Source organism: Paraburkholderia sp. BGA-UO-ETr-F12 (genome assembly GCF_059567945.1).
The window spans coordinates 285499-342954 of the sequence record NZ_JCAQOZ010000066.1; the positions used below are offsets into that span (position 1 = coordinate 285499).

Sequence of the window (57456 nt, forward strand, 5' to 3'; positions counted from 1 at the left end):
AGACGAGATCCGTGGCGAGCGTCGCGCCCCATTCTTCCAGACGAATCTCGTCGAGCAGCACCGCCTCGTCGTACAGGAACTCGACCACTGCGTTATATACGGCCGAACCGACCGGCACGCGGGCGCGCTGCGGCACTGCGCTACGGTCTACGGCTTCTTTTACTTCGCTCATCACACTGTCTCCTTGAATGGCGTTGATTGGCACGCGGCGCTCAGCTTTCCGCGGTCATCAGTTCGCGCCAGTGCAGCCACCAATGCCATTGCGTATCGTCCTTCGTGAAGCCTTCGTTGACGATGCCCGGACCCGGCCAGCCCGCCGGCGCGCCGGTTTCGTAGATCGCCTGGTACTTGAGCGTCTGCTTCTTGCCCTGCGCGCCCTTGGCGGCGAGCGTCATATGCGGCCATGTATCGGAGTCGTCCTGCTCGACCATGCCGGACGTGCCGAACAGCTGGATGGTCTGCTTGAGCATCTGCTCGCGCACCTCGGGCGGGCAGTCCTTCTCCGCGAAGATCCAGTTGACGAACTCGAGCTTGTCCGGTCCGCGCGGAATGTAGGCATGCAGCGTGATCGAGCCGATCACCGAGCCGTCGGCCTGCGGAATATAGAGGAAACCGAACAGCACGTTCGGGAACATGCCGCCCACTTGAGGCGGCATCGAGGTCTGCACCTGCAATTGGCCTTCGTTCAGATTGCGCTTGAGCTGGCTGACCATTTCCTTCGTCATTCCCGCGGGCGGCAGGACGTCGAGCTTCTGCTCGACCGTCAACTGATCCGGGTCCAGCCCGGTGAGACGGCGAATTTTGCGGCCGAGGTCGATGCAGCGCAGCGCGTGGCCATGCGGCGAACTGATTTCAACGCCATACATTTCCGGGCTCAGATCACCGCCCTTTTCATCTTTCTTCGAATATGCGCCCACTTCGCCGAGCCAGCGGTGCAAGGTCAACGTGTGATAACCGTCGCCAGACGACTGTTCGCCCGCCGCCTTCCAGTTGGCGCGCACGATGAAGCGCTGGGGCGGCCCGAGCACTTCGATGCCCTTGTCGCTGCGCTTGAACAGCATGTCGTAATACCACTTCGCATCGCCAAGGAATTCCTCGAACGACGGGCCGTTCAGATTCCAGGTCGCGAAGATCAGGCCGCCGTACAGCGTCATGCGCGCCTTTTTCAGCGATAGCTCGTCTTTGCTGCGAATCTTGCCGTGCATGCATTCTTTCTCGACCGGCGCGCCGAGGAACTGGCCGTTCGGACGAAACGCCCAGCCGTGGTAAATGCAGGTGTGGATTTGCGTGTTGCCGGCGTCCAGCGTGGAGACACGCATGCCGCGATGCGAACACACGTTCAGCATGACGTGAATCTCGCCAGTCTTGTCGCGCGTGACCAGCACCGAGTCCGACCCCATGTCGCGAACCATGAAGTCGCCGGAATTCGGAATTTCGCTTTCATGGCCGAGCAGCAGCCATGTCTTGCCGAAAATCCGCTCCATCTCGAGTTCATACAGTTCGGGGTCCGAGAGGGTGCGCATCTGCACTTCCCGCGTTTCGACGTTCACCAGATCAGCGACCTTGGTGCCGTCCGCCAGTGTGGGACTGGTCTGCGTCAACATGCTTGTCTCCTTGACTTACCCTTCGTGGGGTTGAATTGTTAATATAAACACTTTTATCATCTGTGTACATATTTTGAGTTTTGATCCGGATAATCCCCTAGGGGTGCGAAGCGGGCATGTTCATGTCTGCCCGCGCCCCGGGTCCTCGTTACGAGTCTGCCAACCATGTCTTCAGGTTCAGGAAGCGGTCCAGCCCTTCGGCACACGCGCCCTGTCGATCTTTGCCAGATCGCAGATCGCGTCGGCAATGCCCGAAAAATCGATGCGGCCGTACTCGCTGGCACGCGCGAGGCTGAACGACTCGAACACGGCCGCCGCCACTGGCATCGGCACCTTCGCTGCGTGCGCGGCGCCAAGCACCAGCGCCATGTCCTTGTGCGCGAGATCGATCGTGAAGCCCGGCGTGGTGTCGCCCGCGAGTACCTTGTTCGGGAAGTTCATCCGCAGCTGGCCATTGCTCGCCGAGGTGCCGTAGAGCACCTGCAGCGTCCTGGTGATGTCGAGGCCGAAGCGCTGCGACAGCGCAAGCGCCTCCGCATTCACCTGACACAGCGTGACGGCGACGTAGTTGTTGACCAGTTTGGTACGCCCACCCGTGCCGACGGCGCCGCAGTGATAGACCGTGGTGCCCATCGCATCGAGGAGCGGTTTGACGCGGGCGAAATCCGCGTCGCTCGCCCCGACCATGAAGAGCGATTCCCCGCGGTCCGCATGCTCGGCGAGACGGCCAACCGGTGCGTCCACCACCGAGAGACCGTGCTCGCGCGCGCGCGCTTCGAGCCGGTCAGTGGCAAGCGGATCGATCGTGCTCATATCGAGCAGCACGCTGCCGCGCGCGGCGTTGGCGAAGATGCCGTCTTCGCCCAGTGCAACCTGCTCCACTTCCACCGAACTCGGCAGCATCGTCACGACGATCGGGCAATCGCGCGCGATCTGTGCGACGCTTTCGCCGGCGCGCGCACCCAGTTCCACCAGTTCCGCCACGGCCGCGCGGTTCAAATCCATCACGACCAATTCGAAACCTCGCTTGCGCAGATTGGCCGCCATCGGCTTGCCCATACGGCCGAGGCCGATAAATCCGATCTTTTCCATCACTCAGGTCCTGTTGTCGTCCATCGTTATCAAGGAGGGCCGGCCGGTTCAGTAGCCGACGTAGGCCGTTTTGCTGTTCGTGTAGAAGTCCACCGCGTAGGTGCCCTGCTCACGCTGGCCGTAGCTCGATGCCCTGGTGCCTCCAAACGGCACGTGATAGTCGAGGCCCGCAGTCGGCAGGTTGATCATCGCGAGTCCACTTTTGACGTGCTGGCGGAAGTGATTCGCATACTTGTGCGAGCTCGTGCAGATGCCCGCCGAGAGGCCGTACTCGGTGTCGTTGGCGAGCGCCAGCGCTTCGTCGTAATCGGCCGCGCGGATGACCGTCGCGAACGGGCCAAAGACTTCCTCGCGATTGATGCGCATGCCGTTGGACGTGGCGGTCATCAGCGCGGGCTGCATGAAGAAGCCGGGTGTGCCGGACTGAAACGCCTGGCCGCCTTCGACCAGTTCCGCGCCTTCGTCGCGTCCGGTCTGGATATAGCCTTGCACCATGTCCAGTTGACGCTGGTTGATGAGCGGGCCGATGTCCGTGCCGGCCGCCAATGCGTGGCCGATTTTCAGCGAACGCATGCGTTTGCGCAGCGCATCGACGAAACGGTCGTGGATCGCCTCGGTCACGATCAGGCGGCTCGATGCGGTGCAACGCTGTCCCGCCGAAAAGAACGAACCGTTGAGCGCGCATTCCACCGCAACGCCCAGGTCCGCATCGTCCAGAACGACGAGGGGATTCTTGCCGCCCATTTCCAGCTGAACGCGCACCATGTTGGCGATCGCGCTCTGCGCGAGCCGCCGGCCGGTGCGCACGCTGCCCGTGAAACTCAGGGCGTCGACGCCTTCGACCAGCGCCTCGCCGGCATCCGCGCCACGTCCGTTGATCAGGTTTGCGACGCCGGCCGGCAGACCATTGCGCTCCAGCACGCGAAACAGCTCCCACGCGACCCCTGGCGTTTCTTCCGAAGGCTTGAGCACAGCGGTGTTGCCGAATGCGAGCGCCGGCGCGAGTTTCCACGCCGCAATCGCGATCGGGAAATTCCACGGCGTAATCAGCGCCACCACACCGACCGGATCGCGACTGATCTGCACGTTGATGTTGGGACGCACCGACGGCAGGTTCTCGCCGCCATAACGCACCGCTTCGCCGGCAAAGAACTGAAAGATCTGACTGGCGCGCAATACCTCGCCGACGCCTTCCGCGCGCGTCTTGCCTGCTTCGCGCGAGACCAGCTCACCGATTTCCTCCTTGCGGGCAGCGAGTTCGATCGAGGTCTTCAGCAAAAGATCGCTGCGCACCTGAGTCGTCGTGGCGCTCCACGCAGGTTGCGCCGCGCGTGCCGCGCTGACCGCCTCGCGCATTTGCGCCGCATCCGCGAGTGCGTAATGCCCGATGCTTTCACGCGTATCCGACGGATTGATGCTCTCGATCGAACTCGATCCTTCGCGCCATTGTCCGCCGATGAGGTTAGGCTTCACTGTCATGTGGCTTGTCTCCGATATGCGCAGCGTTCGCGTAAACGCTCGGCTGAACGCGATGGTGTTTTGGCAGGGAGTCATCTTAGAATTGCGTGCAATTCGTTGTCGAATGACAAAAACTGATCGCCGTATTACGCACTGACATGCGTGTTGGTCGATTGCAGGCAGCATGTGTTTGAACTACCGGACTTGTCATGGATATCCGCCAGATCCGCACTTTCCTTGCGATCGCCGACACAGGCAGTGCGACACGCGCCGCTGAATTGCTGCATATCGTGCAACCCGCGGTGTCGCGGCAATTGAAGTTGCTCGAGGACGACGTGGGTGCGCCGCTATTCGAGCGGGATCGCCGCGGCATGCAACTGACCGAGGCCGGTCAGATCCTTCTCGATCGCGCGCGGCGAGCCTTGCGCGAATTGGAATCGGCGCAGCAGGAGATCCGGCCGACACCTGGACTCGTGTCCGGCACCGTAAGTTTAGGTCTGCTGCCCAGTAGCTGCGAGTTGCTGACCGGCCCGTTAGTGGGCGCCTTGCAGCGGGCGTTTCCGCAGATACGGGTGTCGCTTTCCGTGGGCTATACCGATCATTTGCTGGGCTGGCTCGAAAGTGGCGAAATCGATGCGGCGCTGCTGTACGACCCGGCAGCTTCGCCGGCGCTGGATGTCAAGCCACTGGTCGAAGAATCGCTGAGCCTTGTCGGGTTGGCGTCGATTGGCCTGAGCGACGACTATCCGGTTACCGTAGCTGCACTCGGAGAAGCGCCGCTGGTTCTGCCGAGTGCGCCGCATCGGTTGCGGAGTCTGGTCGAACACGCCTGCGCGGCAGCCGGAGTCGGGATTACCTTTGCGGCCGGGACCAATGCTTTGAGTGTGCAGAAAGCGCTCGTTGCGCAGGGATACGGCGCGACGGTGATGCCTCGTGTAGCGGTTCAGCAGGAGATCGAGCGTGGGGTGTTCAGCGCCGCGCGGATCGACGCGGAAGCCTTTTTAAGGCGGATTTATCTGGCCATTCCGACGACGAGACGATCCTCCACAGCGGTTAGATGCGCCACCACCGTACTACAGAACTGCGTGAGAGAGATTGCTTGTAGCGGCGAGTGGCAGGGCGCGCATTGGATCGGGCCCTGCCATACCCGGGACTGATCGAAGCATCAACTTTTGTGATTCGACATGCCGCCGACGCGGCTCCTAGAATCCCTTAGCCGCGGATGCGCCGCGAGGAGACACGACACCGTACGCGCGCATCCGCGTTATCCGCCCTTTGGCAAAGAGAACTCCAATGACCTCACTCGCCGATCAACTGGCCACCTGCAACACTCCTGGTCTTTTCGATGTCCTGCGCATCCACGGCCTGCCCGTCCACGAATTGCCACGCGACATCAAAGGTCTTGCACCCGGGATGAAGCTTGCCGGCCCCGTATTTACCGTTACCGGCCGCTCCGACCCGACCATCGCGGTCAGCGAATCGCTCGAACTCTTCATTTCCAGGGTGCTGTCGGGTGCGCCGCGCGACCACGTGGTGGTGTGCCAGCCGCATGACCATGCGCGCTCGGCGATGGGCGATCTCGCCGCCGAGGCGCTCAAGCAGCGCGGCATCCGCGGCTATTACATCGACGGCGGTTCGCGAGACGCGGACGAAATCGAAGCCATCGGCTTTCCGGTTTTCGCCCGCTACACCAGCCCGATCGACATCGTCGGCAGTTGGCGTCTGGAAGCCACCGACGTGCCGGTAGTCATCGGCGGCGTCACGGTGTCGCCGGGCGATTACCTCCTCGGCGATCGCGACGGCACGCTGCTAATCGAGCGCGAACACGCGGAGTTCGTCATTACCGAAACGGTCAAGACGATGAGCACGGATTCACGCATGCGTACGGCCATCCGCGGCGGCCGCGATCCGTATGACGCCTTCCTCGAGTTCGGCAAGCTGTAGAGCACCCCCAGGACACCTCATGAAAATCGCCCGCTATCAATTGCATGATGCCGTTCACTATGGTGTGCTGGAAGGCGAGCATCTGGAGCGCCTGAGCGGTTCGCCCTTCGACGGCATCGCGCCGGCCGGCCAGATTGATGCGCTCGCCGATGCGATGCTCCTGTGCCCTCTGCCCGCCCCGCGATTGTTCGCGGTAGGCATGAACTACGTCGGCCACATCGCCGAGGCCGGTGCAAAGACGCCCGAGATTCCGCAGTTCTTCATGATGCCGAGCACGGCTGCGATCGGGCCGAATGAAACAATCGTGCGGCCACGCGAGGCGCAAGTGGTTCATCACGAGGCTGAGCTCGCCATCGTAATCGGCAAGAAGGGCCGGCGCATCGATATCGCCCATGCGCTCGACTACGTGTTCGGCTACACCTGCGCGAACGACGTCAGCGAGCGCGTGATCCAGAACCGCGAAATGGGCTACGGCTGTTTGCTGGTCGGCAAGGCATTCGATACCTTTTGCCCACTTGGACCCGTCATCGCCACGGGACTCGACGCCGGCAATCTGCGCGTGCAGTCGAGCGTCAACGGCAAGAAGCGGCAGGACGGCAACACTTCGGACCTGCTCTTCTCCGTGCCCTTCATCGTGTCCTATCTGAGTCAGGCGGTCACCCTGCTGCCCGGCGACGTGATTCTCACGGGCACGCCCTCCGGCGTCGGCCCGCTCAATGGCGGCGACGTCTGCGAGATCGTCATCGAAGGCATCGGCACGCTGAGCAATCCGGTCGTCGACGAAGCCGCCTGAGCAGGTTCACCGCGCGCCCTCTTTCGAAACAGGAATCGACATGCAACGCTACGTGCATTACATCGACGGCCGTGATACACCGCCGCAAAACCAACGCTGGTTCGAATCGCACAACCCCTACACCGGCGACGCATGGGCGGAAATCGCCGAAGGTTCCGCCGCCGACGCCGACCTTGCCGTGCAGGCCGCGCACCGCGCCTTCACGAGCGGCGCATGGCCGCAATTGACGGCGACGCAGCGCGGCGCGCTGTTGCGCCGGTTGGGCGACCTGATCGCGCGCGACGCGCAAAAGCTTGCCGCCACCGAAGTGCGCGACAACGGCAAGCTGCTCGCCGAAATGGCCGGGCAACTGAACTACATCCCGCAGTGGTTCTACTACTTCGGCGGTCTTGCGGACAAGATCGAAGGCAGCGTGATTCCGCTCGATAAAAAGGGCTTCTTCAACTTCACGCGCCATGAACCGCTCGGCGTGGTCGCAGCGATTACGCCGTGGAACTCGCCGTTATTGCTCACGGCATGGAAGATCGCGCCGGCGCTCGCAGCCGGCTGCACGGTCGTGATCAAACCGTCGGAATTCACCTCGGCGTCCACGCTGGAGTTTGTCAGACTGTTCGCCGAGGCCGGCTTTCCGCCCGGCGTCGTCAATGTCGTGACCGGTTTCGGACGCGACGTGGGGGCGGCGCTCGTCGAACATCCGCTGGTGCGCAAAATCACCTTCACCGGCGCGGACAGCACCGGCCGCGCGATCAATGAAACCGCCGCGCGCCACTTCAAGCACGTGAGTCTGGAGCTGGGCGGCAAGTCGCCGAACATCGTGTTCGCCGATGCGAATCTCGACGACGCGGTCAACGGCGCCGTCGCCGGCATCTTCGCCGCGACCGGGCAAACCTGCATCGCCGGGTCACGGCTGCTGCTGCAGGACACGATCTACGACACCTTCGTCGAACGACTATTGAATCTCGCCCGCACGGCGCGCATGGGCGATCCGATGTCGATGGATACGCAGGTCGGCCCGATCACCACGCGCCCGCAATACGACAAGGTGTTGCGTTACATCGACACTGCGCAGAGCGAGGGCGCAACGCTCCTGCTCGGCGGCACGGCCGGCACGCGGCCCGAATGCGGACGCGGCTGGTTCGTCGAACCGACTATCTTTGGCGACGTCGATAACAGCATGCGCATCGCCCAGGAAGAGGTGTTCGGTCCGGTGCTGTCGATCATTTGCTTCCGCGACGAAGACGACGCGCTGCGCATTGCCAACGACGTGCGCTTCGGACTCGGCTCGGGAGTCTGGACCTCGGACATCGGCCGCGCGTTTCGCGTGTCGGAGCGGTTGCAAGCCGGCACGGTCTGGGTCAATGCCTATCGTGCGGTCAGTTTCATGTCGCCCTTCGGCGGCTACAAAGACTCGGGACTGGGGCGTGAAAACGGCGCCCAGGCGATCCACGAGTACCTGCAAACCAAGAGCGTGTGGATCAACACCGGTGCGGGCAGCGCCAATCCGTTCGTGATGCGCTGAAGGCGCGAGGCCTTGTGCCCGTCCATGCCAAAAGCTGATATCACCAGCAACCTTTGTTATTGGCGTGGCACCCGCCTCTCGCCCTAGCATAGCGCTACACATTCACGGATTGACGAGGAGACATGAGTACAACCGAGTCGCCAGTACTGAACTGGCAGGAGAGCATTTTCTCCATTCTGAAGCGCGGCGACGTGCGCCAGGTCGCCTACGTGCCGGATGCCGGCCACGCGCACGTGATCCGCCGCGTCCAGCAGGACCCGCAGATGCGCGACATCGTGCTCACCACCGAAGAGGAAGGCGTCGCGCTCACGAGTGGCGCGTGGCTCGGCGGCCAGCGCGCGGTGCTGCTGATGCAGAGCAGCGGCGTCGGCAATTGCGTGAACATGTTCTCGCTGTTGCAAAGTTGCCGCTTCCCGTTTCTGACGCTCGTGACGATGCGCGGCGAGTACGCCGAGTTCAACCCGTGGCAATGCCCGATGGGCCAGGCGACCCAGGCGGCGCTCGAATTGATGGGAATCACCGTATTGCGCGCTTCGACACCTGACGAAGTCGATGACATGGTGTCCGCCGGACTCGACGCCGCCTTCGAAGGCGGTCAGCAGGTCGCCGTGCTGCTGTCGCAGCGCCTCATCGGACGCAAACAGTGGGAACGCAAATGAACACCTCATCTTCCGCCTCGATCGATCGCCGCGAGTTTGTCGCCCGCCTGCTCGCGCTATGCCCGAACGCACTGGTGGTCACGGGTCTCGGTTCGCCGACCTACGACGTCTTTGCTTCCGGCGACTCGGACCGCTACTTCTATCTCTGGGGCGCAATGGGCGGCTCGACCTCGATCGCGTTGGGCCTCGCACTCGCGCAACCCGATCGCCCCGTGCTGGCGATTACCGGTGACGGCGAGCAGTTGATGGGCGTCGGCAGCCTCGCGACCGCCGGCGCACAGCAGCCGCCCAATCTGTCCGTGGTCGTACTGGACAACGGCCATTTCGGTGAGACAGGCATGCAGCGCAGCCATAGCAGTCTTGGGACCAGGCTCGCGCAGGTGGCTCGCGCATGCGGCATCGAGCAGGCTGCGGAAATTCACTCGCTCGACGACGTCGAGGCGCTAGCCGGGCGGATCAACGCGCGAGCGGGTCTGAACTTCGCGCAGGTGCATGTCAAAGCGGACGAGTTGCCACGTGCGTTGCCGTCGCGCGATGGCGTCTTCGTGAAAAATCGCTTCCGTCAGGCGCTCGGCTTCGCTTTGCTGTGATCAGGCTATGAAACCGTCCACGACGACTCCGCTTTCCGCTGAACTCGAGGCGCAGTACAACATGCGTCTGCTGCGCCCCGATTTCGAAGCGAACCTGCTGCAAGCATGGCTGTCGCGTTCGGCCGCGTTCCGCCGCTCGCCTCGCGCGCAACTAAATGTCGTATACGGTCCGGGGCCGCGGGATCGTCTGGACTACTTTCCTGCAGCGTCCGCCGACGCACCGCTGCTGATTTTCTTTCACGGCGGCTTCTGGCAGCGCGGCGACAAGTCGGTCTATAGCTTCGTGGCCGAGCCGTTCGTGGCCGAAGGCATATCGGTCGTGCTGGTGAACTACACGTTGTGTCCGGCCGTGTCAGTCGACGAAATCGTCGCGCAGTCGCAACGGGCGCTTGCATGGCTGTGGCGTCATGCGGGCGAACTCGGCTGCTCGCGCGAGCGCTGGTTCGTCAGTGGCCATTCGGCGGGCGGCCACCTCGCGTCGCGAATGATAGCGACGCATTGGGATGCGCTCGGCGACGATCTGCCGAAGCAGATGCTCAGCGGCGCGATCCTGATCTCGGCACTGTTCGACCTGGAACCGCTGTGCGAAACCTCGATCAACGAAGGCTTGCAACTCGATCGTGAGCAGGCGCGCGCCGTGAGTGCATTACGACATCCGCCCGCGACCGACGCGCCGCAATTGATCGCCGTGGGCGGCGTCGAGACGCCGGCGTTTCATCAGCAGGCTCGCGCTTACGAAACGGCATTCGGAAAGGCCAAGCGGTTCATGCCGTATTACCGTATCGACGACTGCGACCATTTCGACGTGTTGCAGGCCTTCGCGGATCAGACCCATCCGTTCTTCGTGCGCTGCCGCGATTTCGTCCAGATGCGATAACGCTAGCGCGGCATGCGGAGTGCGAAGTGCGGCGTGCAAGCGCGGATGCGAACGTCACGCAGCGCGCCTGCTCCCGCTTCAGCTTTCGCGAAGCCCGCTCAATCCACCATCCCCAGCAGCGCACGAATATCACGTCCCGGTTCGGCGTCCGATCCATACGAGAAGTCGCCGCGCGCCTGCCGCTGCACCAGTTGATCCATCAGGAAACGGTAGCGCGTTCCCGGTGCATCGAAACGCGAATGCAGATCGAGGCGCTCGTCCGGATCGAAATAGCGCTCGTTCTGCGGCCGGATCACCGAGTTGTCCTGCGGCTGGATCACGAACGCGATGCGGGGCATCACATAACGCAGTGGAATGGGTGCGGCGGTCGTATTGAAGGTGACGTCGCAGCGCGAGCGATGGCGGCCCACCGGCACGAACGGCTGCAGGTTCGGCACATCGTAGCCGGGCCTGAAGCGCGGATAGGAAATGCACACGTTGCTGCGCAAATGCACGTGCAGCACCGCACGGAAATCCTGGTACTTCGCGCGTACGCCGCCGACCCAGCGCATGATCGGCGCCACCGACTTCTGCGTGACGATGCGGGTGCGCGTGACCGTCTCCGAGGTCCATTCCGTTTCGACTATGTCGGACTCAGAGGTGCCGTCGCCGATCGTATTCGCGTGCAGAAAATCGGCATGCGTGAGGTCGATCAGATTCTCGATTGAAAGCGCCGAAGTCGAATCGAAGCGCACCGTGCGTTGCGTGTAACCGGGCAAGCTGCCGTCGAGCGGCAGAAAAGGAATGTGCGGCAGCAATTTCTCGTCGGCGTTATCCGGATTGCCGTACCACGACCAGATATAGCCATAGCGTTCCACCACCGGATAGAAACCCGAGCCGCCGGTGAACGCACTAGCCTGCGCACGGCGCTGTTCGAGCTGCTCAGGACGAAACTCGGCGGCGAGTGGCTTACCTGCGTGGTCGCGCCAAAGAAAATAGGGCTGCGAATGGACGATGCGACGAATCGGCTTCTCCGTCACGTCGCGGCTATGCGAGACCGGAAACCAGGTGTCGCGCAGATCGTAGTTGAGCGGGGTCCAGTCGCGGCGCGCCGATCTGGACGACGTGGCGGCCGCGGAGGCCGCGGCATTGGCCGTATCGGCGGCGAGCGTTTCAGTGACGGCATTCATCTTGTGATGCTCCTTGTCGAAATGGAAAGCAGCTCAGGCGGCCTCGCTCAGCGGCGCACACCGCGCGGCGCGTGCCGCGGCCAGATCACGCGACGGCGCCACCAGCAACGCAGCCAGCGCGGCGCCGTCGATCATTGAATGGATCCGGAACGGCGCGCGTGCGCGAGCCCGGGCGAGATGCCAGCGAAGCGGCGCGCCGGCCACCCGCGTGTCGTGTCTGAAGCCTCGCCAGCACAGGCTGGTGGTGCCGCGCCGATTGGCGCTGGAGGCGATGGACACGCTCACGAGCGGCGCCTCGTCCGCATCGAGCAGATCGACACGGATCGTGCCGCCCTCGAGCGGTACCGCCGTGCGCACAATCAGCGGATGATCGATCACGAAAGCCGGCGGCAGCATCCGTGTCCTCCATACCGCACCGCGATCGACCACGAGACGCCCTGCTTCCAGGCGTGGATCGCCGAGGAAGAAATCGGTCATGCGTACGCTGCCGAATTCGAGCAGGCATTCGGGACCGTCGAGCATCGCCGCGAGATATTCATCGTGGGCGATATTGGCCACCGCCGCGCCACTGAACTCGCTGCCCCGCGGTTGATAGTCCGCGCCCGGCAGCGGCGCGTCGTCGGGGCTGCCCTCGCCTAACCACACGTGCACGAAGCCATGGCTTTCGGCAACCCGGTAGGCACGCGCACCGTAACGCGACGGCACGCGCTCGTCCTCACGCAGATTCGGAATCGTCGTGCACATGCCGGTCGTACCATTGAAGGTCCAGCCGTGGTAACCGCATTGCAGCCCCTTCGGCGTGACCGTCCCCAGTGCAAGCGGCACGCGCCGATGCGGACACCGATCCTCCAGCGCGCAAAGTTCGCCCGTCGCATTGCGAAACAGCACCAGCGCCTCGCCATTGCACACGGCCGCGAGCGGCTTCTCGCTGTTCACCGATTCGCGAAGGGCCGCCGCCCACCAGTTGCCTGTCGTCATACGCATGTCTCCGTCTTTTTATCGAGTGTCGCCGGCGCGGCGCAACAGCGCATCGCACCGGCTCGCGTTGCAGCCTTCCTTGCGTGTTGCGCTTTTCCCTGCGCCAGCGCTTCAGGCAGCGACCTGCTCGCTGACGTCAAGCTTCAGCAGCTTGATGGCGTTGCCGCTGCGGATTTTCTCGCGATCCGTTTCGGAGAGCCCGAGGCCTTCGGTCAGATCGCCGTGCTCATACGCGCCGCCGAAATTCGTGCCGTACAACAGGTTGTCCACCCCTACCACCTCCACCACGCCGCGCCGCAAACCGGTCGCGTGCACATCGAGGTCGAAATAGAAGTTCGGCAGATAGTCCATCACCGGACGCTTGTTGCGCGAATCCGGCGCCATCACGCGATTGAGATCGTTCAGGCGTCCAAGCTGGAAAATCGCCATGCCGCCCGCATGCGTGATGTAGGTCTTCAAGCCAGGAAACGTGTCCAATGCGCCGCCGTTGATCAAATTCCAGAAAAACAGCGTTTCGTCGAAGCAGTCGCCGACGATCGAGGTGGTCTCGAACCTGTCGTCGGTATGCTTTTCGCCCCAGTAGATAGACTGGTTGAAGCCGTGCACCATGATCGGCGCATCGAGCTTTTCGAGTTGTTCCCACACCGGAAACAGTTCTTCGCTATACGCTTCGAGACCATTGAAATTGGCGCCGCCCACGCATACCCCCCTGGCGCCGAGTTGCGTCACCGCGCGCTCGATTTCGCGTGCGGCCTCGGCCGGATTGGCGAGGTTCGCATGCGCCCAGAACGCGAAATGCTCCGGGTCCTTGGCGCAGAACGCCGAGAGTTCGTCGTTACAGATACGCGCGTATTCGTCGCCGAATTCGCCGGCCCAGTACATGAACGCATGCGACGGCGTGGACAGCACCAGCTTGTCGACCCCGCGCTCGGTCATCAGCTTGCGGCGCGCTTCGTGAGTCATGCGTGCGAGCAGATTCGCCTCGGCTTCGTCGTCGTCGCGCGCTTTTGACGGTTGCGTCGTGCCGAGCGAAAAATGACCCACGGTCAGGCCTTTGGTCTTCATGAATGGGCCCCAGAATTCATGACGCTTGAGCATCGCAGGGGTGAAAAGATGGGCGTGGACGTCGATCAGCATGGGTCGTTCTCCTGGTATGGCGGGGGATGGCTGGGTAGGGCCGCTTATGGCCGCTTATGGCCGTTCATTGACGCCGTCGCTGCGCGCATATCATGCGGGCCGCGGCGCGAGGTTCAAAATGCGCGCACGACACGTCAGCGCGGCGCGCTCTGCCTGATTAATTCAATCTGTCCGCTCCACTGCTGCCGGCATGCGGCCCATGAAACCTGCCGCGCGCTGATGAAACTGGCCACTGCCGGTGGCGCCCGCCACCGTCACGCCGGAATCGATGACCAGCGTGTGCGCGGTGACATGGCGCGCATCGTCGCTTGCCAGGTAGACGAGCGCTGCCGCGATTTCCTCCGGCATCAGCGGCGTACCGAGCGGCGATGCCGCAGCCGCCGCGCCGAGCGCCGCTTCGAGACTGCCGCGGCCCTGCACGATCATGTTAGTGACGGTTGTACCCGGCGCTACCGCGTTGACGCGCACGCCGTGAGGCGCGAGTTCCGAGGCCGCTGATCGCGTGAGGCCTATTACGCCGTGTTTGGCCGTGGTGTACGCATGCGGCCCGAGGCCGCCGATCACGCCGGCAGTACTCGCCACCGAGAGAATGCAGCCGCTCTTTTGCCGCACCATCGCCCGAGCGGCGTGCTTGATGCCGTAAAACACGCTATCGAGCAGCACAGCAAGCGTGGCGTGCCAGGCGATGGCGTCAGTATCGAGGATCGAGCCGAACGCGCCCACCAGTCCCGCGTTGTTCACCATGCAGTCGAGCCGGCCATGCCGTTGCACTGCATGCTCGACCGCCTGAGCGACCTGTGCTTCAACGCTCACGTCGGTGCGCACGAACGATGCGTTCGCCAGTTCGCGCGCCAGAGAAGCGCCACCGTCAGCGTCGATATCGGCCAGCACGAGCGTGGCGCCCTCCGCCGACATGCGCCGGGCCGCCGCCGCGCCGATGCCGCTGGCGGCGCCGGTAATCAGCGCGACCTGACCTTGCAGACGTTCAGTCATTGGGTGCCCGCGCTCAAGGGATCATCAGACCGCCGTCTACCGCCAGCGTCTGTCCGGTGATGAAGTTCGCGCCGTCGCTGACGAGAAAGAGCAGCACCGGCGCCATCGCCGTGTCCGGGTCGCCAAGCCGCCCGCCGAGCGGTATCTGCTGCGCCATGAAAGCGTCGTGCGCGGCGAGTTGCTCGGCATCCAGCCGGGCGCGGAATTTTTCGTACATCGGGGTCCACATGGCGGGCGCCAATGCATTGACCGTGATGCGATACTTGCCCCACTCCTTGGCCGCCGTGCGAGTCCAGCCAAGCACCGCCGCCTTGGCCGCGGAATAGTGCGCGAGACCCGGCACGCCCATCACGCCCGCCGCCGACGCGAAATTGACAATGTGCCCGCCACGTTCTTTCAGATGTACGAAGGCGGCCTGATTGGTGTTGAGCGTGCCGCGCGCGTTGACGTCGAACATCAGGTCCCAATCTTCCTGGGTGATCGATTCCGCTGGCGATTTGCGCTCAACGCCGGCGATATTCACCAGCGCATCGAGGCCGCCGATGCGCTCCACCGCCGCGCTGAAAGCGTCGTCGACCTGTGCGCGCTGGCTCACGTCGCAGCGGAAATAATGCGCGACGCCCGGCCCCTTTGCGGATGCCTCTGCGGCAACGTTGCGGCCCGCCTCGTCGTTCAGATCGAGTGCCGCCACTTTCGCCCCCGCCGCGACCAGGGCCTTGACCGCGCTCGCGCCGATGCCGCTCGCCGAGCCCGTCACGATCACGCGTTTGTTCTGGATATCCATGCCTGACTCCGTGTTCCGGTTCTGTTCGTATCGAATGCGCTATGCGCTGCGCCGCCGGGAGTGCCGTGCGTCACGCCAGTTGCACAATCAGTTCTTTGGCCTGCCCGAGCAGGCGCACAGCCGACGCATGATGCCTGCTGCCCAATTCCGCCGATGACTTGCCCGCGCACGAGCGCGCATAACTGCCCTCCAGCAGAATGCCGAGCTTGAAGCGCGCGAGCACGACATACCAATCGATCGCGCCCAGGTCACGATCGCTGCGCTCGCGGTAGTAATCGACCAGTTCGGCGGCGCTCGGGAATCCGCGCCACGGCGTGACACGTATCGTTCCCGCGCCTTGACCCTCGGCATTCGGCCAAGTCGCCACCAGCCAGCCGAGATCGAGCAAAGGATCGCCGACCGTGGCCAGTTCCCAGTCGATGATCGCCGCGAGTTCGGCCGAGTCGTTGCAAAACATCACGTTAGCCAGATGAAAATCGCCATGCAGAATGCCGGTACGTGACGGCGCGGGGCGATTCGCTTCCAGCCACTGCGCGACCTCGACGACGCCCGGCAATGAGGCCGGACCGGGCCAGCCCGCATGCACCTGGTAATGCTCGAGCTGACCGCGCCAACGCGCGACCTGCCGTTCAAGGAAGCCCTGCGGTTTACCGAAGTCGCCAAGTCCAACCGCCAATGGATCGACTTCGCCGAGCCTCAGCAGCGCATCCACCATCGAGTAACCCATGCGTTGCTGCGCTTGCGGCTGCGCATGAAAATCCGGTAATGCCGCGGCAGAAGCGTTGAAGCCCTCCACCGGCGCCATCAGATAAAACGGTGCGCCGAGCACGGCGTCGTCGGTGCAGGATCCGAACAGCGCCGGATGCGGCACCGCGGTGCCTGCCAATGCCCCCAGGACGCGCGCCTCGCGCGCGATGGTCGCGCACACTTCCGGCCGTGCGTGCAAGGGCGGCCGGCGCAGGACGAATTCACGCGCGCCGCGTCTGAAGCGCAACAGGATGTTTTGCGTGCCGCCCGTGAGAGGCCGCGCGTCGACAATCGGTCCGCTTTCGAGTGACTGCTCATCCATCCATTGCGTGAGCCGTTCGAGGTCCACGGCCGCTTGCCAGCCGGAATTCGTCATCACATGCTCCTGTGAGCGGGTTAGCCAAGCGCCGCGCGGAATTTGCGCTCGGCTGCCGCGGCCGCGGTCGGCCGATGGTACGCGGGGAACAGGTCGGCGCACGGCGCATAGTCACGCAGCAACTGTTTGGCGACGGTAACCTTGTGCACCTCGGTCGGACCGTCGGCGAGACCCATCTGGAAGGCGCGCGAGATCATGCCGGCGAACGGCATTTCGGAAGAAGCGCCGATCGAACCATGCACATGCAGCGCGCGCGCCGCGATGTCGTGCAGCACCTTTGGCATAGCGGCCTTTACCGCGGCGATGTCCTTGCGCACCTTCTGGTAGTCCTGATAGCGATCGATGCGCCACGCAGTGCGCATCACGAGCAAGCGGAACTGCTCCAGTTCGAGCCACGAGTCCGCGATCTTTTCCTGCACCATCTGCTTGTCGGCGAGCGAGGTGCCCTGCGTGTGGCGTGACAGCGCGCGCTCGCACAGCGCGTCGAGCGCTTTCTGCGCCAGCCCGATGGTGCGCATCGCGTGATGCACACGGCCGCCGCCGAGCCGTACCTGGGCGACCACGAAGGCCTCGCCGGGCGCGCCGAGCATGTGGTCGGCCGGCACCCGCACCTGATCGAAGGCAAGATACGCATGCGTCGCTTCGGGTTCGTCGGCCATCCCGACATTGCGCAGAATGCTCAAGCCCGGTGTACCCGCCGGCACGATGAACATCGACATGCCCTTGTAGGCGGAAACGTCGGGATCGGTGATCGCCATCACGATGAAAAAGTCCGCGAACCGCGCGTTCGAAGCAAACCATTTCTGCCCGCTGATCACCCAGTCGTTACCGTCGCGCGCCGCACGGGTCGTGAAAACCTTCGGGTCGGCGCCGCCTTGCGGCTCGGTCATCGCGAAACAGGAGACGATATCGCCCGCCAGCAAAGGCGCGAGATAACGCGCCTTCTGCGCTTGCGTGCCGTAATGCGCGAGGATTTCCGCATTGCCCGAATCGGGCGCCTGGCAGCCGAATACGATCGGCGCGAACAGCGCGCGGCCCAGAATCTCGTTGATCAGCGCGAGCTTGACCTGGCCATAGCCCGGGCCGCCGAGTTCGGGACCGAGGTGGCACGCCCACAGCTTGCGGTCCTTCACCTGCTGCTGCAGCGGCCTCACGAGAATCTGGAACTTCGGGTCGTGGATATTCCACGGGCTGCCCAATACATGTTCGAGCGGTTCGACTTCGTCGCGCACGAACTGCTCGATCCAGTCGAGTTCGGCCTGAAAGTCAGGATCGGTTTCAAAGTCCCAGGACATGCGATTCCTCTTCGAGGTGAGCGTGCGGATAAGCGTCAGGCGAGCAACATGCCGCCGTCGAGCAGCAAGGTCTGGCCGAGCATGTACGCGGACAACGGCGACGCCAGAAACAGTGCGCCACCGGCCATGTCCGCGGGCGTGCCGAGGCGGCCGAGCGGAATGCGCCGCAGCGCGCCTTCGAGGCGCTTCGGATCGGCGGTCGTCACGCGCGTGAGCTTGGTTTCCACGAGCCCAGGCGCGATCCCGTTCACGCGGATGCCGTCGCGTGCCCACGCCTCACCTAGCGTGCGAGTCAGACCGAAGGCGCCGGTTTTCGACGCGTTGTATGCGGGGTTGCCGCGCGTCGAATGAAACGCCGCAGCCGAGCTGACGATGATCATCGCGCCGCGCGCCGCCTTCAACGGTTCGAAGCAACGGTCCGCACAGGTCATCAGGCTGGTGAGGTTGATGTCGAGCACCTTTTTGAAGCCTGCCGTCTTGAACTCCTGACGGTCGTATAGGACCGTACCTTGTGCCTGCACCAGCACGTCGAGACGATCGAACGGCAATTCGCAGCGTTCGATATTGGCCGACTCCGAGACGTCCACCTGGGTGTAATGCAGCCCCGTCAGATTCGAATCGATCGAATCGGCGTAGTCGGATATCGAAGCGCGCGTGCCCCACACATGCACGGTCGCGCCACGTTGCAGAAACGCCTGGGCAATACCGTTCCCGATACCGCTCGAGCCGCCCACCACCAGCACGTTCTTGCCGGTGAAATCCAGTTCGTTCATTGTCCTTGTCTCCGTGGCGCTCAAATAGGGCGCTCAAATGCGCGCGACACCCTGACTGACCAGTTCTTCGATATGTTGCGCATCGAAGCCCAGCATCTCCAGCACCTCGCGGCTGTGCTCGCCGAGCGCGGGCGGTGCTCGTTCGATCACGAGCGGTAAATCATCGAAGTCCCATAGCGCGCCGATCTGCTGCAGCGAGCCGTAGACGGCGTGGCCATACGTAGCGTGCAGCCCGGCGGCGGCATGGTCGGCGCTGTCGAGAAACGCGTCGCTTTGCGATTCCAGTGCGGGCTCGGCGGGCACACCCGCTCGATGCAACGTGGCCAGTGCCGCCGTTACATCGAGCGCTGCGAGCATGGCTTCGGCTTTCTCGCCGGTGGTCCGCGTGAAGGCGTCGGCTTCTTTCGCGCTCAATGCGGCCACGGCGATCCAGCCGTCCTTGCACCGATACAAACGATGCGTCGGCGCGATGCCGTGCTGGCCCGCGTCGAGATGGGCCATCGGTGTCAGGGCGCGCTCCCGCTCGATTACGACGGCCTCGCTCGCCGTCATCGTCATCGCGCCAAGCAGCGACGAGGCGACCGTCTGTCCCTCGCCGGTCCGCATGCGCGCGAGATGCGCGAGCAGGACCGCGAACACCGACGACAAAGCCGCCAGATGATCGCCGACGCCAAAGCGCAGCCAGCTCGGCGGATTGCCCTCGCCGCCCGATTCCACTTCCCAGCCCACCGCCGCCTGCATCAACTGATCGAAGCCGGGCCAATCGGCACGCGGGCCTTGCGGACCGTATGAGCTGACATGCGCGCAGACGAGCGCCGGCTTGATGGCCCGCAACTGCTCGGGCGCGATGCCGAGCTTACGTGCCGCCGGCAGACGCACGTTGTGATGGACGATGTCAGCCCAATTCGCCAGTGCTTCGATAACCGGCTTGCTGCCTTCGGCGCCGAGCTTCAGGGCGAGCCCGCGCTTGCCGCGCTGCGTGCCGGCGAAGGCGCGCTCGAGCCGTCGCATTGCGTCGCCCGCGGGCGGTTCGACCTTGATGACGTCGGCGCCGAGGTCCGCGAGCACCATGCAGGCAAACGGACCGGCGAGATACGCGCCGAGGTCGAGCACCTTGAGCCCATCGAGTGGCGGACGGGACGCCGCAGACGCGGCGCCCGATGGTTGGGCTACGTGAGTGGCGCCGGTGTCCGCGCGAGCGGTCGCGCCAAAGCGGTTCTTGTCCGACCAGCCTGTATCGCGTATTGCCGTCGGCGCTTGCAACGGTCCGCGCACGTGCGCCGGCGGATCGACGTGATACGCCGGTCCGGGTTGGGACGTCGCGCCGAACACCGGATCGTCCACGCTAACTACATAACCGTTGAGCCGCGCCTGCTCGTCGGCGTAAATCTCGCCGAATGGCGCGGCGATCTGCGCCGCCACGTCGTGCGCCCAGAAATGTTCGACCCAGTCCTGCGCGTTGCGCGTGGCGATGATTTCCCGGTTCGCGCCAAAGTTGGGCGCGACATGGCTCGGCGGCCATTGTGCGTTGGCGCGCGCCACCTCGTCCGGACCCATTGCAGCAAGCGCTTCGGCCATCCACGGCGCGGCGTCGGGCGAGTAATGCACGTGAATCCAGCGGCCGTCCGCGCAGCGATGCAGCGGAATCGGCACGCTCTTGTCGAGTCCCTTGGCAAACACGGGGGTGGGCTGCGCGGCGCGTGACCAGTGCATCGTCATCGGCACGAGCGCGGCTTGCGCGAGACTGGTATGGGCAATGCCGCCCTGCCCGTCGCGTTCACGCGCGATCAGCCGCGCCATGACACCCACCGCGCTGAGCCAACTCGCGATCCAACTGGCGAACGGCATGCGGATAAATACCGGACCAGGCCGATGCCCGGGTTGTTCGTCAAGGATGCCGAGGCGCGCGAGCACCAGCGTCTCGCGCACCGGTGCGTCGGCGAGTGCGTGACGGCGCGGCCAGCCGCCTACGCTCGCGATGACGAGCGCCGGATAGCGTTGCCGCAATTGCCCGTCGTCCAGCGACCATGTGGCGGCTTCAGCGGGCGTGAGGTCGTGGACCAGCACGTCGGCATCCGGCAGCAGGCTCTCGAGCAGCTCGCGCCGCGCGGCACCGTCGCCCTCGGTCACGCGGCGCTTGCCGCGGTCGAGCACATGAAAGCGTGCCGCGTCGCGCTCGGCCTCGTGGCGCGGGCGTTCGATTTTCACGACCTCCGCGCCGGCTTCGGCCAGATACAGCGCCGTGGCGCTGCCTGCAAGGCCTGTGGCGAAGTCGATGACTTTCAGACCGGCCAACAGCGCCGGCCGCGCGTTTTGCGTCCGTTGTGCACCGTCGGTTTGAACGGCGCTCATGCTTCGACTTCCTGCACCACCGGCCGCACGATCCTGCTGCGCAATACGCCGATGCCCTCCACCTCCAGTTCGACCACATCGTCCGGCTTCAGATAACGGAGCTGTTCAAGTCCGCAGCCGTTGCCAACTGTGCCTGAACCCAGGAACTCGCCCGGATGCAAAGTCTCGGAGCGCGAGATATGCGCAATCACGTCCTCGAATTGCCAGCGCATGTCGCGCGTGTTGCCGCGGCCCCATTCCTCGCCGTTGACGCGGGCAATCATGGTCAGGTCGTAGGGGTCGCCCAGTTCATCGGCGGTGACGAGGCATGGACCCATCACGTTCGCCGTATCGAAGTCCTTGCCTTTGGCCGGCCCGAGCATGCCGCCCATTTCGGTGGCCTGGGCGTCGCGCGCGCTGATGTCGTTGAAGATCGTGTAACCGTAGATGTGCGCGCGCGCATTCTCGCGTGAGACGTCTTTCGCGCGCTGGCCGATGTAGCAGCCGAATTCCAGTTCGAAGTCGAGCAGCTTGCTATACGCAGGCCAGATCACGTCGTCGTCGGGGCCGATCACCGCGAAACGGTTGCACTTGTAGTAGATCGGCTGACGGTTGAAGGTGTCGATCACGCGATCGTCGGCGCGCGTGTTCATCGCCTTCAGCGTCGCTTCCGGGTCGGGCGTACGCAAGGCGCGCGCTCGGCGCGCCGCGGCGAAGCTCTGCCGCAGGTGCAGTTCGAAGCACGAGCAGTCGCGCATCTGCGTGGGCGGTTGAATCGGCGCCAGCAGCTTCACGGCACTGCGTTCGCGCACCGCGTCGGCGGGCGCGCGGGCCAGCAGAGCGCGTGCTTCTTCGAGCAGGGGCTCGCCGCCTGTCAGCAAGGCCTGCACGCTTGCCAACGCGACGCTGTCGCCGCCGCGCACGATGCGGCTCGCCTCACGCAAATCGAGTACCGCCTGATCGTTGTCGAACAAGGCGCCCGAGCGCTGCACGCCGTCGGCCAATTGGAAAGTGACGAGTCTCATCGAAAGGTTCCGGCTTGAGGGGATGAATCGGACGCAGCGGCGGCGATACCCGGCATGGCGCGCCGCAGGACCACCGGCAGGCCGCCGTGAGTGCGCTTGCTCATCCAGTGGGACAAGGCCGCGTCCATGTAATCGGCGTGGCCGGGAAACCAGTCGGCGAGTGCTTGCGCCAGTTCACGCGCGACCTGACTCGCGGCGCCGTCGTGCAGCATCTGTGCAACTGCGCGCACCGAGCGCAGAACCGCCGCGTGTTCGTCCGCGTGACACTGGGCGGCGGGAAAGCTCGTGTCCCGCATCCATTGCTCTTCCTGCTCGAAATGAGCGAGCGCATGGCGCTCGAAAGCCGCGAGCATTTCCTGCACGGCCGCCTCGTCGCATTGCTGCAAGGCGGCGACGCATTCGACGAACTCATGGTGGGTATCGTCCATTGGCGCAAAGCCGAGCAGGAAACCATCGTTCCAGCTCAGCGTGGCGCCGGGCTGCCGCTGTGCAGCGTGATCGGGAGGAAGCGCGGCGCCCATTACATGCGCCCCGCTACGGGCAGACACGCGCCGGTCACCGCACTGGCGTCGTCCGACAGCAGGAAGGCGATCACCGCGGCAAGCTGATCCGCCGCAACCCAGCGCGACGTATCGGCGTCCGGCATAGCTGCACGATTCGCAGGCGTATCGATGATGCTCGGCAGCACCGCATTGACGGTGACGTTCCGGTCTTTCAGTTCTTCCGCGAGCGCTTCGGTGAGCCGCGCGACGCCCGCTTTCGACGCCGCGTACGCACCCATGCCCGCACCCGCTTTCTGGGCGGCCAATGCGCCGACGTTCACGATGCGTGCGCTCTTCTCGCGCAGCAGATAGGGCAGGACTTCATGCGAAGCGATCGCCGCAGTGCGCACGTTCATCGCGTAGAGGCGATCCCACGTTTCAATGCTGCCCGATTCCAGCGTTTCCCATGCAAAACCACCCGCGATGTTGACCAGCGCATCGATACCGCCGAGCCGCCCGGCGATCTGCCCGAACGCACTCGCGGTGTTGGCTGCATCGCCAAGATCGACGTTGCCGAATACCGCTTCGACAGCGTCGATCGCCACGCTTGCAGCGCGATCCACCAGCGCGACGCGCGCACCGCGCGCGCTCAGTTCGGCGCCGACCTGGCGCCCTAGCGCGCCAAGACCGCCCGTGACGATGACCCTGCGATGGATGAGTTGATTGGCCGGCATAAGAACGCCTGTCTCCTGTGTTTGAGCGGGCTTCTGAGTGATTTCCCTGGCGGGAAAACCCTGCACCGTTCTCGCTAATTTAATACATTTTTCGCGTTTCTGTTCATATATTATGGCGACATCAACCCACGGTCAACTGCCAGGCAATACGAAATCAAGCGCATCCATGCCGAGAAAACTCCCTCTTCTGACTGCTGAAACCACGCCGTTCTGGCAAGGCGGTGAACACGGCGTGCTGAACGTCTACCACTGCGATGCATGCCGCCATCTGTTTCATCCGCCCGCGCCGCTCTGCCCGCGCTGCGCGTCGTCGTACGTCGGTGCGAAGCCGGTGTCGGGACGCGGCAAGGTAGTGAGTTTCACGATCAATCATCAGGCATGGCTGCCCGATCTTCCGGTGCCGTATGTCGTCGCGATCGTCGAACTCGCCGAGCGCGAAGGCCTGCGTTTCGTAACGAATATCGTCGGCGGCGAAGTCGGCGACGTGCATATCGGCATGCCCGTGCGCGTGAAATTTGAACAGCAGGAAGACGTCTGGTTGCCGCTCTTCGAAGCCGATCCCGAACGGAGCGCGACATGAGCGAGAACCTCTTCGAGAAGAACGTGGCGATCAGCGGCATCGGCCAGTCGGAAGTGGGCCGGCCTTCGAACCGCACCGCGATGCAGTTGAGCGTGGACGCCGCGCTCGAGGCGATTGCCGATGCGGGCCTCACTCGCGAGGACATCGACGGCATTTCGTGCTGGCCCGGCGACAACGACAACGGCAACCCATTCTCGCCGGTAGGCCCCAATGCGCTGATGAACGTGCTCGGCCTGAAGGTGAACTGGTATGGCGCGGGTTACGAAGGGCCCGGGCCGCTCACGGGTCTGGTGAACGGTGCGATGGCGATCGCCGCCGGTTTGTGCAAGCACGTGCTGGTGTTTCGTACCATTACCGAGGCGAGCGCGCGCCTCAAAAACAAAACTGCGAGCGCCCTCACCAACAAGACGGTGGGTCGCGACAGCAGCTATTTCTGGCAGTGGTACACGCCCTTCAATGTCGTCTCCGGCATCAACCTGATGGCGCTGTATGCGCAACGTCACTTTCACGAATACGGCACGACGCCCGAGCAACTTGCACAGATTCCGCTGACCTGTCGCGCCAACGCGATGCTTAACCCGAAGGCGGTGTTTCGCAACGCAATGACGATGGACGACTACCTCGCCTCGCGCATGATCTCCACGCCGCTGCGCATGTTCGATTGCGACGTGCATTGCGACGCGTCCACGGCCATCGTGCTGTCACGCGCCGATCTTGCACGTAATGGACCGAACGCACCGATCCGGCTCGAAGCCATCGGCTCCGCGCTGCATCAACCGTGGTCGTGGGATCAGATTTCGTTGACGGAGATCGCCTGCTTCGACGTCGGACGCATGCTGTGGTCGCGCACCGATCTGAAGCCGAAAGACGTCGGCAATGCGCAGCTCTATGACGGTTTCTCGATCCTGACGATGCTATGGATGGAAGGACTCGGCCTGTGCCCGCGCGGCGAGAGCGGCGCATTTGTCGAAGGCGGCCAGCGTATTGCGCGTGACGGCTCCTTGCCGTTGAACACCAACGGTGGTCAGTTGTCCGGCGGACGTACGCATGGCCTCGGCTACGTGCATGAAGCCTGTACGCAGCTATGGAACCGGGGCGGCGAACGCCAGGTCGCGCCGCACGAGGTGGCGATTGCCGCCGCGGGCGGTGGACCGCTTGGCGCCAGCGTGCTGCTGGTCAAGGAATGATACTGCTCGCCTGAAGACCGATGTCGCCGCCAATCGGGTGGCATCCCAGGGCATTTACCGAGTTATCCCGACAAATCTATATGTAGAATTGTTTTCTGTATATGGAATATCACGCCAGCGGCGGACTGCTTCTCCGGCGCGCTTTGCGCGCACAGTGGCCGCTTGCCGATCCGTAAAGGAACCGCCGATGTCCTCCTCTGACTCGTCTCAATCCGCCGCCATCGACCTCGCCGAATTCCGCTCCGGCTGGCGCCCCGTGCTGATGGCCATGCTCGGGCTCGGCGTGGCCGCCAACGCTTCGCTGCTGTATGCATTCGGTTCGCTGGTGATTCCACTGCAACATGCATTCGGCTGGAGCCGCGGTGAATTGCAACCAGCGATCAGTTTTCTGTTCGGTGGAGCGGTGATCGGCGCGCAAATCGTCGGCTGGCTCAATGACCGCTACGGAATGCGGCATGTGACGATCGCGTCGCTGATCGGGCTCGCTGTCGTCTACGCGTTGATGTCGCTGATGCAGGTGATGGGGCACTCGATCGGCTGGCTCTATCTTATGTGCACGCTGCTGCCGATCGCAGGCATGGGCACGATGCACATCACGTGGACGCATCTGGTCAACCTGTGGTTCGAGCGCAATCGCGGGTTGGCGCTTGCCGTGATGCTATCGGGCACAGGCCTCTCAGCAATTCTGATTCCGTCGGCGGTGACATGGGTGATCGGCCGCTGGAACTGGCAAGCCGCGTTTCTTTTGCTGGCAGCGCTGCCGTTGATTCTGGTGTTGCCGCTCGTGCTGATGTGGTTGCAGACGCCGGACGGGCAAGACGCACCCGCGGGGCGGCGCGAGCGCGCCGCGGACCGTCACGCAGCGCCGGCGGCACGGGCGCACACGGGGCTCGCGTTCCGTGACGCGATTGGTTCGGCGCGCTTCTGGACGCTCAACATCGCCCTTTCGCTCGTCGTGGCTGCGACCGTCTCGATGGTTAGCAACACCGTGCCGCTTCTGCGCGACAAAGGGCTCTCGGCGGCCGAAGCCAGTCATATTTTCGGCAGCTTCGGACTCTCGCTGATCGGTGGCCGGCTGCTCGTCGGCTACCTGATCGATCGTTTGTGGGCGCCCGCGGTGGCTGCCGTCGCTCTGGCCATGCCCGCTTTCGGCTGTTTGCTGCTGTCTACCACCGGCGCCGATCACGCCGCCACGCTCGCGCTTGCGACGCTGTTGATCGGGCTCGGCGCCGGCGCCGAGTTCGACATTGCCGCGTATCTGATGGCGCGTTACTTCGGCATGCGCGACTACGGGCGCCTGTTCGGCGTGCACGTCGCGCTGATCACCATTGCATCCGCACTGGCACCGTGGCTGTTCGGCCGGATCTACACCGTGACCGGCTCATACACGACGATGCTGGCGATCTGCGGCGCCGCTTTTCTGCTCGGTGCGATCACGCTGCTGCCGCTCGGCCGTTACCCGAAATTCGATTCGCTGAATCTGGCTTGATCACTCGACCTCCCGATCCTCTCATGTCATTGAATAACGTTGTCATCGTCGGTGCGGGTCAGGCCGGTTATCAGACCGCGGCCTCGCTGCGGCAGGAAGGTTTTGAAGGCGGCATCACGCTGATCGGCGACGAGCCGGGTGTGCCTTACCAGCGTCCACCGCTGTCGAAGGCTTACCTGCTCGGCAAGATCGGCGCCACTGCGCTGCGTTTTCGGACCCACGAATGGTTCGAGCAGCAACGTCTCGAGCGGATCGAAGCGCGGGTCACGCGGATCGATCGCGAAACGCAGCGCGTGGAACTGGCCAGTGGCAAGCGTGTGCCGTACGACCACCTGGTGCTCGCCACCGGCGCACGCAACCGTGTTCCGCCCATCGAGGGAATCGAACTCGACGGCGTCTTCGGCATCCGCACGCTGGAGCATGCCGATGCGCTCGCGCCGCGCGTGGCGGCCGCGCGCGACGTGGTCGTGATCGGCGCCGGTTTCATCGGCCTCGAATTCGCGGCCGTGGCGGCGGCCAAAGGCCTGTCGGTTCACGTGGTCGAACTCGGCACGCGGCCGATGGCGCGCGCACTCTCCACGCCTATGTCGTCACTATTCAGCGCCGCGCATGCCGGCTGGGGCGTGAAGTTCGACTTTGGGCAAACCGTCGCGCGGCTCGTTGGCGACAACGGCCGGGTGGTGGCCGTGGAAACGGGCGACGGCCGCCGTTTGCCAGCGCAACTGGTGGTCTACGGCATCGGCGTGCTACCCAACACCGAGCTCGCCGCCGATGCGGGTCTTGCCGTGCACAACGGTATCTGCGTGGACGCTCAGTTGCTGACCAGCGATCCATCGATTTCAGCCATCGGCGACGCCGTCAGTTTTCCGTCTGCGTGGAGCGGCGCGCCGATCCGGCTGGAGTCGGTGCAAAATGCCGTCGACCAGGCGCGCACTGTCGCGGCGCGCCTGGTTGGCAAGCCTGCGACTTACACTGCGTTGCCGTGGTTCTGGAGCGACCAGGGCGATCTGAAACTGCAGATTGCGGGCCTCTCCGATGGCCACGACGAAACGGTCCTGCTGGGATCTGGCGAATCCCGGCAACTAAGCGTGCTGTGCTTCCGCTCTGGCCGCCTGATCGCAGTGGAATCGTGCAACCGGCCGGGCGACCATATGGCATCGCGCAAACTGCTGGCCCGCGCCGCGTTGCCGACCATCGCACAAGCAGCCCAGCCAGGTTTCGATCTGAAGGAATTCGAAGCTGCTACACGCGAGCCGGGCTGAACTGAATCTGAAGCTGGTTTGATGAGGCCGTTGCGGGCGCGCAGCGACATCGTGGTTCAGCGTCATATGCCGGAGCGTCGATGAGAGCACTCAAATGGGCCATGGCAGCATGGTGTCTGCTCACGGTGCTCGCGCATGCAGACGCCCCCACAGTCAGTAGCCCTGGGTCGCCTCAAGCCGCCCGTTGCACCACCGGCGATGCCGGCCGTTACGAAGTTAACGAGTTTGTCGACCGAACCGCGCTTTCGAGCGACGGTCATCTGGTCAAGCGTATCGACGTGCCCGCAGCCAGCTGTTATCCCTCGTGCCGGCCCGGACAGGCGGATAGCCATCTATACCAGATCCGGGCTCCCGCCGGTGACGAGCTCATGCACCCATCGCTGCATGACGAGGATCCGACAGACCCGGCACCCGGGTCGTCAGCCGCGCTCACGCAGATCGATGCCAGCACGCTGCAACTGGCGGTTCAGACGCAAGGCCGCGCGCACGCCTGGATTGTCGACGCTGACAGGGTCAAACGCGTGGTGATCCCAGCGAAGGAAACGACGGCCAGCGGCCGCCTGGCGTATAACGATCTGTTTTTTGTCGTGTTCAACCACGCGGCGCTGCCCACGCTGACCATCACGACGGCGAATGCCTCGCTTGAATTGGGCCCGAGCGAACTGGACCTGAATCAGTTGCCTTCCTGGCTGGTCGAGCCGATCGCGCCACAGCAGTTGGGCGTATCGACGGTTTATACGCTGAAGATCGTCGGCGGCGCGGATTGTGCGACAGGCAACTGAACACCGGGCAAGACAGCGGTTCATTCAATTCCAGCCCACGTCATGGCCGTACCGGATCAACGGGGCATCTCTTCATTCGGAGCACGTATCATGGCCATGCATTTCGATCTGGTTGATCTTCGTCTCGTCGCATGTATTGCTGAGACGGATAGCTTGACTCGGGGTGCCGAGCGGTTTCATATGTCAGTACCCGCAGCAAGCACCCGCATCAAGAATCTGGAAGAAAGCATGGGGACCAAGCTGCTGTATCGGACCAGCCAGGGCGTTACGCTCACGCCGGCGGGTCAGGCATTCCTTCACCATGCCCGCTTGGTTCTGTCGCAGCTCGAGCAGTTGCGCGGCGACATGCAGGAGTACGCCCGCGGCATTAAAGGCCATGTGCGGATCTTTGCGAACACTACCGCTACAACCGAGTTTCTACCCAACGACCTGCGTGAGTTTCTCGCCGGGCATCCTGATGTGAACGTCGAGCTTCGCGAGCGGTTGAGCCATGACGTGGTGCGTGCGGTCAGCGAAGGCACGGCAGACCTCGGAATAGTCGCCGGCAACGTCAGGCCCGAGTCTCTGCAAGTCCTGCCGTACCGCTCAGACCGGCTCATATTGGCGGTGTCGAACGCGCACCCCCTCGCCGGGAAGACGTCGATCCCATTTGAAGAGGCAAGCGGGTTTGACTTCGTCGGAATGCCCGACGCTAGCGCGATTCATACCTTTCTGAACCGCTTGGCGAGCGATATGCACAAGACACTTCAGGTGCGAATCGAAGTAGGCAACTTCGAGGCACTGTGCCGAATGATCGAGGCGAACGTCGGGATCGGCGTATTGCCTCGCTCGTCAGCGGTGCGCTACGTGAAGACCATGAACATCCGGCTCGTTGAAATAGAGAACGACTGGGCGACGCGCAATCTGCTGATCTGCGTGCGCAATCTTGACCTCTTGCCATCTTTCGCGCGGGAACTGGTCGACCTCCTCACGCAGAAGTGCAAAACCGGGCGTGAGTCAGTGCCGGCCTGACTATCAACAGTTAGTCTGCGTTTAAAGCCCTCTTCTCCAGACACAAATTGTAGTCAGCACGCGGATGCGTCAATCTAGCGTGAACGACGCTACCCGACATCCCCATGACCGCTGAACTCGACTACCTGCGCACGTGGATCGGCCGCACACAGGCCGAATGCGAATTCATCGCGCCACGTCTTGCGCAACAACTCGCCGCTACACTGGACTATGAGAACGTCCCGACTGCAGGCTCTCCGTTACCTCCGCTGTGGCACTGGGCGTTTTTTCCTCACATTGTTTCGCAGTCGCAGGTCGGCGTGGACGGACACCCGACACGCGGTGGATTCCTGCCGCCAGTACCGTTGCCCAGACGGATGTGGGCGGGCAGCCGCGTGCGGTTCGCGCGCCCACTTGTGGTCGGCAGCGAAGTCACCCGGACGTCGCAGATTCTCGACGTCGCCGCCAAGGAAGGGCGTACCGGAAAACTCGTGTTCGTGCGTCTGCGTCACGAACTGGAAGACCTCGAAGGTCCGCTGATCTCCGAAGAACAGGACGTTGTGTACCGCGAGCCCGCGACAACGGCGTACACCGCGGCAACCGGCCCGAGCGCGCCGGCAGAATTCACCTGGAAACGGGAGATCGTGCCCGACCCGGTCCTTCTCTTTCGCTACTCCGCCGATACCTTCAACGGCCACCGCATTCACTATGACCGCACGTACGCCCAGGAACAGGAAGGCTATCCGGCGCTGGTCGTTCACGGCCCACTGACTGCGACATTGCTGATCGATCTCCTGCGGCGCAGCCTTCCAGGCGAATCGATTGCATCGTTCTCGTTCAAGGCGGTCAACCCGCTCTTTGATTGCGCGCCATTTTTTATCCACGCAGCCCGTGCGCCCGGATCAACCGAAGTGAAGCTCTGGGCAGCCAATTCCGATGGCGTGTTGTGCGTCGATGCCGAGGCGACGCTAACGACACTCGCGTAGGTATTTCAAAAATTAACTCTGAGGAGTAGAGACAAGTGCTGGCTAACGTTGACCCCTATCAGGACATTCGCGAAGCGGTTCGCGATCTGTGTTCCAACTTCCCCGCCGAGTATTTCCGCAAGGTCGACGAGGACCGCGCCTACCCTGAAACCTTTGTGCAAGCGCTAACCGACGCCGGTTGGCTTGCGGCCCTCATTCCGCAGGAATATGGCGGCTCCGGGCTCGGTCTGACCGAAGCCTCGGTGATCATGGAAGAGATCAATCGCAGCGGCGGCAATTCCGGCGCGTGTCACGGGCAGATGTACAACATGGGGACACTGCTCAGGCACGGTTCGGCGGAGCAAAACGCCAAATACCTTCCGGAGATCGCCAGCGGAAAATTGCGGCTTCAGTCGATGGGCGTGACCGAGCCGACGACCGGTACCGACACCACGAAACTCAAGACGACTGCGGTTCGCAAGGGTGACCGTTATATTGTCAATGGCCAGAAGGTCTGGATCTCGCGGGTTCAACACTCCGACTTGATGATTCTGCTCGCACGGACCACGCCGATTGATCAGGTCGCGAAGAAATCCGAAGGCATGTCGATCTTTCTGGTCGACTTGCATCAGGCGATCCGCCACGGCATGACGGTTCGTCCCATTCCGAACATGGTGAATCACGAGACTAACGAGCTATTTTTCGACAACCTCGAGATCCCTGAGGAGAACCTCATCGGCGAGGAAGGCAAGGGCTTCAGGTACATCCTTGATGGCCTGAATGCCGAGCGAACGCTGATCGCCGCCGAGTGTATCGGCGACGGCTACTGGTTCCTCGACAAGGTCTGCAAGTACGTCAAGGAACGCGTCGTCTTTGGGCGCCCGATCGGACAGAACCAGGGGGTGCAGTTTCCGATCGCCCGCGCGCACGTCAACGTCGAAGCGGCAAGCCTGATGCGCTACAAGGCCTGCGAGCTTTTCGACACCCGGCAGCCCGCCGGCGCGCAAGCCAACATGGCCAAGCTGCTCGCGGCTGACGCCTCCTGGGAGGCGGCCAATGCATGCCTGCAGTTCCACGGCGGCTTCGGCTTTGCGAACGAATATGACGTCGAACGCAAATTCCGCGAGACGCGGCTCTATCAGGTCGCCCCGATTTCGACCAATCTCATTCTCTCGTACGTAGCCGAGCATCTGCTCGGGCTGCCACGTTCTTTCTAAGGGGAAGGACATGAAACCGCTGGACGGCGTGAAGGTCATCACCCTCGAGCACGCGACTGCAGCACCGTTTTGCACCCGTCAACTTGCGGATCCTGGCGCGCGCGTGATCAAGATCGAACGCCCAGGTGTCGGGGACTTTGCGCGTGTCTATGATGCGCCGCGGCGCGACTGGGTCTGTCGTATGAAGCGTTGCATGAGAAGTATCCCCGCCGCCGCGTGCGGGCGCCGCTCACGCGACGATCTACCCGTATGGCCCCTTCCCCGCCGGCGATGCAAAGACGGTCATGCTGGGACTGCAGAACGAGCGTGAATGGGGTGTCTTCTGCGCGCAGGTTCTACTGGCGCCTGAACTCGCCCTCGATCCCCGCTTCAGTTCCAACTCGAAACGCGTGGCAGCACGCGAGGAACTGCGAGAAATCATCGTCGCCGCATTCAGCAATGCTGACTTCTGAAGAGCTCATCAGTCGGCTGGACACAGCGCAGATTGCCAGCGCACGAATGAATGATATGCCCGACGTGTGGTCGCATCCTCAGCTCGAGGAACGCAATCGCTGGGTAAGCATCGACTCCCCTGCAGGCGCCATTCCCGCCCTGCTGCCCCCAGGCATCAGTACGGCATCCGATGTTCGGTTGGACGCCGTGCCCGCTAGGCCAGCACACTGAGGCCCTTTTGAATGAATTGGGTTTTTCCACCGATGCCATCCGCAAGCTTCGTGAAGCGGCCGTAATCTAACTCCCCAGTCAAGGTAAGCGAGTGATGAACAACACCCAGATTCTTGCTTCGTTTGCGGCCAATCTCAAGTTTGAACAGATCCCCAAGGACGTGGTGGCACGCACGGAAGACCTCTTCCTTGACTGGTTCGGATCAGCACTGGCCGGCCGCGAAGCGCGCCCCGTCGAGACGATCCAGAAATACGCCTTCGAATTCGGACCACCGTCTGGTCCCTGCGAAGTACTGATCTCCCGGCGAACCACCAGCGCGCTCTTCGCGGCAATGATTAACGCAGCCGCATCGCACTTCGCCGAACAGGATGATCTTCACAACAGTTCGGTCCTGCATCCGGCAACCGTCGTCTTCCCCGCAGCGTGGGCCGCCGCGCAGGCGCTTGGTAGAAGCGGCAAAGAGTTCATCGCCGCATCTGTTGCAGGCTATGAAGTGGGCATCCGCGTCGGTGAATTCCTCGGCCGGTCGCACTACAAGATTTTTCATACTACCGGCACGGTCGGTACGATCGCGGCCGCCGCAGCGGTCGGTAATCTTTTGCGGTTAAGTGACGACCAGATGGTGAATGCGTTTGGCTCAGCCGGCACCCAGGCAGCCGGACTCTGGGAATTCCTGAAAGACGCCGCTGACTCCAAGCAACTGCATACGGCCAAGGCTGCCGCGAACGGTCTTCTCGCAGCCTACCTGGCGGCCGACGGCTTCACCGGTGCGAAGGACATCTTCGAGGGCGCGCAAGGCATGGGTGCGGGCATGTCCACGCAAACGCATCCGGACAAACTCGCCGAAGCGCTCGGCAAGCGCTGGGCGTTGATCGAAACGTCCTTCAAGTATCACGCTTCGTGCCGGCACACTCATCCGGCAGCCGATGCTCTGCTGCAGGTTATTCAGCGCGAGAAGCTCGTGCCGGACGACATCGAGACGGTGGTGACTCATGTTCACCAGGCTGCGATCGATGTCCTCGGACCGGTAATCGACCCAAAAACAGTTCATCAAGCGAAGTTCTCCATGGGCACCGTGCTCGCTCTGGTTGCGGAATTCGGCCACGCGGGTGTGCGTGAGTTCGACGGCCATTACAAGGAAAGCAGGGTCGCGCACTTCTGCAAGAAGGTCTCGATGGTGCTCGACCATGAAGTCGATACGGCTTATCCGTCACGCTGGATCGGGAAGGTTGTCGTTCAGACGAAGGACCGCCGCACCTTTGAGGGCCGCGTGGATGATCCGAAGGGCGATCCGGGCAACACGCTCACGCGCGCCGAACTCGAGCACAAAACGATCACATTGGGTTTGTATGGCAATGCGGCCACCGAAGACGAACTCAAGCGCTCCATCGCATCCGTGTGGGCGATTGCCAATGCAAACGTCGTACCCAGACTGCTCCCCGAATCGAAGCCGGAGGCCCAACATGGCTGAGCTTGCACCCCGGTCTCATCTCTTCGTTCCAGGCAACCGGCCGGACAGAGAAGATCGCGCGAGCGGCCCTCGCCGAACGGCTGTCGACAAACAGTACGCCGGTGGCGGTTCGCGTGAATGATGTGAACTGCGAATGGTTTCGCGACGATATTGCCGTATGCCGTGCGCCATCCGTCGCCGCCGTCATGCTGCCCAATCCAGACTCTACAGTTGTGTCAGGTGATTTATTTCCGCGGATGAAATGGAGACACATGGATGAACACCGAAAGAAGACTGCGCCGTTCGCCAGAGAGCGGCTACGCGCGCGGCGAGCGGACGCGCCACCGGATCATCGAGGCCGCGATCGAACTGTTTGGAGAACACGGCTTCGGGGGCGCGCCGACGCGCGACATCGCGGCTCGCGCTGGTGTCAACGCGCCAGCACTTCAGTACTACTTCGAGAACAAGGTGTGTATCGCGCGTGCCTCGAAGCACTCGCCGACGATGCATGCATGGTCGTGGCCCAGCAGCGCGCACAACGTCTCGACGATCGATCCAGGATCTTCGCGCTGGGGCAAACCTGACACCGTGATCGAACCGATTACACCAGCGCCGTTGGCTCGGAAATGACAACGCACACCCATTGCAAAAGCGGGACGACGCACCGCTCGCCTGCGAGCCTGAGGCGCGGGTTTCCCCGCGGCGCGCAATCCAGATAGAAATCAATGCCCAAGCGACTCCCCAAAAGAAAAGTCGACGTGCGCCTTTGACGACCGGATCAGAAACATCGCCGCCCACGCCACGAGATACGCCGAGCCGCAAACGATGAACAAAATGTTGTATCCCGAGTTGATAGCGCCGAGCGCCTTGAAGTGGTCGAGAAGCGCGCCAACGAACAATGGGAAAAGCGTTCCCCCGATTGCGCCCGCCATGCCGCCGATGCCGACCACCGACCCGACCAGTGCTTTAGGAAACATGTCAGACGCCGTCGTAAACAGGTTCGCCGACCACCCCTGATGCGCTGCGGCTGCAAGACTTAGCAGCCCGACCATCGCCCACATGTTGTCGATCCATGGCGAAAAAGCGATGGGCACCACCAGAAACGCCAATCCGAGCATGACACTCTGCCGGGCACGTTGAACAGTCCAGCCTCGAGAGATCAATTGTGAGGACAGCCACCCTCCGGAGATACTTCCAACCGATGTAGCCACGTACACGACCACAAGCGGCAGCCCCAGGCTTCTTAAATCAAGGTGATAGCGGGACGAGAAATATGAAGGGAGCCAGAACAACATGAACCACCAGATGGGATCCGTTAGCAATTTCCCAGCGATGAAGGCCCACGTCGCATGCAGGCGCAGCAAGGAGAACCAACTCACTGATTTGCCGGCATCCTCGTCCTCGCTGCGGTCGTCCTCGATATACTTCAATTCGGCCTGCGTGATTTTCGCGTGCTTCTGCGGAGCGTAGTACATGACATACCAAAGACCAAGCCAGATGAAGCCTGTCAGCCCGGTCACCAGAAACGCAGCCTGCCAACCATATGATGCGGCGAGCCATGGAACGATCGCAGGCGCCGCCACGGCGCCGACACTGGTCCCGGACGTCAGGATCCCTACTGCCAAAGCCTGCTCTTTTCGAGGAAACCACTCCGATACCGACTTTACTGCTGACGGAAAATTTCCAGACTCGGCCAGCCCAAGAAGCGAGCGCATAAACGCAAAGCCCAGCGTGCCGCGCACCAGAGCATGGCCACAGGCCGCCACGCTCCAGATCAGGACGCAGACTCCATAGCCGACCTTCACACCAAATCTGTCAATCAGTTTTCCGGACAGGATAAGCCCGAATGCATAGCACGCAGTGAAGACGACCACCATGTAGCTGTAGTCGGTTTCAGTCCAGTGAAAACGAGCGGCGAGATCCGGCTTGAGCAGCCCGAGAACTTGCCGATCCAGATAGTTGATTGTTGTCGCGAAGAAAAGTAGCGCGCAAATACGCCATCTGTAGTTGGATTTGTCCACCCGTGATCTCCAAAAAATCTCTGCCAGACCCCGTGAAGCTCGGACTGTTTATGTACCGGGTCACACGACGTGATACGGCGCCGTATCACGTCTTTCGTTTTAACGCTTTGCAATCTGCCGACATGCAATGGGGTAACTGAGCCACGCAGTCGGTTACTGCGCGGCTGTGGGCTGTGGGCTGAGGCCAGACGCTACAGAGGCGTCGGCGCATCCTCGCGGATCAGCTCGCGGCGCTTCAATTCGGCCCAGAATTCCACTGGAATCTCAGCCCTGAAGGTTTGAAGGTTGTCTTCCAGTTGCGCAACCGTGCGCACGCCCGGGATGTTGGTCGGGATCGCAGGATGGCCGAGGACGAATTGCAGCGCCGCGGCTTTGAGCGGCACTGAGTATTCGCGGCATACCTGCTCCATCTTGCGCACGCGTTCCAGAATGGCTTGCGGCGCAGGTGCGTAGTTGTATTTCGCACCGGGCACCGCGCCCGTCGCGAGAATGCCGCTGTTGTAGCCGCCGCCGAGAATCACCGACACCTGCTTCTCTTCGCACAGCGGCAAGAAACCATCCAGTGCGTCCTGCTCGAGTAACGTGTAGCGGCCGGCCAGCAGCAGGCAGTCGAAATCCTGCCGGCGAATTGCTTCGTGTGCGACCTGCCATTCGTTGACGCCGAGCCCCACCGCTTTCACCACCCCTTCGTCACGGAGCTTCAGCAGTGCTTTGGACGCGCCCGCCATCGCTGCCGCGAACATCTCGGGCTGGCGCTCGCCGTGCGTAAAGACGTCGATGTCGTGGATCAGCGCGATATCGATGTGCTCCAGGGCCAGACGCTGCAGACTGTCTTCGATCGAGCGCATCGTGCCGTCGTAGCTGTAGTCGAAAACGGGTTCGAACGGCAACCCGTCGATCCACGGGGCGAAGTTAATCTCGGCGCGCTTGCGTGGCTTCAGAATGCGGCCGACCTTGGTGGACAGCACATACTGGTCGCGCGGATACCAGCGCAACCCCTGCCCGCAGCGCGCCTCGCTCAACCCGTGGCCATACATCGGCGCGGTGTCGAAGTAGCGCACGCCCGCGTCCCACGCTGCCTTGATCAGGGCGGCCGAATCTTCTTCACTAATCGGTCTGAAGATGTTGCCAATCGGCGCCGCGCCGAAGCCCATCACGGTTGTCTCAAGTCCTGAACGCGGCCATTTACGCTTTGCCACCGGATCCATCTCCGCCTCCTGTGTCGACCAGAGTTCGCGCTTTAGCGCGATTACTCTGGTCCCATGCAAGCTGGTTGCTGCCATGACTGGATTTGCTCATCCGCCACCGCTTAAGTAACGCACCAGATAGTTACTTATCGACGATATTAGGCCGCGCCGAAATTTCCATCAAGCGGGTTTTCCCTGACTTTCTGCGGCGTTCTGCGGCTTTCTGCTAAACATTTGCCAGCAGGCCCCGCAGTGCCCATTGGGGCCAGGCGATCAGGGCACAAGCCGGAGAAAAGAGGCCATCTTTTCCACCGAATTTTCAAGCAGATGACGGCCCGGATGCGTAGTGAGACCGCGCGCCTGAGCGTCTTCCAGCAGACGCGTTTGCGCGGGTTTCATGATGAGGTCGGCAACCACCGCGTCGGGGTTCGCGCCAGTCAGGTCGATCGGCAGTGGATCGCCAACGCGCATCCCGCATGGCGTCGCGTTCACAATAAGGTCGTGCGTCGCCTGCGCGGATGGCGCGCTCCGACGTATAAGCGGCGCGCCTTCACGCGAACGCAAGGCGGCTTCAAGCCGTCGCAGCGATTCCGTACTGCTGTCGAACAGATCAAGCGAGGCAGCCCCGGCATCGACCAGCGCGTGCGCGACTCCTGCGCCTGCTCCCCCTGTTCCGACAAGCAGCACCGACCTGTCGCGTACGCCGTGTCCGCAGGCATCGAGACCCTTCATGAAGCCGACGCCGTCAAACATTGCGCCAGACCACATGCCGTCCGCCTCCAGGCGCAGGCAGTTCACGCCGCCCGTCTGGCGGGCCGATCTGCATCAGGACGGGTCTCCATGTCGAAGGGTGATCCGTTCGATCAACCGTTGCACGCGCAACGCGTCGTCGCCGACGACGGCGGGTTCCCGACCCTCGCGGATGGCGGCGCAAAAATCCCTGATCAAGTCGCGATGCGTGGTGTGAGAAAAATCCATCGGCTTCGCACCGAAGCCCGACGAAGACGAATCATGAAATTCGTCGGTGTTGCCATTCTGGAAGGTCACGCGTAAAGCGCCGCCTTCCAGCACTGCCGTGCCCTTTTGGCCAACCAGTTCGATGCGCTCGGGAAAGCCTGGAAACGCAGCGGTAGTGGCAAGCACGTAACCGGCCGCGCCGCTTTCGAATCTAAGTGCAGCGCTTGCGAAGTCCTCCGCTTCCATTGCGTGCGATAGGGTCGTCGCCGTTGCGCCGGTCACCGACGACACGTCACCTGCCAGCCACGTGAGTAGATCGAGCGAGTGGATTGCCTGCGTCATCAGCACGCCACCGCCATCGCGCGCGTAGGTGCCCCGGCCCGGTTCATCGTAGTAAGACTGCGGGCGCCACCATCGCAGATCGAGTCCGGCATAAGCGAGCGGGCCGAGCGAGCCCTCCTGCACCAAAGCGGCAAGCCGCTGCACGGCCGGACGAAAACGGTTCTGAAACACGACACCGAGTCGCACGTCGGCGTCGCGGCACGCTTGCACCAGACGTTCCGCGCGTTGTGTCGAGATGTCGAGCGGCTTTTCCAGCAACACGTGTTTGCCAGCAGCAGCGGCTTGCAGAACGAGATCAAGATGCGCGTGCGGCGGTGTCAGCACCAGAATGGCGTCCACGCCGGGATCGTTAAGCATCGCCTCGAATGACTCTCCGAGCGGAAAGTCGTATTGCCTTGTGAAAGTCTCGAGCCGCCCGCGCGAGCGGCCAAACACGCCGACCACCTCGACCTCGTCGCGCAGATCGTTAAGCGCAAGCGCGTGAGGTGCGGCGGCGAGTCCAACGCCTACGATCGCAATCCGGATCTTGCGCATGTCAGGCTCCATGTCATGTCCCATCAAGCTGACGCGGTCAGTTCAGGCACCGTGTCGAACAGATCGCCCACCAGACCATAATCGGCGACGCTGAAAATCGGCGCTTCCGGATCCTTGTTGATCGCCACGATCACCTTCGAGTCCTTCATGCCGGCCAGATGCTGGATCGCACCCGAGATGCCGACGGCCACGTACAGTTGCGGCGCGACGATCTTGCCGGTCTGGCCGACCTGATAGTCGTTCGGCACGAAGCCCGCGTCCACTGCCGCGCGCGATGCGCCCAGCGCTGCGTTCAGCTTGTCGGCCAGCGGTTCCAGAACCTTCGTGTAGTTCTCGCCGTTACCCAGACCGCGGCCACCCGAGACGATGATCTTCGCCGAGGTCAGTTCCGGACGGTCCAGCTTCGTGACTTCACGGCTCACGAATTGCGACAGGCCGCTATCGGCGGCTGCTTCGATCTTCTCGACCGTTGCGCTGCCGCCTTCGGCTGCAACCGCATCGAAACCCGTCGTGCGCACCGTAATGACCTTGATCGGGTCAGCGGACTGAACGGTGGCGATCGCGTTGCCGGCGTAGATCGGGCGCTCGAACGTATCGGCGCTGTCCACGGCGGTGATGTCGCTGATCTGCGCAACGTCGAGCTTCGCGGCGATACGCGGCGCGATGTTCTTGCCGTAAGCGGTGGCCGGCGCGAGGATGTGCGAATAGTCCTTAGCGATGTTCAGCACCGTGGCTTCGACGTTTTCCGCAAGGCCCGCTGCGAGTTGCGGCGCGTCGGCCAGCAACACCTTGCTCACGCCTGCAATTTTCGCTGCCGCATCCGCTGCGGCTTGCGCGCCTTCACCGGCGACCAGCACGTGAATGTCACCACCGATCTTCTGCGCGGCTGCAATCGTGTTCAGCGTCGCGGCCTTGATCGACGCGTTGTCGTGTTCAGCTATTACAAGATTCACCAGATTCGTCATTTCGTCCGTCTCCTCACAGCACCTTGGCTTCGGTCTTCAGCTTCTCGACCAGCGTCTTCACATCCGGCACCTTCACACCGGCAGAGCGCTTCGGCGGCTCGGCGACTTTCAGCGTCTTCAGGCGCGGCGTGACGTCGACACCCAGATCTTCCGGCTTGATCGTTTCCAGCGGCTTCTTCTTCGCCTTCATGATGTTCGGCAGCGTCACGTAGCGCGGCTCGTTCAGGCGCAGATCGGTCGTGACGACCGCGGGCAGCGTCAGCGACAACGTTTCAGCACCGCCGTCCACTTCGCGCGACACCGTCGCCTTGCCGTCCGCCACGACAACCTTCGAGGCGAACGTCGCTTGCGGCAGGTTTGCCAGCGCAGCCAGCATCTGGCCAGTCTGGTTCGAATCGTCGTCGATGGCCTGCTTGCCGAGGATCACCAGTTGCGGCTGTTCCTTGTCGACCAGCGCCTTCAGCAACTTGGCAACGGCCAGCGGCTGCAGGTCTTCGTTCGACTCGATCAGGATCGCGCGGTCCGCGCCGATCGCCAGCGCCGTACGCAGCGTTTCCTGCGCTTGCGCCACACCCGCCGACACGGCGATCACTTCGGTCGCCACGCCCGCTTCGCGCAGACGCACGGCTTCTTCAACCGCGATTTCATCGAACGGATTCATCGACATCTTCACGTTCGCGATGTCGACGCCCGTGCCGTCCGACTTCACCCGGACTTTCACGTTGTAATCGACTACTCTCTTCACTGCTACTAGCACTTTCATTCGTAACCACCCTTCTCCACCGGATTTCCCATGTCAGCCGAAACTGACCACGCATGAACTTATTTGATTACCAATACCTTCGAGCGATCGAACGCCACAGTCACCGCGATGATCAGAATCACGCCGAATACGATCTGCTGTGCAAACACGCTAATGCCGACAAAGGTCATGCCCACACGCGCCACCGACACCAGCAACGCACCGATCAGCGTGCGCACAATGCCACCCGATCCACCCGTCAATGCCGTTCCGCCGACGATCACCGCCGCGATTGCCGGCAACAGAAACTGACTGGCCAACGTGGGCGAACCGCTGCCAAGACGTCCCGCCATCACGACACCGGCGAGGCCGGCAAAGAAGGAGGACGTTGCAAACACCAGGCATTTCGTCACGGAAACGCGCACGCCTGACGCAATAGCCGCTGGCTCGCCTGCGCCGATCGCGTCGGTGTGACGACCAAAAACAGTCGAACGATGCAGAAACCAGCAAAACGCAAATACCGCCACAGCCAGCAAAATCTCATGCGGGATGCCAAACGCGGTCCCCGTTGTCCAGCCCAGCGAAGCGTTGCGCATGTCGTCGCTGATCGCAATGGAACGCGTGCCCGACAGCGTGAGCGCCGCAGCAGACGCAATGCCACTGATGGCAAGCGTCGCAATAAAGGAAGGAATGCGCAGCACGGTCTGGATTACGCCACTCAGAAGGCCGATCGCGAACGACGCTCCGAGTGCAATCACCGCGGCCCACGCACCGTAGCGCGGCAGGAACAGCGCGACCATCACACTCGCCAACGATGCAACTGCCTGCAGCGACAAATCGATACTGCCCAGCAGCACGACAAAGGTCGTACCGGCGGCCATGATGAACAGCGTGGAACTGTCCGCGAGCAGCCCGAGTTGCGTCGATAGTGCCATAAAACCCGGCTGCGCGATTTCGATCAGCACGTACAACGCCACTAACGCAGCGAATGGCGCATTGTCGCGAAGCGTCGCGCGCGACGGTGATTTCAGTAATGACATAGCAGCCTCACACCATATGTTCGACGATTTCAACCTGCGAGGGCTTCGAACCCACTTCGCACGGCAGAACCTTTTGCGCGCGGCCATCGCGCATCACCATAACGCGGTGGCTCAGACCGAGAATCTCTTCGAGCGTGTCGCCCGTCAGCACGACGGCCACGCCTTCAGCCGTCAACTCGCGAATCAGTTGATAGACCTCTTCTTTCGCACCGACGTCGAGGCCCCGGGTCGGATGGTCGAGCACGAGAATCCGGCTACCGGCAAAGCGCCACTTCGCCAGCACGACCTTCTGCTGGTTACCCCCCGAAAGATTGCGGCATGACGCATCCGGACCCGGTGTCTTGATGCGCAGACGCTGGATCCACTCGTTGGCGATCTTGCGCTCATTGCCTTTGCGCACCACGCCGCCCCGGCTCACGGCACTCAGTCGCGGCAACGTAAGGTTTTGCGCGACGCTCATCTGCGTTACAAGCCCTTCCACCTTGCGCTCGCGCGGCACGTAGCCGACACCCAGGGCAACCGCATGATTCGCCTGTGGCTTGAGCAGCGTGCCGCCAATCCGCACTTCGCCGGAATCGAGCTTTTCCAGACCGGCGATCACGCGGCACAGTTCTTCACGTCCCGAACCCACCACGCCCGCCACCCCGAATACCTCACCCTGGCGCACGTCAAACGACACGTCGTTCAACGCATGCCCGAGCGAAGCATGTGAAACCGACAGCGCTACCTCATCGCGACACGGCGTTTGCAGATTCTCGCGGTAGTACTCGCCGTGCATCGAACGGCCAACCATCAGTTCATGAAGCTGCTTGACGGAGGCATCGACCGAAGCCATCTCCGCCACCACTTTGCCGTCTTTCATGACGTACACGCGGTCGCTCAGCGAAAGCAGTTCGTCGAGGCGATGCGAGACGAACACAAACGAGGCGCGCGACTTGAGTTCTCGCACCAGCCTGAACAGAATCTCGATCTCGGCGGCTTCCAGAACAGACGTCGGCTCGTCGAGCAGAATGATCGGTGTGCCGCCGGTGCGGCTCGCCAGCGACAGCGCACGCGCCAGTTCCACCATCTGCCGTTGCCCGAATGAAAGGTCCTCGCAAACTGTCAACGGATCGATGTCGAGATGCACCGTAGCGAGTTCAGTCTGCGCGGCACGTTTGAGTTTCGACCAGTTCATGCGGCCGAACGTCGTGAAGTTTTCCTCACGCCCTAGAAACAGGTTCTCGGCAATCGTCAGGTTAGGCAGGATCGACTGCTCCTGATACACCATCGCAATGCCTTTCGCAGTGGCGTCGCGTGGATTGCGAATCACGAGAGGTTGCCCGGAGAGCGTGATTTCACCGGCGTCCTGGTGGTAGGCGCCGGTCAACAGTTTCATTAGCGTCGACTTGCCCGCGCCGTTCTCGCCAATCAGACCGACGATTTCATTGGGCCGGACTTCGACCGATACGTCATCCAGAGCAAGCACACCTGGGAAGCGTTTCGTGATGTTCTTGAGTTTCAGCATGTCGAATCTCCCAGGCTTACTTGACGATGCGTCGGTGCGAGCGATTGAGCGCAAGCGTGACTGCAACGATAATCAGGACGCCCTGAATACCCTGCTGCACATAAGGCGGCACGCCGAGTAGCACCATGCCGTTGCCGAGCACCACCACGATCAACGTACCAATGAGCGTGTTCAACGGGCTGCCGTTGCCGCCTGCGAGCGAGGTCCCTCCCACCACGATGGCCGTGATCGCAACAAACAACTGGCCGTCAGCGATGAGCGCGTGACCCTGCCCATATTGCGCGACGGCAAGAATGCCGGCCACCCCATAAAATGCGCCCGCCAGCGCAAAGATCGCAATCCGCACGCGCCGCACCCGCACTCCGTTCAGACGCGCGAGATCCTCGCCGCCGCCGATTGCCAGCGTGTGACGTCCGAGCAACGTATGCCGGTAGATAAACCACGCGGCTACGAGCGCGAGCACGGCTACCCACACCGACAGCGGCAAGCCCACGTAACGCGTGATGGCAATCGAACGCAGCGCCGTATCGCTTACGCGGATCGTGTTGCCCGACAGCCATGCCGTGCCGATTCCGGTTGCCACAAAGCCGACTGCGAGCGTGGCGATGAAAGAAGGAATGCGCAGGAACACGTGCAGCATGCCGTTGGCGAACCCCAGCACCGTGCCGGCAGCGATCGCGACGGCCAGCACCCACAAGCCGTAGTGATTGTCGTTGTACGAGTTCTCGACCAGCATCGACACCGTGATCGCGGAGACCGCGATAATGCCTTCCGCCGACAGGTCGATACTGCCGAGTTGGATCACGAAGGTGCCGCCGAGCGCGATGGTCAGCGGAATCGCGGCAGAAATCGCGATTCGCGCCAGATTCATCGGATCGAAGAAATCGTGATTGAACACGCCAATGCAAAGGCCGAGCGCCAGCAAGACCAGCAGCGGCGCGAAACGCTGCAGCAGGGAATGCATCGACATGAATCCGATCCCGGTTGTTGTTGTGCTTACGGCCTGCCGGGTAGGCGCTGCGGTTAGTTTGTTCATCGATACACCACGGGGCCCGCGACGCGGGCGTATAGATTGTTCCAGTCGGCGTTAGGCGCTGATTCGTGCGCGATCACTGTCTGCACGTTCGACCTGGTCACGAGGGTTGCCTTGCAGAACGATTCGCGCTGATCCTTGGGCAGTGACGCGACCTGCAGCTTTTTCTGCTGCGCCTGAAGACCCATCGAGAGACCGATGCCGCCGAGCCAGTACGGGTCCCAGTCGACTGTCGTCACGAGTTCGCCCACCTTGATCGCGGCGAGTCCCGGCTGCGTGCCGTCCATGCCGGAAACCGGCAGTTGTCCCGCGAGCCCTTCTGCGCGCAGCGCTTCGATCGCGCCCAAAGCCATATCGTCGTTCGCGGCCCACACACCCTTGATCTTCGAATTGAAGCGAGTCATCCATGCCTGCATGATCGGGAAGGCCTTCTGCGAATCCCAGTCCGCCACCTGGAAGTCCAGCAACTGGATATCGGGGAATTTCTTCAGCGCCGCCATCAGACCCGCCTTGCGCTCGATGGCAGGCACGTTGCTGAAAATGCCGCCAATTGCCACAACGCCCCCCTTGCCGCCCATTGCCTTGAACAACTCAGTCGCGGTCGATTCGCCGTATGCCACGCCATCGAATGACATGTGTGCGACGTAGTTCGGGTTGAAATCCCACGGATGCAGGTCCTTGGGTTTATTCCAGATCGTCGTGACGTAAGCGCCGGCTTTCGAGCAGGCTTCGACGATCACACGCGCGTCGGCCGAGTCGTTGGGGTCGACATTCAGCACCAGGTTGCCACCCGTTTTCTGCAGCAGCGCGCGGATATCCGCGATGCCTTTTTCCGAGCTGCCTTCCGTTGTCAGCGGCACGTACGGCAGACCGACGCTCTTTGCGAAAGCCTGCGCGCCCTTGTTGAACGCGGTGTAATACGGATTGGTCAGCGAGCGGAACGAACAGGCGAGTGTGGTCTGCCCCGCGCCGAACGAAAGGCCTGCCATGCCGCTGCCCGCGACGGCAAATGCCGCGCCTGCGCCGAGCTTGATAAAGTCGCGACGCGATACGCCTGTGTGTTGATCCTGTTTCGACATGATGTCTCCTCCGAGCCCAAAAAGACCCTTTGTGTCAGGGATGTTTATAAATAACCGGATATTTACTGATTTCAAGAAGGAGCCACTTTATCCGGGTGCTCCTTTTCAAACCTCGTCGTCTTTCGTCAGATTGCGGCCACCGCGGCCTCGCGCGCCACACGGCCTGAGGCGCTGGCAAGCCGACCCACCACGGGCGCCGGCGTTGCCGCCAGACCGCGAATCAGATCGGCGGCCTTTTCCGCGATCATCAGCGTGGGCGCGTTCGTGTTCGAACTTACGATCCGCGGCATTACCGACGAATCCGCGACTCTCAGTCCTTCGATGCCGTGCACTCGCAATTGCGGATCGACGACGGCAAATTCGTCGATGCCCATCTTGCAGGTGCCGACCGGGTGATAGCCGGTGCGTCCGTACTGCTGCGCGTAGGTTTCGTATTCGGCCTGCGTGCGTACGTTCCCGCCAGGGAAGTGCTCACTCTTGATGTACTTGCCGAGCGCCTTCTGACTCATGATTTCGCGACTCTGACGGATCCCTTCGACGGCCACCTTCAGATCATGAGGGTCGCGAATATAAGCAGGATCGATCACCGGTGCATCGGCAGGATCGGCACTATGCAACGTGACGCTGCCGCGGCTGCGCGGCCGGAGAAAATAGGAGTTGAGCGTACAGCCCGAACCCGACGGCACCGGCGGCACACCGGCCTCGACGCCGGCGCCAGGCAAGAAGTGAAACTGCAAGTCGGGCGTGAGCACGCTACTGTCGGAATACCAGAAGGCGCCTCCTTCGGCGATATTGGACGTGACCGGCCCTTTGTTAAAGAGTTTGTACTCGAGGCCTGCCAGCAACATCATGTGTTTCTTCGAATACTTGTCCAGACTGTACGCACCGTTCAACTCGTAGACGATGTCGATATCGAAGTGATCCTGCAAGTTCTGCCCGACACCGCTTAGCGCATGCACAGGCTTCACGCCGGCGCGTTCCAGATCTTGCGGGCGCCCAATGCCGGAGAGCATCAGCAGCTTCGGCGAACCAATCGCCCCAGCGGTCACGATGACTTCGCGTTCAGCACGCGCAATGATCACGTTCGAGCGATCGTCCCCGGGTGCAAATTCAACGCCGATTGCGCGGCCGTTTTCGATGATCACACGCGACACGAGGCAACCGGTTCGCACCGTGAGATTGGGCCGCGTGCGAGCATCGCGCAGATAGCCGACCGCCGCGCTGCAGCGCTTGCCGTTGCGCTGCGTGACCTGATAGACGCCTACGCCTTCCTGCTGCGCGCCGTTGAAGTCGCTGTTATGTGGCATGCCGGCTTCCTGCCCCGCCAGCACAAAAGCCTTAGTCAATTCGTTGACGCTGATGAGATCAGACACACCGAGCGGGCCACCGACACCGTGATACTCGTTGCACAGGCGTTCGTTGTCTTCCATGCGGCGCAAGTACGGCAGCACGCCATCGCGAAAGCCCCAACCCGTGCAACCATCGCGCTCCCAGCCGTCATAGTCCGACGGCTGCCCACGTGTGTAGACCATGGCATTGATCGAACCGCCGCCTCCGAGCACGCGGCCCTGCGCGAATGGAATCTGCCGCCCTTGTGTTTCGGCCGCCGCAGCCGTGCGATAACCCCAGGTCAAAGGGCCACCCGTCATCTTGAAGAAGCCAACCGGCATGTGGATATACGGATCCGTATCGGCAGGTCCGGCTTCGAGAAGCAGCACCCGATTGCCCGCATCCTCGCTCAGACGAGCCGCCAGCGCACAACCCGCCGCGCCGCCACCTACGATCACATAGTCATACATTGCTGTCTCCGATACTGTGTTCTGCAGTCACACTGCGCGTGACTGGGCAATTCCTGAGGCGCTGACGGCTCCTGGTGGCCGCCTGATTCGAACCAGACCACACAAGACCACGTTAGGCAATCCAGCGCGGCCGGTTGCCCAACTGGACATGAACCGACTTCAGTTCGGTGTATTCCTCGACGCCGTAACGCCCCGTCTCGCGGCCAATGCCCGATTGCTTGACACCGCCGATCGGCATTTCCGGGCCGCCGGTGATGGTGCAGTTGACCCAGATCCGACCGGCCTGTACATCGCGGAAGCTCTTGATCGCGCCCTGCAGATCGCGTGTCCAGATGCTGGCCGCGAGACCGTACGGCACGCCGTTCGCAATCTGGATCGCCTGTTCGAAGGTGTCGAATGGCGTGACCGACAGCACGGGTCCGAAAATTTCTTCCTGCGCCAGCGCGCTATGCGGTTCGACGTTGCGGAACATGGTGGGCTGGATGAAGAAGCGCTCGCCATCCTGGCTCGACGTGCCGCCATGCACCAGTTGTGCGCCGTCGCGACTGCCTGCTTCGATGAAACTGCAAATCTTGTCGAACTGACGCGCTTCAACGATGGCGCCAACGTGGTTCGACGCGTCGAGCGGATCGCCCACCCGCACCTTCTCGAGCACACTCTTGACCCGCGCGACCAGTTCATCTTCCACCGATCGATGCACGACAAGGCGGCTGCCCGACACACAGCATTGGCCCGCGTTGAAGCAGATGCCGAACGCGATGGCGTCAGCGGCATCGGCGAGATCGGCGTCCGCGAACACGATCTGCGGATTCTTGCCGCCCAGTTCGAGCCCGACCTTCTTCATGTTGCCGCCCGCTGCCGTCAGCACCGAACGGCCCACTGGTGTGGAACCCGTGAACGACACCATGTCGACATCCATGTGCTCCGCGAGTGCCTGACCTACCTTCGAGCCAAGCCCAGTCACCACGTTCACGACGCCGTCCGGCAAGCCGGCCTCCGTCAGAAGCGCGGCGAGCTTGAGCGTCGTGGTCGAGGTGAGTTCGGCGGGTTTGACGACCACGGTACATCCCGCCGCCAGCACAAACGGCAGGCGCTCTGACAGAATGAAGAATGGGAAATTCCATGGCGTGACGATGCCCACCACGCCGACGGGCTGGCGCACGACAAGACCAAACATATCGCTGCCGAGGGTGTCGTGCGAATCGCCGTGCGCGACCCGCGCAAGACCCGCCGCGTACTCCCAGATGCCCGCCGCGGCGTTGATCTCGCCGCGCGACTGGCCTATTGGCTTGCCGCTTTCCAGCGTTTCCAGGTACGCGAGCGTCTCCACGTTGTCCCGGATAAGACCCGCGGTTTTGAGCAGCACCGTTGCACGCTGCTCACCGGACAGACGCGACCAGCGCCCGTCATCGAACGCCCGGCGCGCCGCAGCCACTGCCAGATTCAGATCGTCGACAGATGCGCGCGCCGTGGACGTCACCGGCACGCCGTGGCCCGGACTCTTGCGCGTCACGAATTCGCCAGCGACTCCGGCGTAGTCCTTGCCGTCGATGAACATCGGCGTGCGCAGAGGTTCAGACGGAAGACGAAGCGTTGCCGCCAGTTCATTCAGATTGCTCATTCCAGTCTCCAGAGTTTTGCTTTCACACGGGCACGGAAAGCGCATCGTGCGTGCGGAAAATCGTGTGGGTGGTCCGGTGTACCGCCCATTTTTGCGCCCATTCTGCACCACCCGGTTACTTCCTGACAATGCCTTTTTGGTCTATAGTCGCTGACACAACGCGGCCGCGAATGACGCCGTTCTCACTGACTCTCTTTGCAGCGACCACCGACCATGACTCTTGTGACCACGCCTCCCGCCCGGGCATCCAAAACCGCCAGAAAGGGCGCCACCCAGCCGCCGAGGCAGCGGGATCCCGAGGTGACCCGGGCGCGTATTCTCGAAGCGGCGAAAATGGAGTTCGCGAAACTCGGTCTTGCCGGCGCACGCGTGGAAGCCATCGCGACACGCTCGAAGGCCAACAAGCGGATGATCTATCACTACTTCGGGAGCAAGGAGGAGTTGTTCGTTGCTGTGCTCGAGGACGCCTATGCCGACATCCGCACCGCCGAACTGAAGCTCAATCTCGATCATCTTTCGCCCGAAGATGCGATCGTCGCGCTCGCCACGCATACGTGGAATTACTACCTGAAGAACCCCGAGTTCATGACACTCGTCAACAGCGAGAACCTGCACAAGGCGCGCCATCTGAAGAAGTCCGAACGATTCAAGGAACTGCACCATGATTTCATCTCGATGTTGCAACGCATACTCGACCGTGGCGTCGAAGCGGGTGTATTCCGCAGCGGCGTCGACGCCCGGCAACTGCACATTACGATGGCAGCGATCGGTTACTACTACCTGACCAATCGCCACACAAGCGGCCTGATCTTCGACATAGACTTCATGAGCAAGGAGGCGTTGAAAACCCGGCTCGACTTCAACATCGAAACCGTTCTCAGGCTCGTGCGCGCCTGAGTGGTCGCTTGCGGAGCGCCGGGCAACGGCGCTCCCGATTGCGTGGGCGTTCATCAGGCCGGCTGCTCGCGACGCTTGTCCGCCGTGCCCTTACCGCGCGCGAGCAATGCGTCGTCGACAATCGGGCGAAAGCCCATCCGCGCGAGCACGTCCTGCTCGACATCGACACCTTCCGCCACCTCGATCAGCCGAACACCGTTGTCTTCGAGCCTGAACACTGCGCGCTCGGTGACGTACAGCACCTCCTGCTTTGCGATACGCGCCTGCACGCCGCTGAACGTGATGTGCTGCACGCGTTCGACGAGCTTCGGCACACTGCCCGGCGACGCAATATTCAGACGCTCGCCCACCTGCTCGACCTGCAGGCCCTTTGCTTCGAAACTGCCGCAGAAGACGATCTTGCGCGCGCCTTGGGTGATGTCGATAAAGCCGCCTGGTCCTACCACCGTCGAGCCGAGTTTCGAGACATTGATATTCCCCTCCCCATCCATTTCGCCCATGCCGAGAAACGAGATGTCGACTCCGCCCCCGCTGTAGAAATCGAATTGATCGACGCTTGAGAGGATCGCTTCCGCGTTGCGCGCAGAGCCGAACATCGGACCGTCGACCATCGCGCCGTTATGGATACCCTGCTCGACCGTTCCCCAGAAGGTGCCGAGTCGTCCCTGCTGCGCCAGCAAACCCGGAATACCGCCGGGGATGCCGAAACCGAAATTCGCCGAATGCCCTTCGTGCAGCTCCTGCGCGGCGCGTGCCGCAATGATGCGACGAATACCCGTGGGCACTTCATAGAAGCCATCGGCAATGGTTCCAAGCGTTTCGCCACTTAGCGTGGCGTCGTAGTCGGCGATCGCACACTGCGGCGCCGCAGGCGTCTCGACGAGCGTGTCAACGAGAACGCCAGGTATGCGCACCAGTCGCGCGGGCACATAGCCTGCCGGCTCGCGCTCCTTGACCTGCACAATCACGTGGCCGCCACTGTTGTGAGCAGCAAGAGCCGCTGCGTACGTGTCGAGGTCAACGGGCTCGCGACGCAACGTGACATTGCCGGCCCCATCCGCGGACGAACCGCGGACGATCGCGAAATCGACTTTGAACGGCTTGTAGCGCAAGTACTCGCGCCCATCGAGTTCGATCAGTTCGACAAGGTCTTCGGTAGCGCGCGCATTGATCTTGCCGCCGTCGATGCGCGGATCGACGAACGTGCGCAGGCCGACGTGCGTGACGAGCCCCGGCCGGCCTGCGCCAATCTCGCGCAGCAAGGTGGAGATTGCACCCGCTGGGAAGCTATACGCTTCGAACGCATTCTCCTTCGCCATTTGCTGCATGGCCGGCGACCAGCTCCAGTGCCCGCCGATGACGCGCCGCACCATACCCGGGTGCGCGAAGCGCCCAAGACCGCTGCCCTTCCCGTCGCCAATTCCAAGGGCGTGAACGACCGTAAGATCGCGCGGATGCCCGGTCTCGAGGAATCGCTGCTCCAGTTTCGCGAGCACGGCGTCCGGCTCAAGCATTCCTCCGCCGTTGCTGGCCAGCGCAATGGTGGCTCCATCGAAGATTTGCTCAACCGCATCTTCGGCTTGCATCCAGTTTTTCAAACTACCCTCCAATCAAATCGGCCACAAAGCTCGTTGACATCGGTCATTCGTTGGTTTTAAATAACCATCCAGATGGTTACTTGATGCCAATGTTGGCACAGGAAATCACGTAATTCAAGCGGCGATGCGCGAGGCTCGGGTTTACCTTCACTAGCGCAAACCAGGCATAAAACAGGTACCGATCATGAGGACGGAGACAGCATGAAACTCTCAGAAACGCATCAGCAGATTCGTGAAACCACCCGCCGCTTTGCAGAGGAGGTGATTCGCCCAGTTGCCGAGGAACTGGATCGCGAGGAACGCTTCCCAGCGGAGATCTACGCCCAGATGGGCGAGTTAGGCCTGTTCGGCATCACCGTGCCGGAGGAATTTGGCGGAGCCGGACTCGACGTCACTGCTTACGCGCTCGTGATGGAGGAGCTGTCGCGCGGCTACGCTTCGGTCGCGGACCAATGCGGGCTCCTTGAACTGGTCGGCACGCTTCTTTCAGCACACGGCACCGACGAGCAACGCGCGGCCTACATGGAGCCGCTCTTGCGCGCAAAACTACGGCCGGCCTATTGCATTACTGAAGCCGACGCAGGCACCGACGTCTCAGGCATCCGCACCACCGCGACCCGCACAGCCGAGGGTTGGGAACTGAATGGCGCCAAGCTCTGGATTCATAACGCGCCGGTTGCGGACGTCGCATTCGTGCTCGCCCGGACCGACCCCGCGGCTGGCAAACGCGGTATGAGTATCTTCATCGTGGACTGCTCGTTGGCCGGGGTATCGAAAGGTCCCAAAGAGCACAAGATGGGGCAGCGCGCGTCGCAGGTCGGCGAACTGAATTTCGACCGGGTAAAGTTGCCTCGCGATGCGTTGCTCGGCACCGAAGGCCGCGGCTTTCACATGATGATGAGCGCGCTCGACAAAGGCCGCGTGGGCATCGCCTCGCTTGCCGTGGGCATCGCGCAGGCGGGGCTTGAAGCGGCACTCGAATACTCACAAACCCGCAAGCAGTTCGGCAGCCATATCGCCGAATTGCAAGGCATTCAATGGATGCTCGCCGATATGGCGAAGGACATTCAGGCCGCGCGCCTGCTCGTCCTCGACGCTGCGGAACGACTCGAGTCGGGCGATCGCCCCAGCATTGCCTGCTCAATGGCCAAGTGCTTTGCCGGCGATACCGCCGTTAAGCACAGCGCTAACGCCGTGCAGATTTTCGGCGGCAGCGGCTACATTCGCGGCTACGAAGTCGAACGCCTGTATCGGGACGCCAAGATCACGCAGATCTACGAAGGCACGAACCAGATCCAGCGCACGATCATTGCGCGCGATCTGATCGCCAACGGGGCCTCATTATGAGCGCGCGCCCAATCGCCCTTGTCACAGGTAGCCGGCGCGGCATCGGCCGCGCGATCGCGATCGAACTTGGTCGCGCCGGTTTCGACATCGCACTGACCGATGCGGTGGCGTCGGACGAACTCGACGATGCCGTTCGCGAGGTTCAGCAAACCGACGCACGCGCGATCGCAACGCTCTCCGACCTCGCCGACATCGATTCGCATCCGGCCACGTTATCCGCAATCGAAGCCTCGCTCGGCGGCCAGATCGATTGCCTTGTGAACAACGCGGGAGTTTCCGTGATGTCACGCGGTGACCTACTCGATGTCACCGCGGAAAGCTTCGACCGCTGTATCGCGGTGAATACGCGCGGCACGTTCTTTCTCATGCAGGCATTCGCGAAGCACTGCCTCGCGCGCTCGAACGCGCCCGTTGCACCGCACCCGTCGATCATCACGATCACGTCGTCTAACGCAATCGCGGCGTCGCCCTTGCGCAGCGAATATTGCGTATCCAAGGCTGGGCTTTCGATGGCCAACACCCTCTTCTCGCTACGGCTCGCTGAACACGGCATCAGCGTCTATGAAGTGCAGCCCGGTTTGATTGAAACCGAAATGACCGCACCGTCCCGCGCACGCTACGACACGCAGATCGAACAGGGACTGACCGCCATCAAACGCTGGGGCACGCCGCAGGAAGTGGCAATCACTGTGCGCACGCTTGCCACCGGCGGCCTCCCCTACAGCGTCGGCCAGGCGATCCGTATCGACGGCGGCCTGCTCGTCACCAAATACTGAGTCTCCCTATGAACCTCTCGATCAAACTTCCGACTGCGTCCGGCGCACTGGAAACCTATTCCGTACAGGGCACACCACTTGGAGTGCGACCGCCTGCACGCGAATTCAACCGCATCGCGTACTCCGCCGCCCACGTGGTGGCCGATCCGCTGCGCGCGGGCGAACTGAACGCCGAGCCCGCCATCGACTGGGACCGCACTATCGCTTACCGGCGCTATCTCCTTGAACAGGGGTTGGGCATCGCAGAAGCCATGGACACAGCGCAGCGCGGTATGGGTTTGCCGTGGAGCACGGCACTCGAACTGATCACACGCAGCATCGAAGGCACGCGCGATATTGCCGGGGCAGCCATCGCGTCGGGCTGCGGCACTGACCACATCACGCCCGCTTCGGTGACGAACTGCGATCAGGTGATTCGCGCGTATGCGGAGCAACTCGAAGCCGTGCAACGCGTAGGCGGACGCGTGATCCTGATGGCGAGCCGCGCGCTTGCGAAAGTAGCACGCTCACCGGACGATTATCGGCGCGTCTATCGCGAGGTGCTCGCCATGTGCGACCAGCCGGTGATTCTGCATTGGCTCGGCGCCATGTTCGACCCTGAACTCGCGGGCTACTGGGGCGCAAGCGATTTTCCGGCTGCAGCCGAAGTTTGCCTCGATATCATCGAGGCCAATTCGGCCAAAGTGGATGGCATCAAGATCTCATTGCTCGACGAGCAGAAGGAGATCACGTTCCGCCGACGTCTACCGCAAAGTGTGAAGATGTACACAGGCGACGACTTCAACTATCCCGCGCTGATCGCCGGCGACGGCACGCATTTCTCGCATGCGCTTCTCGGCATTTTCGACGCCATTGCGCCGGCCGCGTCTCAGGCACTGACGGCCCTCTGCGCGGGCGACGTCGAGACCTTCAACCGATTGCTAGGGCCGACGGTGCCGCTTTCGCGCCACATTTTTCGCGCGCCGACGCAGTACTACAAGACGGGCGTGGTGTTCCTCGCGTACCTGAACGGCTTCCAGGACCACTTCTTCATGCCGGGCGGTCACCATGGTATGCGGCCGCCAGCTTACCTGGCGGATGTGTTCCGCCTCGCCGACCAGGCCGGCCTGTTGCGCGACCCGGGCGATGCAATCACTCGCATCCGGAGGGCCATGGCGCCACTCGGATGCACAGGCTGATCATGGCCCGATCTGGGGGACCTGTACGGCACATGGTGTTTTGCCGGTTCCGTAACGAAGTGACACCGGCATGCCGCCTTGCGTTCTTCGAGCAGATCCGGCGACTGACGGAAGTACCCGGCATTGCCTTCACCAACTTTCAGAGCGGGCCCAACGTATCGCCGGAAGGCTATGGCATGGCGTTTTCTGACGGCTTCATGATGGATTTCGCGAGCCGCGACGACTGTTTTGCCTACCTGGCGCATCCAACGCATCAAGCCATTGGGGCACGTCTTCTTGAAGCACTTGAAGACGGTGCGCAAGGTCTGCTCGTCTTCGATATCGATCTGGAAACCCATGAGAAACCTTCACGGAAGACTCGACCTGTGCTCCATCAATACCGCAACGCTGGGCCATCGGGAGCCACTCAGTCGCACGATTGATCGCATTGCCAAAGCGGGCTTTGGTGGGATAGCGCCGTGGCGCCGCGAGGTCGAGGAAGGCAATGTCGCGCAGCTTGCGCGGCAGATCAGAGCGCTCGATCTGACCGTGACCGGCTATTGCCGTTCGACCTATTTGCCGGCAGCGACGCCCGCCGAATTTAACGCCAATGTCGAGGCAAACCGGGCCGCATTGCGCGATGCGGCAATACTCGGGGCGCGTTGCTTCGTGATGGTGGTCGGTGGCCTCGTACCAGGTAGCCGCGATCTGGAAGGTGCGCGGACCCAGGTGGTGGACGGCATTTCGATGCTGATGGACACGGCACGCGAGTGCGGCGTACCGCTCGCACTCGAGCCTCTTCACCCTATGTACGCAGCCAATCGTGCCGTAGTCAACACCATCGCACAGGCAGTGAATATTTGTGAAACCGTAGATCCAGACCGGTCAGGGCTTATCGGCGTTGCAGTCGATGTTTACCACTGCTGGTGGGACCCGCAACTGACGGCGTCGATCGCAGCGGCCGGGCAAGCGGGACGCATTCTGGCGTATCACGTGTGCGACTGGTTGCACGAAACTAAAGACATGCTGCTGGATCGCGGAATGATGGGCGATGGGGTCGTCGATCTACCGTCGGTGCGTTCGTGCGTCGAACGCGCCGGATACGAAGGTCTGGTGGAAACCGAAATTTTTTCGGCGCAAAACTGGTGGCAACGCGAGCCCGGCGAAGTACTCGCCATCTGCAGTGAACGTCTGCAGACAGTTTGTTGACCGCGCTGCGTTAAACGACACGAACACACGGAGACAAAAATGACTGAAAAAATTCGCTGGGGCGTACTGGGCGCCGCAAAGATTGCCGACAACTTTGTCGTGCCGGCTATCCAACGCTCGTCCAACGGCCAGGTGATCACCGTCGCCAGCCGCGATCGTGACCGCGCCCAGATTTTCGCGACCAGGCATGGCATCGACCGTGTATTGACCAGTTACGACGAGGTCATCGCGAGCAAAGACGTCGACGCAATCTATATCCCGCTGCCAACGGCCAGTCACGTCGAATGGTGCAAGAAAGCCCTGCTCGGTGGCAAACACGTGCTGTGCGAGAAGCCGATTGCAATGAATGCCAACCAGGTGCTTGAGCTGATCGCCTTGCGTGACAAAACCGGCCTTGTATGCGGCGAAGCATTCATGGTGGCGCATCACCCTCAATGGGCTTTTGTTCGCGACAGCCTCGCTCAGGGAATGCTTGGCGAACTCACGCTGATCGAAGGCTCCTTCACCTACTTCAACGACGATCCCAACGCACTCAAGAACAATCTTGCACTCGGGGGCGGGGGTGTGCGCGATATCGGCGTCTACCCGGTCGTAACCACGCGTCTTGTGACAGGACTTGAACCGGTTCGCATCCAGGCAGAGGTTTTGCTCGATGCCCGTTTCGGCACAGACCGGTTCGCGCGATGCACGGCCGCGTTCCCAGGATTCTCGATGACGTTCTACTGCGGCACGCAACTGTCGCGCCGGCAGCACATGATCTTTCACGGAACCAAAGGCTGGTTAAGCGTTGACGCACCGTTCAATCCGGGCACATATGGCCCGGCGCAAATTCGCCTTCGCTCCGATGAAACAGCTCAAACACGCACCATTGAGTTCGGTGAGGTCGATCAATATCAGTTGATGGTTGAAGACTTTGCGAGCACGGTGCTCGGACAGAAAGCGAATCTGGCTTTCACCCTGGAAAATTCACTCGGCAATCAGCGGGTCATCGATCAGATACTTTCCTGAGCAGAAATCGCCAGCAGCGCTGCAAGCGCGCGTCGCCGCCCTCACGGCGCGCTACCGCTGTTCGCGCTCACGGCCTTCTGCGGACTCGCCATCACATACACGTCCGTGCGCTTTGACAGGTTGTAGTCGGCCATCGTCGGTCGTCACGGCGCCGAGCGCGGTCAGCGGCGCCGGGAGCTCCGCCAGCGAATCCCGCGTCATCGTCAGGTCTGTCTAAAGCCCCCTCGCGAAAATTGACTTGCATCCCCGCCAAATACTGTATAAATTTACAGTACTGTTTTTATATACAGGATCGGTCATGAACCAGCTCATCCGCATCTTGAACGACGGTGATCGCGAAACGCTTGCCTGGCTGCGCAAGCATGTCGGCGACGTGCGCGTAGCTGCCGCTGCGCGACATCTGGGAGGCAACGGCAAACCGTACCTGTCCGCCGTGTGCCGCTATCTCGGCGTACGTCCGCCAACACCTCATCAACAGCCCCGACCCGTGGCCGACTGTACGGTTGGCGATAACTATCTTGCGCAGATCCGTCTGCTGCTGGCAGAGCGCAACCAGGTGTCGTTGAAACATCAACGTTAATGCTGCGAGTCTTCAGGAAGATAACAAGATGATTAACGACGCTGCTCCTGATCGGGATGTCCACGACATCAATCCGGTCGCCCTCGAACGCGCACTCCGCAGCGCGTCGCTC

Annotated in this window: 54 protein-coding genes and 3 pseudogenes (2 of these 57 cut by a window edge); 27 read left to right on the plus strand and 30 right to left on the minus strand. The window is 62.3% G+C overall.

All coding sequences use genetic code 11. From position 1 onward, the window contains the following. The 4 genes from AC57B6_RS34855 to AC57B6_RS34870 form a co-directional block, all read right to left on the minus strand. Positions 1-172 carry the 5' end (the start) of a 3-phenylpropionate/cinnamic acid dioxygenase subunit beta gene (locus AC57B6_RS34855; RefSeq protein ID WP_106355048.1) on the minus strand. Its footprint begins 395 nt before the window's first position, so the window shows 172 of its 567 coding nt (coding positions 1-172); the start codon lies at positions 170-172; its stop codon lies off the left edge, out of view. A 40-nt stretch (positions 173-212) separates the two neighbouring features. Further along, positions 213-1604: an aromatic ring-hydroxylating dioxygenase subunit alpha gene (locus AC57B6_RS34860; RefSeq protein ID WP_028198098.1), complete on the minus strand. Its 1392-nt coding sequence runs from the start codon at positions 1602-1604 to the stop codon at positions 213-215. Positions 1605-1781: 177 nt separating this feature from the next. Continuing rightward, on the minus strand, positions 1782-2696 hold the full coding sequence (locus AC57B6_RS34865; RefSeq protein WP_051743540.1) for an NAD(P)-dependent oxidoreductase: 915 nt from the start codon (positions 2694-2696) through the stop codon (positions 1782-1784). Positions 2697-2744: 48 nt separating this feature from the next. After that, positions 2745-4175 (minus strand): aldehyde dehydrogenase family protein, encoded by a 1431-nt coding sequence (locus AC57B6_RS34870; RefSeq protein ID WP_030102779.1) that lies wholly within the window; start codon positions 4173-4175, stop codon positions 2745-2747. A gap of 188 nt (positions 4176-4363) precedes the next feature. Between AC57B6_RS34870 and AC57B6_RS34875 the strand changes: the two genes are divergently transcribed. The 7 genes from AC57B6_RS34875 to AC57B6_RS34905 all read left to right on the plus strand — a co-directional run bounded on the left by AC57B6_RS34875 (position 4364) and on the right by AC57B6_RS34905 (position 10536). Beyond that, positions 4364-5311, plus strand: coding sequence for a LysR family transcriptional regulator (locus AC57B6_RS34875; RefSeq protein ID WP_030102778.1), 948 nt, complete (start codon positions 4364-4366; stop codon positions 5309-5311). 136 nt (positions 5312-5447) lie between these two features. Then, the gene (locus tag AC57B6_RS34880) at positions 5448-6098 is read left to right on the plus strand and encodes an RraA family protein (RefSeq protein WP_030102777.1); all 651 of its coding nucleotides are present in this window, start codon (positions 5448-5450) and stop codon (positions 6096-6098) included. Positions 6099-6117: 19 nt separating this feature from the next. Further along, a complete protein-coding gene (locus AC57B6_RS34885; RefSeq protein ID WP_178369871.1) occupies positions 6118-6891 on the plus strand; it encodes a fumarylacetoacetate hydrolase family protein in 774 nt (257 codons plus the stop codon). Positions 6892-6931: 40 nt separating this feature from the next. Beyond that, positions 6932-8410, plus strand: coding sequence for an aldehyde dehydrogenase (locus AC57B6_RS34890; protein WP_496423037.1), 1479 nt, complete (start codon positions 6932-6934; stop codon positions 8408-8410). A gap of 122 nt (positions 8411-8532) precedes the next feature. Beyond that, on the plus strand, positions 8533-9069 hold the full coding sequence (locus AC57B6_RS34895) for a thiamine pyrophosphate-binding protein (RefSeq protein ID WP_030102774.1): 537 nt from the start codon (positions 8533-8535) through the stop codon (positions 9067-9069). Continuing rightward, complete coding sequence (locus tag AC57B6_RS34900) at positions 9066-9659, plus strand: thiamine pyrophosphate-dependent enzyme (RefSeq protein WP_030102773.1); 594 nt, start codon at positions 9066-9068, stop codon at positions 9657-9659. Before AC57B6_RS34895 ends, AC57B6_RS34900 begins: the two co-directional genes overlap by 4 nt. 7 nt (positions 9660-9666) lie before the next feature. Continuing rightward, positions 9667-10536: an alpha/beta hydrolase gene (locus AC57B6_RS34905; protein WP_496423038.1), complete on the plus strand. Its 870-nt coding sequence runs from the start codon at positions 9667-9669 to the stop codon at positions 10534-10536. Between the two features lie 98 nt (positions 10537-10634). Here AC57B6_RS34905 and AC57B6_RS34910 read toward each other — a convergent pair whose 3' ends face one another. From AC57B6_RS34910 to AC57B6_RS34965, 12 genes are all read right to left on the minus strand, one after another. After that, on the minus strand, positions 10635-11705 hold the full coding sequence (locus tag AC57B6_RS34910; protein ID WP_496423039.1) for an oxygenase: 1071 nt from the start codon (positions 11703-11705) through the stop codon (positions 10635-10637). 33 nt (positions 11706-11738) lie between these two features. After that, the gene (locus tag AC57B6_RS34915) at positions 11739-12683 is read right to left on the minus strand and encodes a Rieske 2Fe-2S domain-containing protein (protein WP_051743539.1); all 945 of its coding nucleotides are present in this window, start codon (positions 12681-12683) and stop codon (positions 11739-11741) included. 111 nt (positions 12684-12794) lie between these two features. Continuing rightward, positions 12795-13820 carry an amidohydrolase family protein gene (locus AC57B6_RS34920; protein ID WP_106355064.1) on the minus strand — a complete coding sequence of 342 codons (1026 nt, stop codon included), beginning with the start codon at positions 13818-13820 and terminating at the stop codon, positions 12795-12797. Positions 13821-13982: 162 nt separating this feature from the next. Continuing rightward, entirely contained in the window at positions 13983-14813 is an 831-nt protein-coding gene (locus tag AC57B6_RS34925) for an SDR family oxidoreductase (RefSeq protein WP_496423040.1), read from the minus strand. Between the two features lie 13 nt (positions 14814-14826). Then, positions 14827-15597 (minus strand): SDR family NAD(P)-dependent oxidoreductase, encoded by a 771-nt coding sequence (locus tag AC57B6_RS34930; protein WP_474632786.1) that lies wholly within the window; start codon positions 15595-15597, stop codon positions 14827-14829. 70 nt (positions 15598-15667) lie between these two features. After that, the gene (locus AC57B6_RS34935) at positions 15668-16720 is read right to left on the minus strand and encodes a phosphotransferase family protein (RefSeq protein WP_030102766.1); all 1053 of its coding nucleotides are present in this window, start codon (positions 16718-16720) and stop codon (positions 15668-15670) included. A gap of 20 nt (positions 16721-16740) precedes the next feature. Then, a complete protein-coding gene (locus AC57B6_RS34940; RefSeq protein ID WP_028198083.1) occupies positions 16741-18015 on the minus strand; it encodes an acyl-CoA dehydrogenase family protein in 1275 nt (424 codons plus the stop codon). Positions 18016-18050: 35 nt separating this feature from the next. Continuing rightward, positions 18051-18788, minus strand: coding sequence for an SDR family NAD(P)-dependent oxidoreductase (locus tag AC57B6_RS34945; protein ID WP_046569668.1), 738 nt, complete (start codon positions 18786-18788; stop codon positions 18051-18053). 33 nt (positions 18789-18821) lie between these two features. Further along, a complete protein-coding gene (locus AC57B6_RS34950; RefSeq protein ID WP_496423041.1) occupies positions 18822-21140 on the minus strand; it encodes a CoA transferase in 2319 nt (772 codons plus the stop codon). After that, entirely contained in the window at positions 21137-22144 is a 1008-nt protein-coding gene (locus AC57B6_RS34955) for a fumarylacetoacetate hydrolase family protein (RefSeq protein ID WP_035520512.1), read from the minus strand. The genes AC57B6_RS34950 and AC57B6_RS34955 overlap by 4 nt, the downstream gene beginning before the upstream one ends. Further along, positions 22141-22665, minus strand: coding sequence for a bacteriohemerythrin (locus AC57B6_RS34960; protein WP_496423042.1), 525 nt, complete (start codon positions 22663-22665; stop codon positions 22141-22143). The genes AC57B6_RS34955 and AC57B6_RS34960 overlap by 4 nt, the downstream gene beginning before the upstream one ends. Continuing rightward, positions 22665-23360: an SDR family NAD(P)-dependent oxidoreductase gene (locus tag AC57B6_RS34965; RefSeq protein WP_496423043.1), complete on the minus strand. Its 696-nt coding sequence runs from the start codon at positions 23358-23360 to the stop codon at positions 22665-22667. The genes AC57B6_RS34960 and AC57B6_RS34965 overlap by 1 nt, the downstream gene beginning before the upstream one ends. A gap of 166 nt (positions 23361-23526) precedes the next feature. Here AC57B6_RS34965 and AC57B6_RS34970 point away from each other — a divergent pair, with 166 nt between their 5' ends. The 11 genes and pseudogenes from AC57B6_RS34970 to AC57B6_RS35020 form a co-directional block, all read left to right on the plus strand. Next, positions 23527-23940, plus strand: coding sequence for a Zn-ribbon domain-containing OB-fold protein (locus AC57B6_RS34970; protein WP_046570488.1), 414 nt, complete (start codon positions 23527-23529; stop codon positions 23938-23940). Further along, positions 23937-25127: a thiolase family protein gene (locus AC57B6_RS34975; protein ID WP_106355075.1), complete on the plus strand. Its 1191-nt coding sequence runs from the start codon at positions 23937-23939 to the stop codon at positions 25125-25127. Before AC57B6_RS34970 ends, AC57B6_RS34975 begins: the two co-directional genes overlap by 4 nt. Positions 25128-25314: 187 nt before the next feature. Beyond that, a complete protein-coding gene (locus AC57B6_RS34980) occupies positions 25315-26616 on the plus strand; it encodes an MFS transporter (protein ID WP_496423044.1) in 1302 nt (433 codons plus the stop codon). A 23-nt stretch (positions 26617-26639) separates the two neighbouring features. Further along, a complete protein-coding gene (locus AC57B6_RS34985; RefSeq protein WP_496423045.1) occupies positions 26640-27878 on the plus strand; it encodes an NAD(P)/FAD-dependent oxidoreductase in 1239 nt (412 codons plus the stop codon). A gap of 80 nt (positions 27879-27958) precedes the next feature. Then, complete coding sequence (locus tag AC57B6_RS34990; RefSeq protein ID WP_496423046.1) at positions 27959-28660, plus strand: hypothetical protein; 702 nt, start codon at positions 27959-27961, stop codon at positions 28658-28660. 90 nt (positions 28661-28750) lie between these two features. Further along, the gene (locus tag AC57B6_RS34995; protein WP_028198073.1) at positions 28751-29671 is read left to right on the plus strand and encodes a LysR substrate-binding domain-containing protein; all 921 of its coding nucleotides are present in this window, start codon (positions 28751-28753) and stop codon (positions 29669-29671) included. Between the two features lie 104 nt (positions 29672-29775). Then, positions 29776-30636 carry an HTD2 family dehydratase gene (locus AC57B6_RS35000; RefSeq protein ID WP_496423047.1) on the plus strand — a complete coding sequence of 287 codons (861 nt, stop codon included), beginning with the start codon at positions 29776-29778 and terminating at the stop codon, positions 30634-30636. Positions 30637-30671: 35 nt separating this feature from the next. Continuing rightward, on the plus strand, positions 30672-31832 hold the full coding sequence (locus AC57B6_RS35005; RefSeq protein ID WP_496423048.1) for an acyl-CoA dehydrogenase family protein: 1161 nt from the start codon (positions 30672-30674) through the stop codon (positions 31830-31832). A gap of 10 nt (positions 31833-31842) precedes the next feature. Beyond that, positions 31843-32565: pseudogene (locus tag AC57B6_RS35010) on the plus strand (CoA transferase). Between the two features lie 24 nt (positions 32566-32589). Continuing rightward, complete coding sequence (locus AC57B6_RS35015; protein ID WP_496423049.1) at positions 32590-33966, plus strand: MmgE/PrpD family protein; 1377 nt, start codon at positions 32590-32592, stop codon at positions 33964-33966. A 255-nt stretch (positions 33967-34221) separates the two neighbouring features. Next, positions 34222-34454 (plus strand): annotated as a pseudogene (locus tag AC57B6_RS35020) (TetR family transcriptional regulator); the annotation flags it as partial. Here AC57B6_RS35020 and AC57B6_RS35025 read toward each other — a convergent pair. From AC57B6_RS35025 to AC57B6_RS35085, 13 genes and pseudogenes are all read right to left on the minus strand, one after another. Then, positions 34455-34565, minus strand: a pseudogene (locus tag AC57B6_RS35025) (heme-degrading domain-containing protein); the annotation flags it as partial. Between the two features lie 102 nt (positions 34566-34667). Beyond that, positions 34668-35966, minus strand: coding sequence for an MFS transporter (locus AC57B6_RS35030; RefSeq protein WP_474632797.1), 1299 nt, complete (start codon positions 35964-35966; stop codon positions 34668-34670). A 191-nt stretch (positions 35967-36157) separates the two neighbouring features. Continuing rightward, positions 36158-37174, minus strand: coding sequence for an aldo/keto reductase (locus tag AC57B6_RS35035; protein ID WP_252889096.1), 1017 nt, complete (start codon positions 37172-37174; stop codon positions 36158-36160). Between the two features lie 252 nt (positions 37175-37426). Further along, positions 37427-37921 (minus strand): Rossmann-fold NAD(P)-binding domain-containing protein, encoded by a 495-nt coding sequence (locus tag AC57B6_RS35040; RefSeq protein WP_252889095.1) that lies wholly within the window; start codon positions 37919-37921, stop codon positions 37427-37429. 57 nt (positions 37922-37978) lie between these two features. Further along, the gene (locus AC57B6_RS35045; RefSeq protein WP_474632798.1) at positions 37979-38986 is read right to left on the minus strand and encodes a Gfo/Idh/MocA family protein; all 1008 of its coding nucleotides are present in this window, start codon (positions 38984-38986) and stop codon (positions 37979-37981) included. Between the two features lie 23 nt (positions 38987-39009). Continuing rightward, positions 39010-39942 carry an electron transfer flavoprotein subunit alpha/FixB family protein gene (locus tag AC57B6_RS35050; protein WP_252889305.1) on the minus strand — a complete coding sequence of 311 codons (933 nt, stop codon included), beginning with the start codon at positions 39940-39942 and terminating at the stop codon, positions 39010-39012. 22 nt (positions 39943-39964) lie between these two features. Further along, positions 39965-40714: an electron transfer flavoprotein subunit beta/FixA family protein gene (locus AC57B6_RS35055; RefSeq protein WP_252889093.1), complete on the minus strand. Its 750-nt coding sequence runs from the start codon at positions 40712-40714 to the stop codon at positions 39965-39967. 59 nt (positions 40715-40773) lie between these two features. Next, positions 40774-41733, minus strand: a complete 960-nt coding sequence (locus AC57B6_RS35060) for an ABC transporter permease (protein ID WP_252889092.1) — start codon at positions 41731-41733, stop codon at positions 40774-40776. A gap of 7 nt (positions 41734-41740) precedes the next feature. Next, a complete protein-coding gene (locus tag AC57B6_RS35065) occupies positions 41741-43240 on the minus strand; it encodes a sugar ABC transporter ATP-binding protein (protein ID WP_252889091.1) in 1500 nt (499 codons plus the stop codon). Between the two features lie 16 nt (positions 43241-43256). Continuing rightward, positions 43257-44210 carry an ABC transporter permease gene (locus AC57B6_RS35070; RefSeq protein ID WP_252889090.1) on the minus strand — a complete coding sequence of 318 codons (954 nt, stop codon included), beginning with the start codon at positions 44208-44210 and terminating at the stop codon, positions 43257-43259. A 62-nt stretch (positions 44211-44272) separates the two neighbouring features. Further along, the gene (locus tag AC57B6_RS35075; protein ID WP_252889089.1) at positions 44273-45352 is read right to left on the minus strand and encodes a sugar ABC transporter substrate-binding protein; all 1080 of its coding nucleotides are present in this window, start codon (positions 45350-45352) and stop codon (positions 44273-44275) included. Between the two features lie 125 nt (positions 45353-45477). Then, on the minus strand, positions 45478-47151 hold the full coding sequence (locus AC57B6_RS35080) for a GMC family oxidoreductase (protein WP_252889088.1): 1674 nt from the start codon (positions 47149-47151) through the stop codon (positions 45478-45480). 112 nt (positions 47152-47263) lie between these two features. After that, complete coding sequence (locus AC57B6_RS35085) at positions 47264-48772, minus strand: aldehyde dehydrogenase family protein (protein ID WP_252889087.1); 1509 nt, start codon at positions 48770-48772, stop codon at positions 47264-47266. 213 nt (positions 48773-48985) lie between these two features. On the opposite strand from AC57B6_RS35085, the gene AC57B6_RS35090 reads away from it, so the two are divergent. Next, positions 48986-49669 carry a TetR/AcrR family transcriptional regulator gene (locus AC57B6_RS35090; RefSeq protein ID WP_153136036.1) on the plus strand — a complete coding sequence of 228 codons (684 nt, stop codon included), beginning with the start codon at positions 48986-48988 and terminating at the stop codon, positions 49667-49669. 53 nt (positions 49670-49722) lie between these two features. On the opposite strand, the gene AC57B6_RS35095 is transcribed toward AC57B6_RS35090, so the two are convergent. After that, positions 49723-51255, minus strand: a complete 1533-nt coding sequence (locus tag AC57B6_RS35095) for a CoA-transferase (RefSeq protein ID WP_252889304.1) — start codon at positions 51253-51255, stop codon at positions 49723-49725. Between the two features lie 213 nt (positions 51256-51468). Between AC57B6_RS35095 and AC57B6_RS35100 the strand changes: the two genes are divergently transcribed. The 8 genes from AC57B6_RS35100 to AC57B6_RS35135 form a co-directional block, all read left to right on the plus strand. Continuing rightward, positions 51469-52614, plus strand: coding sequence for an acyl-CoA dehydrogenase family protein (locus AC57B6_RS35100; RefSeq protein WP_496423050.1), 1146 nt, complete (start codon positions 51469-51471; stop codon positions 52612-52614). Further along, positions 52611-53390, plus strand: a complete 780-nt coding sequence (locus AC57B6_RS35105; RefSeq protein ID WP_252889085.1) for a 3-ketoacyl-ACP reductase — start codon at positions 52611-52613, stop codon at positions 53388-53390. Before AC57B6_RS35100 ends, AC57B6_RS35105 begins: the two co-directional genes overlap by 4 nt. Positions 53391-53398: 8 nt before the next feature. Then, positions 53399-54568, plus strand: a complete 1170-nt coding sequence (locus AC57B6_RS35110; protein ID WP_491564625.1) for a DUF993 family protein — start codon at positions 53399-53401, stop codon at positions 54566-54568. After that, positions 54556-54990 (plus strand): Dabb family protein, encoded by a 435-nt coding sequence (locus AC57B6_RS35115; RefSeq protein ID WP_474633510.1) that lies wholly within the window; start codon positions 54556-54558, stop codon positions 54988-54990. Before AC57B6_RS35110 ends, AC57B6_RS35115 begins: the two co-directional genes overlap by 13 nt. Then, a complete protein-coding gene (locus tag AC57B6_RS35120) occupies positions 54905-55756 on the plus strand; it encodes a sugar phosphate isomerase/epimerase family protein (protein ID WP_474633509.1) in 852 nt (283 codons plus the stop codon). Before AC57B6_RS35115 ends, AC57B6_RS35120 begins: the two co-directional genes overlap by 86 nt. 39 nt (positions 55757-55795) lie before the next feature. Further along, entirely contained in the window at positions 55796-56764 is a 969-nt protein-coding gene (locus AC57B6_RS35125) for a Gfo/Idh/MocA family protein (protein ID WP_474633508.1), read from the plus strand. Between the two features lie 298 nt (positions 56765-57062). Beyond that, on the plus strand, positions 57063-57344 hold the full coding sequence (locus tag AC57B6_RS35130; RefSeq protein WP_028198068.1) for a CppA family protein: 282 nt from the start codon (positions 57063-57065) through the stop codon (positions 57342-57344). 28 nt (positions 57345-57372) lie between these two features. After that, on the plus strand, positions 57373-57456 hold the 5' end (the start) of the coding sequence (locus AC57B6_RS35135; RefSeq protein ID WP_144194141.1) for a DUF2471 domain-containing protein. The gene runs 321 nt beyond the window's last position; the window shows 84 of its 405 coding nt (coding positions 1-84); its start codon is at positions 57373-57375; its stop codon lies off the right edge, out of view.

Coding starts and splice junctions, on each gene's coding strand:
- AC57B6_RS34860 (WP_028198098.1), bottom strand. CDS start 1,604: ATGTTGACGCAGACCAGTCCCACACTGGCGGACGGCACCAAGGTCGCT.
- AC57B6_RS34865 (WP_051743540.1), bottom strand. CDS start 2,696: ATGGAAAAGATCGGATTTATCGGCCTCGGCCGTATGGGCAAGCCGATG.
- AC57B6_RS34870 (WP_030102779.1), bottom strand. CDS start 4,175: ATGACAGTGAAGCCTAACCTCATCGGCGGACAATGGCGCGAAGGATCG.
- AC57B6_RS34875 (WP_030102778.1), top strand. CDS start 4,364: ATGGATATCCGCCAGATCCGCACTTTCCTTGCGATCGCCGACACAGGC.
- AC57B6_RS34880 (WP_030102777.1), top strand. CDS start 5,448: ATGACCTCACTCGCCGATCAACTGGCCACCTGCAACACTCCTGGTCTT.
- AC57B6_RS34885 (WP_178369871.1), top strand. CDS start 6,118: ATGAAAATCGCCCGCTATCAATTGCATGATGCCGTTCACTATGGTGTG.
- AC57B6_RS34890 (WP_496423037.1), top strand. CDS start 6,932: ATGCAACGCTACGTGCATTACATCGACGGCCGTGATACACCGCCGCAA.
- AC57B6_RS34895 (WP_030102774.1), top strand. CDS start 8,533: ATGAGTACAACCGAGTCGCCAGTACTGAACTGGCAGGAGAGCATTTTC.
- AC57B6_RS34900 (WP_030102773.1), top strand. CDS start 9,066: ATGAACACCTCATCTTCCGCCTCGATCGATCGCCGCGAGTTTGTCGCC.
- AC57B6_RS34905 (WP_496423038.1), top strand. CDS start 9,667: ATGAAACCGTCCACGACGACTCCGCTTTCCGCTGAACTCGAGGCGCAG.
- AC57B6_RS34910 (WP_496423039.1), bottom strand. CDS start 11,705: ATGAATGCCGTCACTGAAACGCTCGCCGCCGATACGGCCAATGCCGCG.
- AC57B6_RS34915 (WP_051743539.1), bottom strand. CDS start 12,683: ATGACGACAGGCAACTGGTGGGCGGCGGCCCTTCGCGAATCGGTGAAC.
- AC57B6_RS34920 (WP_106355064.1), bottom strand. CDS start 13,820: ATGCTGATCGACGTCCACGCCCATCTTTTCACCCCTGCGATGCTCAAG.
- AC57B6_RS34925 (WP_496423040.1), bottom strand. CDS start 14,813: ATGACTGAACGTCTGCAAGGTCAGGTCGCGCTGATTACCGGCGCCGCC.
- AC57B6_RS34930 (WP_474632786.1), bottom strand. CDS start 15,597: ATGGATATCCAGAACAAACGCGTGATCGTGACGGGCTCGGCGAGCGGC.
- AC57B6_RS34935 (WP_030102766.1), bottom strand. CDS start 16,720: ATGACGAATTCCGGCTGGCAAGCGGCCGTGGACCTCGAACGGCTCACG.
- AC57B6_RS34940 (WP_028198083.1), bottom strand. CDS start 18,015: ATGTCCTGGGACTTTGAAACCGATCCTGACTTTCAGGCCGAACTCGAC.
- AC57B6_RS34945 (WP_046569668.1), bottom strand. CDS start 18,788: ATGAACGAACTGGATTTCACCGGCAAGAACGTGCTGGTGGTGGGCGGC.
- AC57B6_RS34950 (WP_496423041.1), bottom strand. CDS start 21,140: ATGAGCGCCGTTCAAACCGACGGTGCACAACGGACGCAAAACGCGCGG.
- AC57B6_RS34955 (WP_035520512.1), bottom strand. CDS start 22,144: ATGAGACTCGTCACTTTCCAATTGGCCGACGGCGTGCAGCGCTCGGGC.
- AC57B6_RS34960 (WP_496423042.1), bottom strand. CDS start 22,665: ATGGGCGCCGCGCTTCCTCCCGATCACGCTGCACAGCGGCAGCCCGGC.
- AC57B6_RS34965 (WP_496423043.1), bottom strand. CDS start 23,360: ATGCCGGCCAATCAACTCATCCATCGCAGGGTCATCGTCACGGGCGGT.
- AC57B6_RS34970 (WP_046570488.1), top strand. CDS start 23,527: ATGCCGAGAAAACTCCCTCTTCTGACTGCTGAAACCACGCCGTTCTGG.
- AC57B6_RS34975 (WP_106355075.1), top strand. CDS start 23,937: ATGAGCGAGAACCTCTTCGAGAAGAACGTGGCGATCAGCGGCATCGGC.
- AC57B6_RS34980 (WP_496423044.1), top strand. CDS start 25,315: ATGTCCTCCTCTGACTCGTCTCAATCCGCCGCCATCGACCTCGCCGAA.
- AC57B6_RS34985 (WP_496423045.1), top strand. CDS start 26,640: ATGTCATTGAATAACGTTGTCATCGTCGGTGCGGGTCAGGCCGGTTAT.
- AC57B6_RS34990 (WP_496423046.1), top strand. CDS start 27,959: ATGAGAGCACTCAAATGGGCCATGGCAGCATGGTGTCTGCTCACGGTG.
- AC57B6_RS34995 (WP_028198073.1), top strand. CDS start 28,751: ATGGCCATGCATTTCGATCTGGTTGATCTTCGTCTCGTCGCATGTATT.
- AC57B6_RS35000 (WP_496423047.1), top strand. CDS start 29,776: ATGACCGCTGAACTCGACTACCTGCGCACGTGGATCGGCCGCACACAG.
- AC57B6_RS35015 (WP_496423049.1), top strand. CDS start 32,590: ATGAACAACACCCAGATTCTTGCTTCGTTTGCGGCCAATCTCAAGTTT.
- AC57B6_RS35035 (WP_252889096.1), bottom strand. CDS start 37,174: ATGGATCCGGTGGCAAAGCGTAAATGGCCGCGTTCAGGACTTGAGACA.
- AC57B6_RS35040 (WP_252889095.1), bottom strand. CDS start 37,921: ATGTGGTCTGGCGCAATGTTTGACGGCGTCGGCTTCATGAAGGGTCTC.
- AC57B6_RS35045 (WP_474632798.1), bottom strand. CDS start 38,986: ATGCGCAAGATCCGGATTGCGATCGTAGGCGTTGGACTCGCCGCCGCA.
- AC57B6_RS35055 (WP_252889093.1), bottom strand. CDS start 40,714: ATGAAAGTGCTAGTAGCAGTGAAGAGAGTAGTCGATTACAACGTGAAA.
- AC57B6_RS35060 (WP_252889092.1), bottom strand. CDS start 41,733: ATGTCATTACTGAAATCACCGTCGCGCGCGACGCTTCGCGACAATGCG.
- AC57B6_RS35065 (WP_252889091.1), bottom strand. CDS start 43,240: ATGCTGAAACTCAAGAACATCACGAAACGCTTCCCAGGTGTGCTTGCT.
- AC57B6_RS35070 (WP_252889090.1), bottom strand. CDS start 44,210: ATGTCGATGCATTCCCTGCTGCAGCGTTTCGCGCCGCTGCTGGTCTTG.
- AC57B6_RS35075 (WP_252889089.1), bottom strand. CDS start 45,352: ATGTCGAAACAGGATCAACACACAGGCGTATCGCGTCGCGACTTTATC.
- AC57B6_RS35080 (WP_252889088.1), bottom strand. CDS start 47,151: ATGTATGACTATGTGATCGTAGGTGGCGGCGCGGCGGGTTGTGCGCTG.
- AC57B6_RS35085 (WP_252889087.1), bottom strand. CDS start 48,772: ATGAGCAATCTGAATGAACTGGCGGCAACGCTTCGTCTTCCGTCTGAA.
- AC57B6_RS35090 (WP_153136036.1), top strand. CDS start 48,986: ATGACTCTTGTGACCACGCCTCCCGCCCGGGCATCCAAAACCGCCAGA.
- AC57B6_RS35095 (WP_252889304.1), bottom strand. CDS start 51,255: ATGCAAGCCGAAGATGCGGTTGAGCAAATCTTCGATGGAGCCACCATT.
- AC57B6_RS35100 (WP_496423050.1), top strand. CDS start 51,469: ATGAAACTCTCAGAAACGCATCAGCAGATTCGTGAAACCACCCGCCGC.
- AC57B6_RS35105 (WP_252889085.1), top strand. CDS start 52,611: ATGAGCGCGCGCCCAATCGCCCTTGTCACAGGTAGCCGGCGCGGCATC.
- AC57B6_RS35110 (WP_491564625.1), top strand. CDS start 53,399: ATGAACCTCTCGATCAAACTTCCGACTGCGTCCGGCGCACTGGAAACC.
- AC57B6_RS35115 (WP_474633510.1), top strand. CDS start 54,556: ATGCACAGGCTGATCATGGCCCGATCTGGGGGACCTGTACGGCACATG.
- AC57B6_RS35120 (WP_474633509.1), top strand. CDS start 54,905: ATGAGAAACCTTCACGGAAGACTCGACCTGTGCTCCATCAATACCGCA.
- AC57B6_RS35125 (WP_474633508.1), top strand. CDS start 55,796: ATGACTGAAAAAATTCGCTGGGGCGTACTGGGCGCCGCAAAGATTGCC.
- AC57B6_RS35130 (WP_028198068.1), top strand. CDS start 57,063: ATGAACCAGCTCATCCGCATCTTGAACGACGGTGATCGCGAAACGCTT.